This window comes from Izhakiella capsodis, assembly GCF_900115045.1.
Taxonomy (GTDB): domain Bacteria; phylum Pseudomonadota; class Gammaproteobacteria; order Enterobacterales; family Enterobacteriaceae; genus Izhakiella; species Izhakiella capsodis.
The window spans coordinates 1-57,671 of the sequence record NZ_FOVC01000014.1 but is presented as its reverse complement, the minus strand read 5'-3'; the positions used below and the strand labels follow the sequence as shown (position 1 = coordinate 57,671).

General features: G+C 50.4%; 51 protein-coding genes, 4 tRNA genes, 2 pseudogenes and 1 other annotated feature (1 of these 58 running past the window's edge). Of the genes and pseudogenes, 35 read left to right on the top strand and 22 right to left on the bottom strand.

The genetic code is table 11. From position 1 onward, the window contains the following. Positions 1–20: a sequence feature (Phe leader region), on the top strand (it extends 103 nt beyond the left edge of the window). A gap of 23 nt (positions 21–43) precedes the next feature. Beyond that, entirely contained in the window at positions 44–1,195 is a 1,152-nt protein-coding gene (gene pheA / locus BM191_RS15240) for a bifunctional chorismate mutase/prephenate dehydratase (protein WP_092879720.1), read from the top strand. A 49-nt stretch (positions 1,196–1,244) separates the two neighbouring features. On the opposite strand, the gene tyrA is transcribed toward pheA, so the two are convergent. The 7 genes from tyrA to ffh all read right to left on the bottom strand — a co-directional run bounded on the left by tyrA (position 1,245) and on the right by ffh (position 8,011). After that, complete coding sequence (tyrA, locus tag BM191_RS15235; RefSeq protein WP_092879716.1) at positions 1,245–2,366, bottom strand: bifunctional chorismate mutase/prephenate dehydrogenase; 1,122 nt, start codon at positions 2,364–2,366, stop codon at positions 1,245–1,247. Between the two features lie 11 nt (positions 2,367–2,377). Beyond that, positions 2,378–3,448: a 3-deoxy-7-phosphoheptulonate synthase gene (locus tag BM191_RS15230; protein ID WP_092879713.1), complete on the bottom strand. Its 1,071-nt coding sequence runs from the start codon at positions 3,446–3,448 to the stop codon at positions 2,378–2,380. A 1,044-nt stretch (positions 3,449–4,492) separates the two neighbouring features. Next, on the bottom strand, positions 4,493–4,840 hold the full coding sequence (gene rplS / locus BM191_RS15225) for a 50S ribosomal protein L19 (RefSeq protein WP_092879710.1): 348 nt from the start codon (positions 4,838–4,840) through the stop codon (positions 4,493–4,495). Between the two features lie 32 nt (positions 4,841–4,872). Further along, a complete protein-coding gene (trmD, locus tag BM191_RS15220) occupies positions 4,873–5,658 on the bottom strand; it encodes a tRNA (guanosine(37)-N1)-methyltransferase TrmD (protein ID WP_092879708.1) in 786 nt (261 codons plus the stop codon). 32 nt (positions 5,659–5,690) lie between these two features. Next, positions 5,691–6,239, bottom strand: coding sequence for a ribosome maturation factor RimM (gene rimM, locus BM191_RS15215; RefSeq protein ID WP_092879705.1), 549 nt, complete (start codon positions 6,237–6,239; stop codon positions 5,691–5,693). 18 nt (positions 6,240–6,257) lie between these two features. Beyond that, positions 6,258–6,506, bottom strand: coding sequence for a 30S ribosomal protein S16 (gene rpsP, locus BM191_RS15210; RefSeq protein ID WP_033739514.1), 249 nt, complete (start codon positions 6,504–6,506; stop codon positions 6,258–6,260). Between the two features lie 143 nt (positions 6,507–6,649). Next, complete coding sequence (ffh, locus tag BM191_RS15205) at positions 6,650–8,011, bottom strand: signal recognition particle protein (protein ID WP_092879702.1); 1,362 nt, start codon at positions 8,009–8,011, stop codon at positions 6,650–6,652. A gap of 166 nt (positions 8,012–8,177) precedes the next feature. On the opposite strand from ffh, the gene BM191_RS15200 reads away from it, so the two are divergent. Both BM191_RS15200 and BM191_RS15195 read left to right on the top strand, forming a co-directional pair. After that, the gene (locus tag BM191_RS15200) at positions 8,178–8,969 is read left to right on the top strand and encodes a cytochrome C assembly family protein (protein WP_092879699.1); all 792 of its coding nucleotides are present in this window, start codon (positions 8,178–8,180) and stop codon (positions 8,967–8,969) included. A 25-nt stretch (positions 8,970–8,994) separates the two neighbouring features. Continuing rightward, entirely contained in the window at positions 8,995–10,281 is a 1,287-nt protein-coding gene (locus BM191_RS15195) for an HlyC/CorC family transporter (protein ID WP_092879746.1), read from the top strand. A gap of 91 nt (positions 10,282–10,372) precedes the next feature. Here the strand turns inward: BM191_RS15195 and glnS are convergent, their stop codons facing one another. Continuing rightward, positions 10,373–12,040, bottom strand: a complete 1,668-nt coding sequence (glnS, locus tag BM191_RS15190) for a glutamine--tRNA ligase (protein ID WP_092879696.1) — start codon at positions 12,038–12,040, stop codon at positions 10,373–10,375. 169 nt (positions 12,041–12,209) lie between these two features. Then, the gene (nagE, locus tag BM191_RS15185; protein WP_092879693.1) at positions 12,210–14,153 is read right to left on the bottom strand and encodes a PTS N-acetyl glucosamine transporter subunit IIABC; all 1,944 of its coding nucleotides are present in this window, start codon (positions 14,151–14,153) and stop codon (positions 12,210–12,212) included. Positions 14,154–14,488: 335 nt separating this feature from the next. Here nagE and nagB point away from each other — a divergent pair, with 335 nt between their 5' ends. The 8 genes from nagB to BM191_RS15140 all read left to right on the top strand — a co-directional run bounded on the left by nagB (position 14,489) and on the right by BM191_RS15140 (position 20,413). Next, positions 14,489–15,289 carry a glucosamine-6-phosphate deaminase gene (gene nagB, locus BM191_RS15180; RefSeq protein ID WP_092879690.1) on the top strand — a complete coding sequence of 267 codons (801 nt, stop codon included), beginning with the start codon at positions 14,489–14,491 and terminating at the stop codon, positions 15,287–15,289. A gap of 63 nt (positions 15,290–15,352) precedes the next feature. Beyond that, complete coding sequence (nagA, locus tag BM191_RS15175; RefSeq protein WP_092879743.1) at positions 15,353–16,513, top strand: N-acetylglucosamine-6-phosphate deacetylase; 1,161 nt, start codon at positions 15,353–15,355, stop codon at positions 16,511–16,513. A 7-nt stretch (positions 16,514–16,520) separates the two neighbouring features. Next, on the top strand, positions 16,521–17,756 hold the full coding sequence (gene nagC, locus BM191_RS15170; protein ID WP_092879687.1) for a DNA-binding transcriptional regulator NagC: 1,236 nt from the start codon (positions 16,521–16,523) through the stop codon (positions 17,754–17,756). Positions 17,757–18,059: 303 nt separating this feature from the next. Continuing rightward, entirely contained in the window at positions 18,060–19,724 is a 1,665-nt protein-coding gene (gene asnB / locus BM191_RS15165; protein WP_092879684.1) for an asparagine synthase B, read from the top strand. A 213-nt stretch (positions 19,725–19,937) separates the two neighbouring features. Beyond that, a tRNA-Met gene (locus tag BM191_RS15160) sits at positions 19,938–20,014 on the top strand. 3 nt (positions 20,015–20,017) lie between these two features. Beyond that, positions 20,018–20,102 (top strand) — tRNA-Leu (locus BM191_RS15155). A gap of 32 nt (positions 20,103–20,134) precedes the next feature. After that, a tRNA-Gln gene (locus BM191_RS15150) sits at positions 20,135–20,209 on the top strand. 130 nt (positions 20,210–20,339) lie between these two features. After that, positions 20,340–20,413 (top strand) — tRNA-Gln (locus BM191_RS15140). Between the two features lie 88 nt (positions 20,414–20,501). On the opposite strand, the gene ubiF is transcribed toward BM191_RS15140, so the two are convergent. Next, positions 20,502–21,689, bottom strand: coding sequence for a 3-demethoxyubiquinol 3-hydroxylase (gene ubiF, locus BM191_RS15135; protein WP_092879681.1), 1,188 nt, complete (start codon positions 21,687–21,689; stop codon positions 20,502–20,504). 178 nt (positions 21,690–21,867) lie between these two features. Here ubiF and miaB point away from each other — a divergent pair, with 178 nt between their 5' ends. The 10 genes and pseudogenes from miaB (at position 21,868) to BM191_RS15085 (ending at position 32,173) form a co-directional block, all read left to right on the top strand. After that, complete coding sequence (gene miaB / locus BM191_RS15130) at positions 21,868–23,292, top strand: tRNA (N6-isopentenyl adenosine(37)-C2)-methylthiotransferase MiaB (protein WP_092879678.1); 1,425 nt, start codon at positions 21,868–21,870, stop codon at positions 23,290–23,292. A 195-nt stretch (positions 23,293–23,487) separates the two neighbouring features. Then, positions 23,488–24,555: a PhoH family protein gene (locus tag BM191_RS15125; RefSeq protein ID WP_092879675.1), complete on the top strand. Its 1,068-nt coding sequence runs from the start codon at positions 23,488–23,490 to the stop codon at positions 24,553–24,555. Then, positions 24,552–25,019 carry an rRNA maturation RNase YbeY gene (ybeY, locus tag BM191_RS15120; RefSeq protein ID WP_092879671.1) on the top strand — a complete coding sequence of 156 codons (468 nt, stop codon included), beginning with the start codon at positions 24,552–24,554 and terminating at the stop codon, positions 25,017–25,019. The genes BM191_RS15125 and ybeY overlap by 4 nt, the downstream gene beginning before the upstream one ends. 166 nt (positions 25,020–25,185) lie before the next feature. Then, positions 25,186–26,064: a CNNM family magnesium/cobalt transport protein CorC gene (gene corC / locus BM191_RS15115; protein ID WP_092879668.1), complete on the top strand. Its 879-nt coding sequence runs from the start codon at positions 25,186–25,188 to the stop codon at positions 26,062–26,064. 9 nt (positions 26,065–26,073) lie between these two features. Further along, on the top strand, positions 26,074–27,600 hold the full coding sequence (gene lnt, locus BM191_RS15110; RefSeq protein WP_092879665.1) for an apolipoprotein N-acyltransferase: 1,527 nt from the start codon (positions 26,074–26,076) through the stop codon (positions 27,598–27,600). 361 nt (positions 27,601–27,961) lie between these two features. Continuing rightward, entirely contained in the window at positions 27,962–28,858 is an 897-nt protein-coding gene (locus tag BM191_RS15105) for an amino acid ABC transporter substrate-binding protein (RefSeq protein ID WP_092879661.1), read from the top strand. Between the two features lie 149 nt (positions 28,859–29,007). Then, positions 29,008–29,748, top strand: a complete 741-nt coding sequence (locus BM191_RS15100) for an amino acid ABC transporter permease (protein WP_092879658.1) — start codon at positions 29,008–29,010, stop codon at positions 29,746–29,748. Then, on the top strand, positions 29,748–30,425 hold the full coding sequence (gene gltK / locus BM191_RS15095) for a glutamate/aspartate ABC transporter permease GltK (protein ID WP_092879655.1): 678 nt from the start codon (positions 29,748–29,750) through the stop codon (positions 30,423–30,425). Before BM191_RS15100 ends, gltK begins: the two co-directional genes overlap by 1 nt. Beyond that, positions 30,426–31,151 carry an amino acid ABC transporter ATP-binding protein gene (locus tag BM191_RS15090; protein WP_092879652.1) on the top strand — a complete coding sequence of 242 codons (726 nt, stop codon included), beginning with the start codon at positions 30,426–30,428 and terminating at the stop codon, positions 31,149–31,151. A 119-nt stretch (positions 31,152–31,270) separates the two neighbouring features. Further along, a pseudogene (locus BM191_RS15085) lies at positions 31,271–32,173 on the top strand (nucleoside hydrolase). A gap of 56 nt (positions 32,174–32,229) precedes the next feature. Here the strand turns inward: BM191_RS15085 and BM191_RS15080 are convergent. Then, a complete protein-coding gene (locus BM191_RS15080) occupies positions 32,230–32,715 on the bottom strand; it encodes a zinc ribbon-containing protein (protein ID WP_092879649.1) in 486 nt (161 codons plus the stop codon). Between the two features lie 234 nt (positions 32,716–32,949). Here BM191_RS15080 and leuS point away from each other — a divergent pair, with 234 nt between their 5' ends. From leuS to lipA, 13 genes and pseudogenes are all read left to right on the top strand, one after another. After that, entirely contained in the window at positions 32,950–35,532 is a 2,583-nt protein-coding gene (leuS, locus tag BM191_RS15075; protein WP_092879645.1) for a leucine--tRNA ligase, read from the top strand. A 14-nt stretch (positions 35,533–35,546) separates the two neighbouring features. Continuing rightward, entirely contained in the window at positions 35,547–36,134 is a 588-nt protein-coding gene (lptE, locus tag BM191_RS15070; protein WP_092879642.1) for an LPS assembly lipoprotein LptE, read from the top strand. Beyond that, positions 36,131–37,162 carry a DNA polymerase III subunit delta gene (gene holA / locus BM191_RS15065; protein WP_092879639.1) on the top strand — a complete coding sequence of 344 codons (1,032 nt, stop codon included), beginning with the start codon at positions 36,131–36,133 and terminating at the stop codon, positions 37,160–37,162. Before lptE ends, holA begins: the two co-directional genes overlap by 4 nt. After that, entirely contained in the window at positions 37,155–37,820 is a 666-nt protein-coding gene (nadD, locus tag BM191_RS15060; RefSeq protein WP_092879636.1) for a nicotinate-nucleotide adenylyltransferase, read from the top strand. Before holA ends, nadD begins: the two co-directional genes overlap by 8 nt. A 92-nt stretch (positions 37,821–37,912) precedes the next feature. Further along, positions 37,913–38,230 carry a ribosome silencing factor gene (gene rsfS, locus BM191_RS15055; protein WP_092879634.1) on the top strand — a complete coding sequence of 106 codons (318 nt, stop codon included), beginning with the start codon at positions 37,913–37,915 and terminating at the stop codon, positions 38,228–38,230. A gap of 3 nt (positions 38,231–38,233) precedes the next feature. After that, positions 38,234–38,704, top strand: a complete 471-nt coding sequence (gene rlmH / locus BM191_RS15050) for a 23S rRNA (pseudouridine(1915)-N(3))-methyltransferase RlmH (RefSeq protein ID WP_092879631.1) — start codon at positions 38,234–38,236, stop codon at positions 38,702–38,704. Positions 38,705–38,724: 20 nt separating this feature from the next. Continuing rightward, positions 38,725–40,629, top strand: a complete 1,905-nt coding sequence (gene mrdA / locus BM191_RS15045; protein ID WP_092879628.1) for a peptidoglycan DD-transpeptidase MrdA — start codon at positions 38,725–38,727, stop codon at positions 40,627–40,629. A 5-nt stretch (positions 40,630–40,634) separates the two neighbouring features. Further along, positions 40,635–41,747: a peptidoglycan glycosyltransferase MrdB gene (gene mrdB, locus BM191_RS15040; protein ID WP_092879625.1), complete on the top strand. Its 1,113-nt coding sequence runs from the start codon at positions 40,635–40,637 to the stop codon at positions 41,745–41,747. A 19-nt stretch (positions 41,748–41,766) separates the two neighbouring features. Beyond that, positions 41,767–42,854 (top strand): annotated as a pseudogene (gene rlpA / locus BM191_RS15035) (endolytic peptidoglycan transglycosylase RlpA). Positions 42,855–42,986: 132 nt separating this feature from the next. Beyond that, positions 42,987–44,198: a D-alanyl-D-alanine carboxypeptidase DacA gene (dacA, locus tag BM191_RS15030; protein ID WP_143088846.1), complete on the top strand. Its 1,212-nt coding sequence runs from the start codon at positions 42,987–42,989 to the stop codon at positions 44,196–44,198. A 117-nt stretch (positions 44,199–44,315) separates the two neighbouring features. Continuing rightward, positions 44,316–44,579: a DUF493 family protein YbeD gene (gene ybeD, locus BM191_RS15025; protein WP_092879619.1), complete on the top strand. Its 264-nt coding sequence runs from the start codon at positions 44,316–44,318 to the stop codon at positions 44,577–44,579. A gap of 82 nt (positions 44,580–44,661) precedes the next feature. Then, positions 44,662–45,321, top strand: a complete 660-nt coding sequence (gene lipB / locus BM191_RS15020; protein ID WP_092879616.1) for a lipoyl(octanoyl) transferase LipB — start codon at positions 44,662–44,664, stop codon at positions 45,319–45,321. Between the two features lie 167 nt (positions 45,322–45,488). Further along, the gene (lipA, locus tag BM191_RS15015) at positions 45,489–46,454 is read left to right on the top strand and encodes a lipoyl synthase (RefSeq protein WP_092879613.1); all 966 of its coding nucleotides are present in this window, start codon (positions 45,489–45,491) and stop codon (positions 46,452–46,454) included. A gap of 467 nt (positions 46,455–46,921) precedes the next feature. Here the strand turns inward: lipA and cspE are convergent, their stop codons facing one another. Then, positions 46,922–47,131, bottom strand: coding sequence for a transcription antiterminator/RNA stability regulator CspE (cspE, locus tag BM191_RS15010; RefSeq protein ID WP_139356369.1), 210 nt, complete (start codon positions 47,129–47,131; stop codon positions 46,922–46,924). Positions 47,132–47,836: 705 nt separating this feature from the next. Then, positions 47,837–47,920 (bottom strand): small membrane protein YohP, encoded by an 84-nt coding sequence (locus BM191_RS17670; protein ID WP_092879611.1) that lies wholly within the window; start codon positions 47,918–47,920, stop codon positions 47,837–47,839. Positions 47,921–48,253: 333 nt separating this feature from the next. Here BM191_RS17670 and BM191_RS15000 point away from each other — a divergent pair, with 333 nt between their 5' ends. Further along, on the top strand, positions 48,254–48,502 hold the full coding sequence (locus BM191_RS15000; protein ID WP_092879740.1) for a hypothetical protein: 249 nt from the start codon (positions 48,254–48,256) through the stop codon (positions 48,500–48,502). Between the two features lie 204 nt (positions 48,503–48,706). Here BM191_RS15000 and gntT read toward each other — a convergent pair whose 3' ends face one another. The 9 genes from gntT to BM191_RS14955 all read right to left on the bottom strand — a co-directional run. Further along, positions 48,707–50,023, bottom strand: a complete 1,317-nt coding sequence (gene gntT / locus BM191_RS14995) for a gluconate transporter (RefSeq protein ID WP_092879608.1) — start codon at positions 50,021–50,023, stop codon at positions 48,707–48,709. Positions 50,024–50,308: 285 nt separating this feature from the next. Next, a complete protein-coding gene (locus BM191_RS14990; protein ID WP_092879605.1) occupies positions 50,309–51,256 on the bottom strand; it encodes a flagellar motor protein MotB in 948 nt (315 codons plus the stop codon). Positions 51,257–51,258: 2 nt separating this feature from the next. Then, positions 51,259–52,122 carry a flagellar motor stator protein MotA gene (gene motA, locus BM191_RS14985; RefSeq protein WP_092879602.1) on the bottom strand — a complete coding sequence of 288 codons (864 nt, stop codon included), beginning with the start codon at positions 52,120–52,122 and terminating at the stop codon, positions 51,259–51,261. A gap of 6 nt (positions 52,123–52,128) precedes the next feature. After that, entirely contained in the window at positions 52,129–52,821 is a 693-nt protein-coding gene (locus tag BM191_RS14980) for a FliA/WhiG family RNA polymerase sigma factor (protein WP_092879599.1), read from the bottom strand. A gap of 33 nt (positions 52,822–52,854) precedes the next feature. Then, complete coding sequence (locus tag BM191_RS14975; protein WP_177203359.1) at positions 52,855–54,084, bottom strand: flagellar hook-length control protein FliK; 1,230 nt, start codon at positions 54,082–54,084, stop codon at positions 52,855–52,857. Between the two features lie 168 nt (positions 54,085–54,252). Next, the gene (locus BM191_RS14970) at positions 54,253–54,552 is read right to left on the bottom strand and encodes a hypothetical protein (protein ID WP_092879593.1); all 300 of its coding nucleotides are present in this window, start codon (positions 54,550–54,552) and stop codon (positions 54,253–54,255) included. Beyond that, positions 54,549–54,932 carry a flagellar export chaperone FliS gene (gene fliS, locus BM191_RS14965; RefSeq protein ID WP_092879590.1) on the bottom strand — a complete coding sequence of 128 codons (384 nt, stop codon included), beginning with the start codon at positions 54,930–54,932 and terminating at the stop codon, positions 54,549–54,551. The genes BM191_RS14970 and fliS overlap by 4 nt, the downstream gene beginning before the upstream one ends. Before the next feature lie 12 nt (positions 54,933–54,944). Then, positions 54,945–56,246 (bottom strand): flagellar filament capping protein FliD, encoded by a 1,302-nt coding sequence (fliD, locus tag BM191_RS14960; RefSeq protein ID WP_092879586.1) that lies wholly within the window; start codon positions 56,244–56,246, stop codon positions 54,945–54,947. 243 nt (positions 56,247–56,489) lie between these two features. Beyond that, the coding region (locus BM191_RS14955; RefSeq protein ID WP_177203358.1) for a flagellin at positions 56,490–57,671 on the bottom strand (1,182 nt) is incomplete at its 5' end.

The window sequence follows — 57,671 nt, the reverse complement described above, 5'->3', positions numbered from 1 at the left end:
GAAAGGGAGGTTTTTTTTTAACGGCTGAAAAGTAAGGAACATGATGAGCACGGATAATCCTTTACTGCCTCTGCGTGATAAGATCACTGCACTGGATGAAAAACTACTGCTATTGCTTGCAGAAAGACGCGCCCTCTCCACCGAAGTGGCCAATGCTAAAATGCAGACCAAACGCCCAGTGCGCGACGTTGCTCGCGAGCGTGAACTACTGCAAAAGCTGATTGAAAAAGGAGCACTAAAAGGGCTGGATGCTCACTATGTTACGCAGATTTTCCAGCAAATCATTGAAGACTCGGTGCTAACCCAGCAGACGCTATTACAGCAGCATCTCAACCAGACCGGTAGTAAAAGCGCGAGTATCGCGTTTCTGGGCCCGAAAGGCTCCTGGTCGCATATCGCGGCACGTAAATACGCGGCTCGCCATTTCGAAAATGTCATAGAAAGTGGCTGTGTTAAATTTAATGAAATTTTACAGCAAGTTGAGAGCGGCCAGGCTGATTATGCGGTGGTGCCGATTGAAAATAGCAGCTCAGGATCGATCAACGATGTATACGATCTACTGCAAAATACCAGCCTGTCCATTGTCGGCGAGCTGACTATACCCATCAATCACTGCGTACTGGTCACTGGCAAAACAGATCTGAAGCAAATTAAAACCATATACAGCCACCCGCAGCCTTTTCAGCAGTGCAGTCAGTTTATCCACCGTTTTCCTGAATGGAAAACTGAATACAGTGAAAGTACCGCCGCTGCGATGGAAAAAGTTGCGTCTATCAACAATCCGCATATCGCCGCACTGGGTAGTGAAGCTGGTGGCGCTTTATATGGTCTGCAGGTTCTGGAACGAAACCTTGCTAACCAGAAACAAAACATCACTCGTTTTCTCATACTTGCGCGCAAACCTGTAGAGGTTACCTCTCAGGTACCAGCCAAAACCACGCTGCTAATGGCAACCGGCCAGCAGGCTGGTGCGCTGGTAGAAGCATTGCTGATACTGCGCAATCATAACCTGATAATGAGCAAGCTGGAGAGCCGACCCATCCACGGAAATCCCTGGGAGGAAATGTTTTACATTGATGTGCAAGGAAACCAGCGTTCTGAAGCCATGAAATGTGCGCTTGAAGAGCTGAAAGAGACTGCCCGTTTTTTGAAAGTGCTCGGATGTTACCCAAGTGAAAATGTAGTGCCTGTATAGCAGAGATAGAAAAAGTCCCTGATTCAGGGACTTTAATGAAGGATACTTTTTACTTAAGGCTATCATTCGATGCGCGTAACATCGCCTTGCTTTCTCTCATAAAGCGATGGGCATAATCGCCAAACCAGCGTTCAACTTTGCGAAAGCTATCAATAAAAGCCTGCTTATCACCCGTTTCAAGCAGTGTAATCATCTCACCAAAACGTCGGTAATAGCGCTTTATCAGCCCCAGATTATTCTCCGAGGACATAATGATATCTGCGTAGAGCTGAGGATCCTGGGCAAAAAGCCGTCCCACCATCGCCAGCTCCAGACGGTAAATCGGAGAGGAAAGCGCTAGCAGTTGCTCTAGCTTTACGTTTTCTTCACTCAGATGAAGGCCATAGGCAAAAGTGGCAAAATGGCGCAAAGCCTGAATAAATGCCATATGCTGATCGTGCTCGCTGGCGCTAATGCGATGCAGACGAGCACCCCACACCTGAATCTGCTGCAAAAACCATTGATAAGTTTCAGGATGACGCCCATCACACCAGACCACAACCTGTTTGGCCAAACTGCTGATATCAGGACCAAACATCGGGTGTAATCCCAGCACCGGCCCAGAATGGGCAGCCAGCATTGCCTGTAGCGGCACATTTTTAATTGAAGCAATGTCGACCAGAATACAATCTTCTGGTAATGGAGGCAGCTGTGCGATGACCTGCTCTGTCAGATGAATAGGTACGCTGATGATGACCATTCCGGCCTTATCCAGCATCGATTCGGCACTGCCCCACTGCTCTTTATCCAGGATCTGTACCTGATAGCCAGACAAGGTGAGCAACTTTTCAAACAAGCGACCCATTTGTCCTTTGCCACCAACGATAACCACCGACCTCAGCTCGGTGTTGATAGTCTTAAAGCCTTTATCATTCTCGCTGATATAGGACTCACGCATGACACGGCGTAATACGTCTTCAATTAGATCAGGCGGCACACCCAGCTTTACAGCTTCCTGCCGGCGCGATGCCAGCATAGATGCTTCTCTTTCCGGAACATAAATCGGCAATCCCGCCTTACTTTTAACCTCGCCGACTTCGGCAACCAGTGCCAGACGTTGCGCCAGCAAATCCAGCAGCCCCTTGTCAACCTCATCGATTCGATCGCGTAGCGCGGTTAATTCAGCCACCATTTTTATGCCTCTTATGCTAAACGTGCCGCCAGTACGCCCTGCAAATCCTGGTGGATTTCCTTCAGCAGTGATTCTGTAGTTTGCCAGTTGATACAGGCATCGGTGACTGAAACACCATAATTCATCTCAGAACGTGGCTGTTCAGAAGACTGATTGCCTGCATGCAAGTGGCTTTCCAGCATGAGCCCCATGATCGAGCGATTACCATCTTTTATTTGCGCCACGGCTGATTCTGCAACATCGGGCTGTCGACGATAGTCTTTATTTGAGTTGCCATGACTGCAATCAATCATTAAAGCCGCACGCAGTCCGGCTTTCAGCATCTCGTTTTCACACTGCGCAACATCTTCAGGGCCGTAGTTAGGCGATTTACCACCGCGTAAAATAACGTGACCATCAGGATTACCCTGTGTTTGCAGCAGACAGACCTGGCCTGACTGGTTGATCCCTACAAAACGGTGCGGCATTGAGGCGGCACGCATGGCGTTTATTGCGGTACCCAAACTACCATCAGTGCCGTTTTTAAAGCCAACCGGCATGGAGAGACCCGATGCCATTTCCCTATGGGTTTGTGACTCAGTCGTACGAGCACCAATCGCTGACCAGCTAAACAGATCGCCAAGATACTGCGGACTGTTGGGATCCAGCGCCTCCGTGGCGAGTGGCAGCCCCATTTCAACCAAATTGACCAGCAGCTGGCGGGCAATATGCAAACCAGCTTCCATATCAAATGAGTTATCCATATAAGGATCGTTGATTAATCCCTTCCAGCCAACAGTGGTACGTGGCTTTTCGAAATACACGCGCATAACGATGTACAACTGATCCTTGAGTTGATCAGACAGATCTTTTAACTGACGAGCATATTCATATGCAGCATCGGTATCATGGATGGAACAAGGGCCGCAAACCACCAGCAGGCGATGGTCCCGGCCAGCAATGATGTTAGCGATAGTCTGGCGTGAATGTGAAATCTGAGCCTCGAGATCGACACTGAGCGGAAACTTTTTTTTCAGCTCCTCCGGCGTGATTAAAATCTGCTCTTCTATGATATGAATATTATTAACTGCGTCTTTTTGCATAATAGCTGCCCTGTCAATTATTGTACGCATAGCGTTATTCTAAAAGCATATGCAAATGTATCATAATCGATACAATTAGGACTACCTCAATGTACATTATAGTTATCATCATTACTGATTAAACAAAAAATAGATTAAAAACAACAACATAAAAATAAACAAAAAAGAATTGATGTAATTAAAAGTTTACATCAAAAGGTTTTACTCTATCGTCCATACTATTTGCACTTATTATCTTCAGACTTTTAACCCGATACTTTCGTGAACGAAAACCGCTCCAGGGCAACCGGCTAGAGATGGTGACAGATTGCATGTTTCTAACGCTGACGACTAAGTAATCTGTCAGTCCCTTAGAAAACATAACAACCGGCCTGCGCTGATATGATTAGCCAAAAAAACATGAAGACATGCCATATGCAAATAATCTTGCGTTTATGGCAGGAATGACTGCTTTTATAGTTTCTTATCTCGTCATCAGCGCACAGCATAAGGATACGCTGCACCCGTTACTAATATAAGCCAGTGAATATTCTCACATCACAAAGCAAATGCAGATCAGTCATTACCCGTGGTTTATATTGAGTTTGTCAGTCAAAGGGTTTGGACTGTTCGTAAGGGAAGATGGCTAATCCTGACGAAGCAGGTATCCACTTTTTCAGCAGTTTGAGATTTCGCGCCAACGGGTTATGGGTTCAGCTGCTTACATCGAAATATCCTCGCCAAAGCGGCAGTAAAATATGTCCCGAAATGAGGTTTATCCGCCAGAAAATGGCAAAAGATAAAAATCCTCGCGGAGCAAGTCAATGTCACCAACCATCGTAACAATTTCGTAGCCATGACGACCTGGCGCGAACCCTTATGGTTTGTTGTTCCGCCTGGCGCCACTGTTAGGTACCTATTTACCCGCAGTATCCATATCTCTAACTACAGAAACTGCGCTGTATATCAGGATGCTTTTATCTGAATTATAGAAAAGCAAAAGGGGCTAGCATCACGCTAACCCCTTGTTTTATATTAACTTTGGGAAGTCGCTTTCGCGTACCCTTAGTTGAGGCGCTCTTTGATACGAGCTGCCTTACCGGTACGCTCACGCAGGTAGTACAGTTTGGCTTTACGTACGGCACCACGACGTTTAACGGTGATGCTGTCAATTACAGGTGAATGCGTCTGGAATACACGCTCAACACCTTCGCCGTTAGAAATTTTACGAACAGTGAATGCAGAATGCAGACCGCGGTTACGAATAGCGATAACCACGCCCTCGAATGCCTGCAGACGTTTTTTAGAACCTTCAACAACCCATACTTTCACTTCCAGAGTATCACCCGGACGGAAGGAAGGTACATCCTGCTTCATCTGCTCTTGTTCAATTTGCTTAATAATGTTGCTCATATTTTAATCTCTTTTCCTGGGTAAACTGATATTCAGGAGGGGTCAGGCACTGCCCGCGCGCTCCCATCATCGTTATGCAGTTGCTGACATTCACACTGGAACTGTTGCAACAACCTTGCTTGCTCTTCAGTCAGAGCCAGGTTTTCCAGAAGTTCAGGTCTTCTTAGCCAGGTTCGGCCCAGCGACTGTTTGAGGCGCCAGCGGCGGATATCCGCATGATTTCCCGACAATAATACTGACGGGACGCTCATTCCTTCCAGCACTTCAGGGCGGGTATAGTGCGGACAATCTAATAACCCATCAGAAAAGGAGTCCTCTTCTGCTGACGCTTGCTTCCCCAGCACCCCAGGAATAAACCGGGCAACAGAGTCAATCAACGTCATTGCGGGTAGTTCGCCGCCGCTGAGCACATAATCACCAATTGACCATTCTTCATCAATTTCGGCATGAATTATGCGTTCATCAATCCCTTCATAGCGGCCGCAGACCAGAATGATTTTCTGATTAGCCGCCAGCTCACACACGCCGGACTGATCCAGCTTGCGCCCCTGAGGTGACAGGTAGATCACTTTTGCACCGTTGCCTGCCGCTGCTTTTGCTGCATGAATCGCATCCCGTAAGGGCTGCACCATCATCAACATTCCCGGACCACCGCCGTATGGACGATCATCCACCGTGCGATGCCGATCGTGCGTAAAGTCTCGCGGACTCCAGCTTTGAATGCTTAGCAGGCCATTCTTTACTGCCCGGCCAGTTACCCCGTAATCGGTAATCGCGCGAAACATTTCAGGAAAAAGGCTGATAACACCAATCCACATTGTCTGCGTCGCTTTACCATTGAATTCGGAGGTCAAAAACCAGGATCCCAATCTACTTCAATAAAGCCAGTAGCGAGATCGACTTTCTTGATAACCTGTTCGTTAAGAAACGGAATTAACCGCTCCTTTACACCAAATGCATCTTTGAGATTTGCCTTCACGACCAGAACGTCATTAGAACCGGTTTCCATCATATCAACGACTTTACCTAGTTCATAACCCTTAGAGGTCACAACCTTGCAACCCATAAGATCTTTCCAGTAGTAATCGCCCTCTTCCAGCGGTGGCAATGAATTAGCGTCAACAACGACTTCACAATTAGTCAGCAGCGCCGCTGCATCCCGATCGTCAAAGCCCTTGACCTTAATGATTATCTCCTGACTATGGCGCTTCCAGCTTTCCAGCTCGACCTGCTGCCACTTACCTGCCCGCTGAATAAACCAGGGTTGGTAGTCAAAAATGCTTTCGGCATCTTCGGTGGAAGAAAATACTTTGAGCCAACCACGAATTCCGAACGCAGCCCCCAGCTTTCCCATGACTATCGGGTTTTCAGGAAACGGAACGGTTTGATGCTTGCTCATGCCAGCCACCGTAACAGATTAAGCTGCTTTCTTTGCTTCTTTGATCAGCGCATTAACGCGATCAGAGAGAGTAGCGCCCTGGCCAACCCAGTGCTCAATACGGTCCAGATCCAGACGCAGCGCTTCAGCCTGACCAGATGCGATCGGGTTAAAGAAGCCTACGCGCTCGATGAAACGACCGTTACGAGCATTGCGGCTGTCAGTGACGACTACCTGATAAAACGGACGCTTTTTAGCGCCGTGACGTGCCAAACGAATTGTTACCATAACATCCTCTTCAGTTAATAAAACAACCTGGCCCCATCGAGGAACGGGGCCAGGGTGTCATATAAAAAGCCCGAAAATTTTACTCATTTTGCCGCAAAAAGCAATCTTTAAGCCATGCTTTTTCGCGTCTGAACATATTCGGGTCAGCGTCCGGAGAATCCTGGCGGCATCATGCCTTTCATGTTGCGCATCATTTTCGCCATGCCCCCTTTTTTCATTTTCTTCATCATACGCTGCATATCATCGAACTGTTTCAGCATACGGTTTACATCCTGCACCTGCATTCCCGATCCCATTGCGATGCGGCGTTTGCGCGAACCTTTAATAATTTCGGGTTTTTCACGCTCTTTGCGGGTCATTGAATTAATTATTGCTTCCATACGCACCAGCACTTTGTCATCCATCTGCGACTTAACGTTATCCGGTAGCTGCCCCATCCCCGGCAACTTACCCATCAGACTGGCCATGCCGCCCATGTTACGCATTTGCTTTAGCTGGTCGAGAAAGTCGTTCAGATCAAAGCTGTCGCCCTTTTTGAGCTTACTGGCCAGCTTTTCAGCCTTATCGCGATCGACCTTGTTTTCTATATCTTCAATCAACGACAGGACATCGCCCATCCCGAGGATACGGGAAGCGATACGATCCGGATAGAAAGGTTCCAGCGCCTCCGTTTTTTCACCAACCCCCATGAACTTAATCGGTTTGCCGGTGATATGACGGATAGATAGCGCTGCTCCGCCCCGCGCATCGCCATCAACTTTTGTCAGAATAACACCGGTCAAAGGCAGCGCTTCGTTAAATGCTTTGGCGGTATTAGCTGCATCCTGACCGGTCATGGCATCAACAACAAACAGCGTTTCAACCGGATTAATCGAATGATGGATCTGCTTGATTTCATCCATCATGTTTTCATCAACGTGCAGACGTCCGGCTGTATCGACCAGCAGTATGTCGTAGAATTTAAGCTTCGCTTGTTGCAGCGCGTTATTAACGATGTCAACGGGTTTCTGGCTGGGATCAGATGGGCAAAAATCGACGCCTACCTGTTGCGCCAGCGTCTCCAGCTGTTTAATTGCGGCAGGACGATAAACGTCCGCCGAAACTACCAGCACTTTCTTTTTATGCTTTTCAAGCAAGAACTTACCAAGCTTACCAACGCTGGTGGTCTTACCCGCCCCCTGCAGACCAGCCATCAGCACCACGGCCGGCGGCTGAGCGTTGAGGTTAAGGCTGTTGTTTTCTGCCCCCATCGCCGCTTCCAGCTCACTGCGCACGATTTTGACGAATTCCTGACCCGGGGTAAGGCTTTTATTAACTTCATGGCCGACCGCACGCTCTTTCACCCGATTAATGAAATCGCGCACCACAGGCAGAGCAACATCGGCCTCCAGCAGCGCCATACGCACTTCGCGCAGGGTATCTTTAATGTTGTCTTCAGTCAGACGGCCGCGTCCGCTGATATTACGCAGCGTACTCGACAATCTGTCGGTTAAATTATCAAACATTGTCTCTCGCTCAAGGTATTCAGAGTGGGTGCTATAGCGACATAATGGCGGCGATTATAACATGAAGGATCGTCGATCTCAGCCATCTGTATGGAGATCGTTTGGAGCCAGCCGGTGCTGGCGCTATACTGCCTGTTTGTTATCTGGCGAGTACCTGACAACTTTTATGTTCGCATTCGCAATCGTGGCGCTGTTTGCCTATTCAACAAGCCTTGCATTAATTGTTCCTACGCTACTACGCAAAAATAGCGCCTGGCGCCGACTGGCTGTTATTTCAGCCGTTCTGGCTCTGATTTGCCATGCCGTGGCGCTAGAACAGCGAATTTTTGCCAGCGGCAACGGACAAAATCTTAGTCTGCTGAATATTGGCTCACTTGTGAGCCTGCTGATTTGCGCCATAATGACGATTGTGGCCTCATGCAACCGCGGCTGGCTTTTATTACCCATAGTATACAGTTTCGCTCTGATTAATCTGGCTTTCGCCACTTTCGTTCCCAACGCTTTTATTACTCACCTTGAAACGACACCGGGCATGATGGTGCATATTGGTCTTGCGCTCTTTGCCTATGCCACGCTGATTATCGCCGCGCTTTATGCTCTCCAGCTGGCCTGGATAGATTATCAACTCAAGAACAAAAAACTGGTTTTCAATAGTGATATACCGCCACTGATGAGTATTGAGCGCAAGATGTTTCATATCACTCAGGTCGGTGTGGTGTTGCTAACGCTGGTGTTATGTACTGGGTTATTTTACATGCACGACCTGTTTAATCGGGAAAACGTTGATAAGGCCGTTCTCTCCATTCTGGCGTGGTTTGTCTACATCCTGTTGCTATGGGGCCATTATCATGAAGGCTGGCGTGGTCGTCGCGTCGTCTGGTTCAATTGCAGTGGCGCGTTCCTGCTGACGATGGCTTATTTCGGCAGTCGCATGCTACAACACTTTTTGACATCCTGATAAACGACAGCAAGGAATGACTGGCTTGGAACATATTTCGACTGGCACGCTGATTATCACTTTAGTCGTGATGGTCATTGTGTCTGCCTGGTTTGCTGGCTCTGAAACCGGCATGATGACACTGAATCGCTACAAGCTTCGCCACAGGGCTAAAAACGGCAATCGCGCAGCACGGCGCGTAGAAAAACTTCTGCGGCGTCCGGACCGGCTGATAAGCCTGGTGCTGATTGGTAATAACCTGGTAAATATCCTCGCCTCCTCATTAGCTACCATCGTCGGTATGAGGCTTTATGGCGATCTTGGCGTCGCTATTGCGACCGGGATACTGACCTTCGTCGTTCTCGTCTTTGCAGAAGTATTGCCCAAAACTGTTGCCGCACTCTACCCGGAGAAAGTCGCCTATCCCAGTAGCTGGCTGCTTGGCCCCCTGCAGAAGCTTATGCTGCCGCTCGTCTGGCTGTTAAACGCCATTGCACGATTTTTCATGCATATGATGGGTATTAAAACCGACGGTGCGATCAGCGCGGCACTCAGTAAGGAAGAGCTACGAACCATCGTTCATGAATCCCGCTCGCTAATGTCACGACGCAACCAGGATATGCTGCTTTCCGTTCTCGACCTCGATAAAGTGACGGTTGAGGATGTGATGGTGCCGCGCAATGAAATTGTTGGCATTAATATCAATGATGAATGGAAATCCATACTTCGGCAGCTCACTCACTCCCCGCACGGACGCATTGTGCTTTATCGCGACAGCCTGGATGACACCATCAGCATGTTACGCGTGCGCGAAGCCTGGCGAATGATGAATGAAAAAAAAGAGTTTACTAAAGCGCTGATGCTACGCGCTGCCGACGAGATTTACTATGTGCCTGAAGGAACGGCGTTAAACGTTCAGCTGGTAAAGTTTCAGCGTAACAAAGAGAAAGTCAGCCTGGTGGTCGACGAATACGGCGATGTTAAGGGTCTGGTGACGATTGAAGATATTCTGGAAGAAATTGTCGGCGATTTTACTACTTCGATGTCACCAACGCTGGCAGAAGAAGTCATGCCACAAAACGATGGTTCGGTATTAATCGAAGGCGGAGCTAACGTTCGTGAAGTGAATAAAGCGTTTAACTGGACGCTACCGGAAAATGAAGCCCGCACCGTCAACGGTATGCTACTGGAGGCACTCGAAGAGATACCTCTGGCCGGCACTACCGTTCAGGTAAAAAGCTACGCTATCAATATCCTTGATGTGCAGGATAATATGATCAAGCAAGTACGCATTACACCGCAAAAATCGATCAAGCAGTCCGTCGGCTCCTGAATCTGATCTGCCAGCTTAAAGAAAATGGCGTTGATACTATACAAACATAAAAAAAGCAGCCAACGGCTGCTTTTTAGTCATATTCCTTGGGTCATGCGCCGGCTTTTGCCCAGGTATCACGCAGACCAACCGTACGGTTAAACACCAGTTCTCCCGGTTTAGAGTAAACGCTGTCGGCACAAAAATAGCCTTCACGCTCAAATTGCCAGGGTTTCAGCGCCTCGGTATTCCGCAGGCCCGGTTCAACAAATCCATGACGAATAACCAACGAATCAGGGTTTATTGTGGCGAGGAAGTTCTCCGCAGCCCCTGGATTCGACACGCTGAATAAGCGATCGTAAAGCCGGAACTGCGCGGGCAGACCGTGATCGGCCGACACCCAATGGATCACACCTTTAACCTTGCGTCCATCGGCCGGATCTTTACCCATCGTATCCAGATCGGCAGTACAGAATAGGCAGGTAATATTACCATTTTCGTCCTTTGCCACGCGTTCGGCACGAATAACGTAGGCATTACGCAGCCGCACTTCTTTACCCAGCACTAACCGCTTGTACTGTTTGTTTGCTTCTTCACGAAAATCAGCACGATCGATCCAGATTTCCCGACTGAAAGGCACCTCACGCTGCCCCATTTCCGGGCGGTTAGGATGATTTGCCATCGTAACCCTTTCATCATGCCCGGCAGGCAAGTTTTCAATGACCACCTTAATGGGATCGAGAACGGCCATAGCGCGCGGCGCGTTCTCATTCAGATCATCACGAATACAGGCTTCCAGCGAGGCCATCTCGACGATATTGTCCTGTTTTGTTACGCCGATACGACGACAAAACTCACGGATCGAGGCGGCGCTGTAACCGCGACGACGCAGACCAGAAACCGTCAGCATCCGGGGATCATCCCAGCCTTCGACGATCTTCTCTGCTACCAGCTGTGTTAGCTTGCGCTTGGACATCACCGCATATTCCAGGTTCAGACGTGAAAACTCGTACTGACGTGGGTGGATTGGAATAGTAATGTTATCCAGCACCCAGTCATACAACCGGCGATTATCCTGAAACTCAAGCGTGCAAAGTGAATGGGTGATCTCTTCCAGCGCATCGGAGATGCAATGGGTAAAATCGTACATCGGATAGATGCACCATTTATTTCCGGTCTGATGATGCTCGGCAAATTTAATGCGATAAAGTACCGGATCGCGGAGAACGATAAAGCTCGAGGCCATATCGATCTTCGCGCGCAGGCAAGCTTTGCCTTCGTTGAAACCACCCGCTCGCATTTTTTCAAACAGGGCCAGGTTTTCTTCAACACTGCGATCGCGATATGGACTGTTTTTACCCGGAGCTTTCAGCGTACCGCGATATTCACGAATTTCCTCAGCACTCAGCTCATCAACGTAAGCCAGGCCTTTAGTTATTAGCTCAACGGCGTAGTTATAGAGTTGATCAAAGTAGTCAGAGGAATAACGGATCTCTCCGCTCCACTCAAAACCCAGCCATTGCACATCCTGTTTAATTGAATCGACAAATTCCCTGTCTTCTTTTACCGGATTTGTATCATCGAAGCGCAGATTACACTGCCCCAGATAATCCTGCGCGATGCCGAAGTTCAGGCAGATAGACTTAGCATGGCCGATATGCAGGTAACCATTTGGCTCCGGTGGAAAGCGGGTATGAATCTCAGTGTGTTTACCGCTGGCCAGGTCTTCATCAATAATCTGGCGAATAAAATTAGTTGGCCGGGCTTCAGCCTCACTCATCACGATTTCCTCAATACGAACGGATATGTATGCTGCTCAACGTAAACGCGTATGATCCACTAAGCACCAGCGAGAAACAACCGTTAGTTAAATTCAGGATAAAAAACAGGGGCGAGATCCCTCGCCCCTACGGTCAGAAGACCGGCACAGTGAATGCCGGTGCTTTCTGTTATCTGTTAACGTCGTATAACCGTGTTTCACCCGCCACAACCGAACCTTTTGCCAGCTGAGTCAGACCAGCATAGTCGTCGCTGTTACTGACAACCACTGGACTGATCATTGAACGGGCATTAGCGTTAAGAAACGCCAAATCCATTTCCAGCACTGGCTGACCGGCAGTAACCTGCGAGCCTTCTTCCGCCAAACGGTTGAAACCTTTGCCATCCAGCCCAACGGTATCCAGTCCCATATGAACGACAACCTCAACGCCCTTCTCTGTTTCCAGACAGAAAGCGTGGTTGGTATTAAAGATTTTAACCAGGGTGCCGGCAGCCGGCGATACAACGGTACCGCTGGTCGGTTTGATTGCCACACCATCACCCACGGCCTTACTGGCGAACGCCTCATCCGGAACCTGCTCCAGCGCAACGATTTCACCACTTACCGGTGCGACCAGCGTCGCGATAACGTCCTGGCTGGCAGCGCGTACTGTCTTAGGATCAGGCACCGCTGCCGCAGGTTTTGCCGTAGTGTTGCTGGCGGCGATCGAACCTTGTGCCATCAGAACTTTCATCTCTTCAGCAATCGATTCAGCGCGCGCGCCAACAATTACCTGCACGGTTTTCTTGTTCAGTTTCACAACGCCGGAAGCGCCAAGACGTTTACATTCAGCATCATTGACTTGCGTAGCATCATCTACGGCCAGCCGCAAACGCGTGATACAGGCATCGATTCCGATGATATTAGCGCTACCACCGACCGCCGCAACATACTGGTGCGAGAGCACAGCCAGACCTTCGTCAGTATTGCTGTTGGCATCGGCAGCCTGTTCCGGTACAGCGTCTTCACGGCCTGGGGTTTTAAGATTCATCACGCGGATAACCACGCTAAACAGGATGAAGTAAACCACGAAAGCGACAACGCCCATGACCAGCAGCAGCCAGACGTTTTTACTGGCCGCAGGCAAATGGTACATCAACGCGTAGTCAATCGCGCCGGCAGAGAAAGAGAAGCCCGCGTGGATCCCCAGAGCGGTCGCAACATACATACTAATGCCGGTCAGAATGGCATGCAGTAAGTACAGCACTGGAGCCAGGAACATGAACAGGAACTCAAGCGGCTCGGTAACACCGGTCAGAAAGGCGGTCAGTGCGACGGAGAACAGCAGCCCTCCAACCATAGGGCGGCGCTCTTTAGGCGCAGCGAAGTACATGGCCAGCGCAGCACCTGGCAGCCCGAACATCATGATCGGATAGAAGCCTGCCATAAACATGCCCGCAGTGGGATCACCGGCATAGAAGCGGTTAATGTCACCGTGGAACACCACGCCGGCCGCATTGGTATAATCACCGATCTGGAACCAAGCAATGGTGTTAAGCACCTGATGCAAGCCGGTCGGGATTAGCAAGCGGTTTACGAAGCCGAAAATACCCGCACCGAGAGCGCCTTCAGAAACAATCCATTCGCCACCAGCGTGAATCGCATTCTGCACCGGGGGCCACACGTAGCCAAAAATCGCGGCAAGTATCAGACAGAAAAAACCGGTGGCAATCGGCACGAAACGTTTGCCGCCAAAGAAACTGAGAAAGTCCGGCAGTCTGATATTGTACCAGCGGTTATAAGTATAACCGGCGACTAAACCGGTAATGATACCCGCCAGGACACCCATATTAATCGCCGGGTTGATAGTCACCATTGCTTTAGTCATGATGAAATAACCCACCGCGCCTGCCAGGGCTGCCGGTCCGGCATTATCTCTTGACCATGTTGAGGCCACGCCGATAGCAAAGATCAGCGCAAGGTTATCGAAGATTGCGCCGCCGGCCTGTGCAATGAACGGTATATTAAGTAAATCGGGTTGCCCGAAGCGCAGCATCAATGCTGCGACGGGCAGCACGGAGATGGGTAGCTGAAGCGACCGCCCTAATCGTTGAAAAAAGCCTAGAATATTCACCTGTTTCCCCTTTGAACCCGTAAAATGCCCAGCACTGCAGGCTTTTTTAACATACCTTTAGCAGGTAGTTTTATGATGTTCCGTACTACTGTGCGGAGTGTAAAAAGAAATTAATTCGCCCTGCAAATTAAAACCCTCTCTAATGTGATAAAAGTCACCATAAATTGCATTTCAATTGCCATGATGTTGGCTTAGGATCCATACTTATTTTATTATAAAAAATATCATGACGGATTTTTCCCACGTATGACTGGGTTAACGCAGGTTGCGCTTAGCAAAGTGGGTAAAAGTAAGCCGTCTTCCCCGTTACCGTAATTGTCACTGAGAGGTGTACTATGCGTCTTATTCCTTTAACCACCACCAGCCAGGTTGGCAAGTGGGCGGCACGCCATATCGTCGAGCGTATCAACGCCTTCAACCCCACAGCCGAACGTCCTTTTATTCTGGGATTGCCTACTGGCGGAACGCCACTCGAAGCCTATAAGCACCTTATTGAGATGCATAAAGCGGGCCAGGTTAGCTTCAAACATGTTGTCACGTTTAATATGGACGAGTACGTCGGCTTGCCGAAGGAGCACCCCGAAAGTTACCACAGCTTCATGTATCGCAATTTCTTCGATCACGTTGATATCCAGGCGGGAAATATTAACCTGCTGAATGGCAACGCTGATGATATCGATGCGGAGTGTCGTCAGTATGAAGAAAAAATCCGTGCCTATGGCAAAATCCATCTGTTCATGGGCGGTGTCGGCAATGATGGACATATAGCGTTCAATGAGCCCGCATCCTCACTTTCATCACGAACCCGTATTAAAACCCTGACCCATGATACCCGCGTGGCGAATTCGCGCTTTTTTGGTGGCGACATTGAACAGGTGCCTAAATATGCACTGACCGTCGGCGTGGGCACGCTGCTCGATGCAGAAGAGGTCATGATTCTCGTCACCGGCCATCTGAAAGCTCAGGCGCTGCAGGCTGCTGTCGAAGGCAATGTTAATCACATGTGGACCATCAGCTGTCTGCAACTTCATGCCAAAGCCGTGGTGGTATGCGACGAACCGGCCACCATGGAGCTAAAAATGAAAACCGTAAAATATTTCCGCGAATTGGAAGTGGAAAACATGGAAGGCCTGTAACAGGTATCAGGATCACTAGCGCAGGTCGTACTGTCCGACCTGCAACCAGCGGGGAGAATAATGATGTACGCACTGATTAACGGCCGTATCTATACTGGCCACGAAATTCTGAACAACCATGCGGTGGTGATCGCCAATGGACTCATCGAGCGCCTGTGTCCGGTTGAGGAGCTCCCTACAGGGATAGCCACACGGGATGTTCAGGGTGCCAACATAACTCCCGGCTTTATTGATTTACAGCTCAATGGCTGCGGCGGCGTGCAATTCAACGATGATATCGCGGCGCTAAGCATTGAGACCCTGCAAACCATGCAGCGTGCCAACCAGCGCTCCGGCTGCACCAGCTTTCTGCCGACGCTGATTACCAGCAGCGACGAACTGATGGTGCGTGCAGTAACCAGCATGCGTGAGTTTCTGATGCAAAATAAGTTTCAGGCGCTGGGACTGCACCTTGAAGGCCCATGGCTTAACCCGCTGAAAAAAGGGACCCATAATCCGGAACTCATCCGCCAGCCAACAGCCAGTCTGGTCAATTTTCTGTGTAAAAATGCGGATGTGATAAGCAAGATCACCCTCGCTCCTGAGAAAGTTGAACCTGAGATTATTCGCCGGCTCAGTAAAGCAGGTATCATTATCTCTTGCGGCCATTCCCACGCGACCTATGCCGAAGCTCGTCGGGGCTTTGAGGCTGGCATCTCATTCGCAACGCATCTGTATAACGCAATGCCAACGATAACCGGGCGCGAACCAGGTTTGATCGGCGCCCTGTTCGATACGCCGGACGTATATTGTGGCATCATCGCCGATGGACTGCATGTTCACTACGCAAATGTCCGAAATGCCAAACGCATAAAAAATGAACAGATTATCTTGATCACTGATGCCACGGCACCAGCAGGGTTATCGCCAGATGAATCGATTGATCAGTTCATTTTTGCTGGAAAAACAATATACTATCGCGATGGGCTTTGCGTTGATGAAAAAGGAACGCTCAGCGGCTCTTCACTGACGATGATCGAAGCAGTGCGAAACACCGTCGAACATGCCGGTATTGCTCTGGACGAAGCAATAAGAATGGCCACCTTATACCCGGCGAAAGCCATTGGTGTGGATCGTCTTTTGGGCAGCATCACTGCTGGAAAAGTTGCAAACCTCACGGTATTCACCGGCGATTATCAGATTATCCAGACCTACGTTAATGGCAACGAGGTTTTAAGTGAGTGAATACTGAATGACTCATGACGGGCAGGCTCAAATTGGAAACATTGATCTCGTTAAGCAGCTTAACAGCGCAGCGGTGTACCGGATTATCGACCAACAGGGCCCTATTTCGCGCATTCAGATCGCAGAACAGAGTCAGCTGGCGCCCGCCAGCGTAACGAAAATTACCCGTCAGCTCATTGAGCGCGGCTTGATTCGCGAAGTGGATCAACAGGCCTCTACCGGGGGCCGTCGCGCCATATCCATCATTACTGAATCCCGCGGCTTTCATACTGTCGCTATTCGTCTGGGACGCGACGACGCCACCCTGTCACTCTTCGATCTGAGCGGCAAGCTAATTGCCGAACAGCGCTATAACCTGCCTGAACGCACACAGGAAACGTTGGAACACGCGCTGTTCAATACCATTGAAGAGTTCATCAACCTGCAACAACGTAAGCTGCGTGAGCTGATCGCGATCGCTGTTATCCTCCCAGGCCTGGTCGATCCGGCCATCGGCGTGATCCGCTATATGCCGCATATCAAGGTGAGCCAGTGGCCGCTGGTTGCCAATCTGGAAAAACACTTCAACGTTGCCAGTTTTGTCGGTCATGATATCCGCAGTCTGGCACTGGCCGAGCACTATTTTGGTGCATCGCGCGACTGTGCTGATTCCATTCTGGTGCGAGTACATCGCGGTACAGGTGCTGGCATTATCACTAACGGACAGATTTTTCTCGGCAGCAACGGCAATGTTGGGGAAATTGGCCATATTCAGGTCGATCCCTTAGGTGAACGCTGTCACTGCGGTAATTTCGGCTGTCTTGAAACCATCGTCGCCAACAGCGCGATAGAGCAACGCGTACGAACGCTGATTCATCAGGGGCATCTGACGTCATTGACGGCGGAAAATTGCGATATTCTCAGCATTTGTAAAGCCGCTAATCACGGCGACGTGCTGGCAACGGAAGTGGTCGGGCACGTTGGTCGTCACCTGGGCAAAGCCATCGCAATCGCCATTAACCTGTTTAATCCACAAAAAGTGGTGATCGCCGGTGAAATCACCGAGGCTAATGGGGTTTTACTCCCCGCCATTGAGGCTTGTGTTAATACCCAGGTATTAAAAGTCTTTCGTAATAATCTGCCGGTTGTGCGCTCTGAAATCGATCATGGCTCTGCGATTGGTGCCTTTGCACTGGCAAAGCGCGCGATGCTCAACGGCGTTCTTCTCCAACGCCTGCTGGAAGGAACGCATACGCAGGAATAGCGACGTATTAACTCCAGAACCCGATCAGCGCTGAACGCCAGTAAGACCGGCGTCAATCATTCTTTGAGAAAATGATAGCCAACAGATTAGACTTCACTCAATCTTCAACGCTTATTAGCGAAATGGCAATTTTTACCCCTTATTTCTGATGATTCATTAATTTTACAACTGACTGACTTAGCTATTTCATAGCAGAAAGGGAAATTGCTTGCATACCCTTATTCATTATCGCATTTTCTTATCTATGCGCTGACGCTGGTCGGCTTAGAGTCAATGACGAAGTGATCCCACAGGAGTGAAGTTATGTGTTCAATATTTGGCGTACTGGATCTGAAAACCGACCCTGTTGAACTGCGTAAGAAGGCGTTAGAACTATCGCGTTTGATGCGACATCGTGGGCCGGATTGGTCCGGCGTCTATGCTGATGATAAAGCAATTCTTGCCCATGAACGTCTGTCGATCGTTGACGTGAATAACGGTGCTCAGCCGCTGCACAATGCCGACCATACTCACGTACTGGCCGTGAACGGCGAAATTTATAACCACCAGGCACTTCGTGCCGAACTGGGCGATCGCTATGACTTTCAAACCGACTCCGACTGCGAAGTTATCCTGGCGCTGTATCAGAAAATGGGGATCGATTTCCTCGATGAATTGCAGGGAATGTTCGCCTTTATCCTATGGGACAGCGTTAAGCAGCAATATCTGATTGGCCGTGACCCTATTGGTATCATCCCCCTTTATATGGGCAACGATGAGCACGGTAATTTTTACGTCGCGTCTGAGATGAAAGCGCTGGTGCCCGTCTGCCGTAGCATCAGTGAATTCCCACCGGGAAGCTATCTTTCCAGCACCGACGGTGAAATTCGTCGCTACTGGCAGCGCGACTGGATGGAATATGCCAGTGTTGAGCACAACAAAACCGATACTGCCGCGCTTAAAGAGGCACTGGAGGAGTCGGTCAAAAGCCACCTGATGTCAGACGTACCTTATGGTGTATTACTTTCCGGCGGGCTGGACTCGTCCATCATTTCGGCGATCACGAAAAAGTATGCCGCCAGACGTATCGAAGATCAGGACAAAAGCGACGCATGGTGGCCGCAGCTTCACTCTTTTGCTGTTGGACTCGAAGGATCACCAGACCTTAAAGCGGCGCAGTCTGTTGCCGACCATCTGGGTACCATTCATCACGAAATTCACTTCACCGTGCAGGAAGGCCTGGACGCCATTCGCGACGTGATCTATCACATTGAAACCTATGACGTCACGACTATCCGCGCCTCAACGCCAATGTACCTGATGTCACGCAAAATCAAGGCAATGGGTATCAAAATGGTGTTGTCAGGTGAGGGCGCAGACGAAGTATTTGGTGGCTACCTTTATTTTCATAAAGCCCCCAACGCCAAAGAGTTTCACGAGGAGAACGTACGTAAGTTATTGGCGCTACATATGTTTGATTGTGCACGCGCCAACAAAGCCATGTCGGCGTGGGGTGTGGAGGCTCGCGTTCCCTTTCTTGATAAAAAATTCCTCGACGTGGCGATGACAATTAACCCTGCAGACAAAATGTGCGGCAGTAACGGTAAAATGGAAAAACATATTTTACGCGAATGCTTCGCCTCTTATCTGCCGGAAAGCGTTGCCTGGCGTCAGAAAGAGCAGTTTTCCGACGGCGTTGGCTATAGCTGGATAGACTCGCTGAAAGAGATTGCCGCCCAGCAAATCAGCGATCAGCAGCTGGAGACCGCCCACTACCGCTTCCCGTATAATACGCCGGCCTCTAAAGAGGCTTATCTTTATCGGGAAATATTCTCAGAGCTTTTCCCGCTAGCAAGTGCGGCTGAATGTGTGCCTGGCGGCCCGTCAGTAGCCTGCTCGTCGGCAAAAGCCATTGAATGGGATGAAGCCTTTAAAAATATGAACGATCCGTCAGGTCGCGCAGTCTGCGTTCATCAGTCAGCCTATTAAGCATAACGCTTAACGTATGCGGACCCTTTTTCCGGGTCCGTTTTCTTTTACTTACGTTACCATGACAAATCGTTGCTTTTATCGCCAGGCTGTTCATTACCCATGCAAACAGCCCTTCAGTGGCTAAAATCGGCAAAAAATTTGTTGACGCTAAAAGACGCAATACGCATAATGCGCCCCGCAAAGCCGATGAAGGTAACGCGATAAAAAGATGGCTACGTAGCTCAGCTGGTTAGAGCACAGCACTCATAATGCTGGGGTCACAGGTTCGATTCCCGTCGTAGCCACCATCTGCGGGAGTGGCGAAATTGGTAGACGCACCAGATTTAGGTTCTGGCGCCGCAAGGTGTGCGAGTTCAAGTCTCGCCTCCCGCACCATTTGCCTAAGCGGTTTGTAAATTTAAAAGAGATGGGGTATCGCCAAGCGGTAAGGCACCGGTTTTTGATACCGGCATTCCCTGGTTCGAATCCAGGTACCCCAGCCATCTTTTGAATGATTGCAACAGATTGCAATCGGCATATAAGACGTTATGGCTACGTAGCTCAGCTGGTTAGAGCACAGCACTCATAATGCTGGGGTCACAGGTTCGATTCCCTTCTTAGGCTGTATATTATTGGGGTATCGCCAAGCGGTAAGGCAGCGGATTCTGATTCCGCCATCCGGGGTTCGAATCCCTGTACCCCAGCCAACATTTAACAAAAAAGCCCGCTTTTTACGGGCTTTTTTGTTTTCTGACGTCTTTTTTTTAGTAAAGGGTGAGGCAGAGATCTCCACTATCACTGCGACAATCCCAGTGCATATTTCAGTGCTTGCCGCTTTAGGACACCGCTGTGCTCAGCAGCGAGTAATCCGAGATTTCGGACAATTTTCAGCGGCGTAACTCGGTTACTAAACGCCAGATAGAACAAATCCATGCTGCTTTGCATTAGCAGATTATCGTAGCGGCGATGACGCTCGTAGCGTTGCAGTACCGCTTCACTGCTCCACGCCTGTCCGCTATGACACGCTTTACTCAGTACATCAATTAAGACGTTAACATCCCTATAACCGAGATTAACGCCCTGCCCGGCTAACGGGTTAATGGTATGAGCCGCATCGCCAACCAGTGCAAGCCCCGGCAGCACATAACGCTTAGCATGGCGACGGACCAGCGGGAACGATCCTGCCTCCACCGGTGTGACTTTCCCAAGGCGAGGAGGAAACTCACGTTGGATCTCTTTTTCCAGCTGCGCCATCGACATTGCCTGTAACTGACGTATACGTGCTGGGGCGTCATACCATACTAGCGAGGCCCAGTTATCAAACAGCGGAAGCAGAGCGCGCGGTCCCTGTGGTGTGAATTGCTGCCAGGTCGCCATGCCGGGCGGCTGTTCGCACCTGACGCTAATCAACATACAGGACTGAGCATATTGCCAGCCCTGAATGCCGATCCCTGCCAGCTGGCGCACGCGGGAGTTTGCACCGTCTGCGGCAACCAGCAGCTGAGTCTGGAGTTGGCAACCATCATCAAGCGTCAGCACCCATCCCTGTTCAAACGGTGCCAGCATTGCCACGCTGGCCGGTGAAATAATCCTGACGTTTAGCTGAGTCATACGCTCCCAGAGCGCACGCTGCAGCACATTATTTTCAACCATGTAGCCCAACGCCGATAACCCGAGGCTTTTTGCGTCAAACGCCAGCTGCGCGTTTTCCCACTCCCAGGTTTCCAGTCGGGTATAAGGAAACGCACGCATTGCCAGTACCGACTGCCATACATCCAGTTCACGCAGTAAATCGACCGAAGCCGCACCAATTGCGGAAATGCGTAAGTCAGGCGGCTTAGCCGGGTCAAAATCCGGGGGCGCTTTGGTTTCAATCACCGTTACGTTAAATCCTTGTGATGCCAGACCACAGGCCAGGGCGGCGCCGACCATTCCGCCACCCACCAGGGTCACTTGCGCCGCAGCAGGCTGATTGTTTGTCATCGTTACTCCTTTTACATACTGCACCAACTTTAACGCTGAAAGCCGGGTGCCGGTTAACCCGAAGTTTACCGGATTTTCAACACAGTGCAGAGAAAAGCACGCTGATCTGGTCACAACAGCATCAAAGCATTACAATACGCGCCCTGCGTTCCGTTCTGCATTGAGTAATGGCAAGTCGATGAATAAAAAACTGCACATCAAAACCTGGGGCTGTCAGATGAATGAATACGATTCATCGAAGATGGCCGATCTGCTGGAGAGCACGCACGGCTATACGCTAACCGAGGTGGCCGAAGAAGCGGACATTCTGCTGCTAAATACTTGCTCTATTCGCGAAAAGGCCCAGGAAAAAGTTTTCCATCAGCTTGGCCGTTGGCGGACGCTGAAGGAGCAAAACCCCGAGCTGATTATCGGCGTCGGTGGCTGCGTAGCGTCGCAGGAAGGAGAGCATATTCGCCAGCGCGCCAGCTACGTCGATATTGTATTTGGCCCGCAGACGCTGCATCGCCTGCCAGAAATGATCAACACCGTACGCGGTTCCAAAAGCCCGGTCGTCGACATCAGCTTCCCGGAAATTGAAAAATTTGATCGCCTGCCAGAACCGCGAGCAGAAGGTCCGACCGCGTTTGTTTCGATCATGGAAGGCTGCAATAAATACTGTACCTTCTGCGTAGTGCCTTATACGCGCGGAGAAGAGGTCAGCCGACCCTGCGACGACGTGCTGTTCGAAATCGCCCAATTAGCGGCGCAGGGGGTACGCGAAGTAAACCTGTTAGGGCAGAACGTTAATGCTTATCGCGGAGCCACCTTTGATGACAAAATCTGCAGCTTTGCCGAACTGTTGCGGCTGGTTGCCGCTATCGACGGAATTGATCGCATTCGCTTCACTACCAGCCATCCTATCGAGTTTACCGACGATATCATCGAAGTTTATGGTGATACTCCTGAACTGGTGAGCTTCCTGCACCTTCCGGTACAGAGCGGCTCAGATCGTGTTTTGACGATGATGAAACGTGCGCATACTGCACTGGAGTACAAATCGATTATCCGCAAGTTACGCAACGTACGCCCGGACATTCAGATCAGCTCTGATTTCATCATCGGTTTCCCCGGCGAAACCCATACTGACTTCGAACAGACCATGAAGCTGATAGCCGACGTCAATTTCGATATGAGCTTCAGTTTTATCTATTCCGCACGTCCGGGTACGCCGGCGGCGGATCTCCCGGATGACGTAACCGAAGGAGAGAAAAAACAGCGCCTGTACATTTTGCAGGATCGCATCAGCCAGCAGGCAATGGCCTGGAGCCGCCGCATGCTGGGCAGTATTCAGCGAATTCTGGTGGAAGGCACTTCACGTAAAAATGTCATGGAGCTGTCTGGCCGCACAGAAAACAATCGCGTGGTCAACTTCGAGGGCACGCCTGATATGATCGGCAAATTTGTTGATGTAGAGATCGTTGACGTCTACCCCAACTCGCTGCGCGGCATTGTAGTGCTTACCGAAGATCAGATGGGGCTACGCGTTTTTGAAACGCCCGCTTCAGTTATCGCCCGCACCCGCAAAGAAAATGAACTGGGTGTAGGGACCTATCAGCCCTGATTGATTCCCGCGGCGGAAACATTCCGCCGCCGATCAACATCCCCCCCTTGTAAACGCCCCTCCTGACCCAAATAATTATTTTACGACTTGCACTGTGCGGCAAGGGCATAAATAATTTGTCATAACTGTAATCTGACAACGCCGGCAAGCGCTGTTGAAACACGCAACTGGCCCTGAGCGACCCAAAGGATTAGTTTGATAACCGAAACACGTGAAATTACTTTAGAACCTGCTGATAACCACCGTCTGCTTAGCCTCTGCGGCCCGTTTGATGACAACATTAAACAGCTTGAGCGCCGTTTAGGTATTGAAATCAATCGTCGTGATAATGCGTTCAAACTGACAGGCCGTGTGCTGAGTGTTGATGCTGCGACAGATATACTGAGAACACTTTATGTTGATACCGCTCCAGTACGCGGCGGCAACATCCCGGATATTGACCCTGAGCAGATCCATCTGGCGATAAAAGAGAGCCGGGTACTGGAGCAAACGGCAGAAAACGTGCCGGTATATGGCAAAGCCGTCAATATTAAAACCAAACGCGGGGTCATCAAACCGCGCACGCCAAACCAGGCGCAATACATTGCCAATATTCTTGACCACGATATTAGCTTTGGCGTCGGCCCCGCCGGTACAGGAAAAACCTATCTTGCCGTTGCGGCGGCTGTAGATGCACTGGAGCGACAGGACATTCGCCGTATATTGCTGACCCGGCCGGCGGTTGAAGCCGGAGAAAAACTCGGTTTTCTGCCTGGCGATCTCAGCCAGAAGGTAGACCCCTACCTACGGCCGCTTTATGACGCACTCTTCGAAATGCTGGGCTTTGAGCGCGTAGAAAAACTGATTGAACGTAACGTTATTGAAGTTGCTCCACTGGCGTATATGCGCGGTCGAACGCTGAATGATGCCTTTATTATTCTCGATGAGAGCCAGAACACTACCCTTGAACAGATGAAGATGTTCCTGACACGCATCGGCTTTAATTCTAAAGCGGTAATCACCGGCGATATCACGCAAATTGACCTGCCGCGTAACCTTAAATCTGGTCTGCGTCATGCCATTGAGGTTCTGTCTGACGTTGAAGAGATAAGCTTTAACTTCTTCCACAGCGAGGATGTGGTACGTCACCCGGTAGTTGCACGCATCGTCACTGCTTATGAGCGCTGGGAAGAGGCCGATCAGCGGCGGCGTAACGCTATCGCTGCCGAACGCAAACACGAAGTGCTTCAGGCATCAGCTGCCGCACCGCAGGACAACCCATGAGCATTGTCATCCTCGATCTACAAATTGCCTGCGATAATCCCACAGGCTTACCGGCAGAAGAGGACTTTCAGCACTGGCTGGAGGCGGTACTGCCACGCTTTCTGGTAGAAAGCGAAGTGACCATCCGGCTGGTGGACGTTGCGGAAAGTCAGGATCTTAATCTCACCTGGCGCGGCAAAGATAAGCCGACCAACGTGCTGTCGTTTCCTTTTGAAGCACCGCCAGAGATTGAGTTACCACTGCTGGGCGATCTGGTTATTTGTCGCCAGGTGGTGGAGCAAGAAGCCAGCGAACAGCACAAACAGCTGCAAGCACACTGGGCGCATATGGTCATTCATGGCAGCCTGCATCTGCTTGGTTACGACCATATTGACGATGATGAAGCCGAGAGAATGGAAGCGCTGGAAACCGAGATAATGCTTGCTCTCGGCTATGCTGATCCGTACATTTCGGAAAAAGAATAGTGTTGACTTACGCTTTGTACACTGCCGTTTTGTATCCTGGCTATCATGAAGAACCGCTGTTATCAGGCAAGATAAAGCCAGCCTGCGGGAAGCGGCCTGTAATTTTCATCTGTTCGCCAGACGGACAGCCCTTTTTTTATTTACGAGTGAAAGACAAAAAAACGCCATGAGCGATGACCATTCTCAGAATAGCGACAGCCCCAATAGTAAGAAGGGCTTTTTTGCCCTTATTCTTAATCAGCTGTTTCACGGCGAGCCGAAAAACCGTGATGAGCTGCTGGAACTGATCCGAGATTCCGAGCAAAAAGAGCTGATCGACCCAGATACACGCGATATGCTGGAAGGGGTGATGGACGTGGCAGAGCAGCGCGTTCGCGATATTATGATCCCCCGCTCCCAGATGATTACTCTTAAGCGTAATCAAACCCTGGATGAGTGCCTGGACGTTATTATTGAATCGGCACATTCACGCTTTCCGGTTATCAGCGAAGATCGCGATCATGTAGAAGGTATTCTGATGGCGAAAGATCTGCTGCCGTTTATGAGCAGCGATTCAGAGCCTTTCAGCATTGAAAAAGTGTTGCGTAACGCGGTAGTGGTGCCGGAAAGTAAGCGCGTTGATCGCATGCTCAAAGAGTTTCGTTCACAGCGTTACCATATGGCGATCGTCATTGATGAGTTTGGCGGCGTTTCCGGTCTGGTGACCATAGAGGATATCCTGGAGCTTATCGTCGGAGAAATTGAAGACGAATACGATGATGAAGAGGATCGCGATATCCGTCAGCTAAGTCGCCACACTTTCGCAGTGCGGGCGCTTACCTCAATCGAGGACTTTAATGAAATTTTCCAGACCGGCTTCAGTGATGACGAAGTTGATACAATAGGCGGTCTGGTGATGCAGGGTTTTGGCCATCTTCCCTCGCGAGGCGAAAGCATTGTTATTGATGGTTACCAGTTTAAAGTCGCAATGGCCGATAGCCGGCGTATTATTCAGGTTCACGTGCGCATACCGGATGACGCCCCATTACCTACGCTGGATGAATAAAACATTCTCATGAATATGGTTACTCTGCTTCAGCGCCAGCGGGTTCGCCTGCTGTTGGCGCTTTTAACCGGCGCTTGTGGCACGCTCGCTTTTTCACCTTATGATTTTTGGCTCGCAGGGCTGATTTCACTCATGGGCCTGCTGGGTCTAACCCTGGCGCGTCGTCCAATGCAGGCCGCAGCTATCGGCTTCGCCTGGGGACTTGGCCTGTTTGGCAGCGGCATCCACTGGGTATACGTCAGCATAGCGACCTTCGGCGGCATGCCCGGACCGGTTAACGTTGCGTTGGTCGTGCTACTCGCTGCCTATCTGTCACTGTATCCCCTGCTGTTTGCCGGCGTACTCAGCAAATTATTTCCTCAGACGACACTGATCCGACTGGCGCTGGCTGCGCCAGTTCTTTGGCAAATAAGTGAATTTTTACGCGGCTGGGTGCTCACCGGTTTTCCCTGGTTGCAGTTCGGCTACAGTCAAATCAATGGCCCGCTAAAAGGCATTGCCCCACTGCTGGGGGTTGAAGGTATAACCTTCCTGCTGGTGGTCATTAGCGGCCTCGCCGTTTATGCCCTGCTTCAGCGCAGCTGGCGTTCTGCCGTCGCGGCGTTGCTACTGCTGATACTTCCCTGGCCCTTGCACTCTGTTGCCTGGTATCAGCCAGAGCCTGAACGTGCCGTTAATGTGGCGCTGGTACAGGGAAATATTCCCCAGTCGCTGAAATGGGACCCTAACCAGCTGAGCACTACCCTGGATATCTACACTAGCCTGACACACCCGCTGTTAGGCAAAGATCAGATTATTATCTGGCCTGAGTCCGCCATTCCCGATCTGGAAAGCAATCAGCAGCCATTTTTACACGCCGTAGATCATACCCTGCGCGATTACGGCAGCGCGCTCATCACCGGTATCGTCGACTCAAGGCTGGTAAACAATCGCTACCACGATTACAACTCGATTATCGTATTGGGTAATAAAACGCCATACAGCTATCTGAGCCACGATCGCTATCAGAAAAACCACCTGGTACCATTTGGCGAATTCGTTCCACTGGAATCATTGCTGCGTCCGCTGGCACCATTTTTCAATTTACCGATGTCCGGTTTCAGTCGTGGCCCTTACCTGCAACCGCCTTTGAAAGTTGACGGCTACAATCTGACCGCAGCTATCTGCTACGAAATTGTATTAGGCGAGCACGTCCGCGATAACTTCAGACCGGATACCAACTTCCTGCTGACCATTTCGAACGATGCATGGTTCGGCCATTCAATCGGACCCTGGCAGCATTTTCAGATGGCCCGTATGCGTGCGCTTGAACTGGGCCGACCGCTGCTGCGGGACACGAATAACGGCATCACTGCCGTTATTAACGCCGACGGTAGCCTGGCAAGTACTCTGCCCCAGTTTACTCGTGGAGTGCTGCAAGCGCGCGTGACACCAACCACCGGACTGACCCCTTACGCCCGCACCGGTAATCTGAGCATCTGGCTTATTACGCTGGGCGCAGGCATCACCGCCGCCTTCTTCATCCGCCGCCGCTGAACCCAGTACGCCGACAACCTGTCGGCGTATCTGTCTCACTAATAACGCCGTAGGAAAAAATTCTGGCATGTCTATTGCAAAATATTTCTGCGCAATAGACGGCTGAGGTTTCCCCGTGTCACCAGCGGGCGTTACGCACCATTAATGGGCAAAGAGTGCGCCAGTAGAGCGCATGAAAGACATTAACGGCTCAAACTGGTGCGGCATGCATCGCAAAATAATAACTTTAATATTACAAAATATTAACACTCAGCTATTTTAAGGGAGAGCTTACCTCCTCAGAGAGTGTTAATGCTGACGATAAACATAACATCAGGCGCTGTTAATTATAATTTGCGTCAAATCTTGTTAAGGAGTGGAAATGCAAATGTGTAAACTGGCGTTCTCTCTTATGTTGCTCGGTGCTACAGCAACGGCAGCTCAGGGAGAGGACCTGACGGGCACGCTGAAGAAAATCAATGACAGCGGCGTGATCGTCATCGGTCACCGTGAGTCCTCCGTTCCCTTTTCTTATTACGATAACCAGCGGAAAGTCGTCGGTTATTCACAAGATTATTCCAATGCTATCGTTGACGCAGTCAGGGCCAGGCTCAACAAGCCTGACCTTGAAGTGAAGATGTTGCCTGTCACCTCACAAAACCGTATCCCGCTGCTGCAAAACGGAACTTATGACATCGAGTGCGGCTCCACAACCAACAACCTGGAACGCCAGAAACAGGCGGCGTTCTCCGACACCATTTTTGTTGTCGGCACGCGTTTGCTGGTGAAGAAAAACGGTCCGATAAGAGATTTTGACGACCTGAAGGGGAAAACGGTCGTCGTCACTTCCGGTACCACCTCGGAAATTCTGCTGAACAAGCTTAATGACGAGAAAAAAATGGGTATGCGTATCATCAGCACCAAAGATCACGGCGATGCTTTCCGTGCTCTGGAAAGTGGACGGGCAGTGGCCTTTATGATGGACGATGCGCTGCTTGCCGGTGAACGTGCAAAAGCCAAAAAACCCGACCAGTGGGTTATTGTAGGCACCGCACAGTCGAAAGAAGCCTACGGCTGCATGCTGCGTAAAGACGATCCGGCGTTCAAGGCTCTGGTTGACGATACCATTGCTAAGGCTCAGACCACTGGTCAGGCGGAGAAGTGGTTTGACATCTGGTTTAACCAGCCTATCCCACCGAAGAGTCTGAATATGAACTTTGAACTGTCGGAAGACATGAAGACCACCTTCAAATCGCCGAACGACAAAGCATTGAACTAATAATGACGATAAGGGCAGCCTGCTGCCCTGCGATTGTTGACAACAGGCTCAAAAACAGTGTCCGCCGGAGCCGTTCCCTCTGGCTGATAGACACAGAAGCCTCGCACAATCTTAGGGTAGCTTAGCTACCCTTTTTCAACGGAGTCCATATGTCCATAGACTGGAACTGGGGTATCTTTTTACAATCAGCGCCGTTCGGCAATACCACCTATCTCGGCTGGCTGTGGGCAGGTTTCCAGACCACCGTATGCGTTTCGCTGTGCGCCTGGGTCATTGCTTTTCTGATTGGTTCACTATTCGGTATTCTACGCACTGTACCCAATCGCGGGTTATCCGCTATCGGTACTGTCTATGTCGAGCTATTTCGCAACGTACCGCTGATTGTTCAGTTTTTTATCTGGTATCTCGTTGTGCCAGAATTACTACCGGGATCAATGAGTACCTGGTTTAAACAGGATCTGGACCCAAACATTCAGTTTTTTATTTCCTCCGTTTTTTGTCTTGGCCTGTTTACCGCAGCCCGTGTCTGCGAACAGGTACGCGCTGCGATTCAGTCGCTGCCGCGCGGGCAAAAAAACGCCGGACTGGCTATGGGGCTGACGCTACCGCAGACTTACCGGCATGTGCTGCTGCCTAACGCTTACCGCGTCATCGTGCCACCAATGACGTCAGAAATGCTGAACCTGGTAAAAAACTCATCCGTCGCCTCAACGATCGGTCTGGCTGAAATGGCGGCTCAGGCTGGCAAACTACTTGATTATTCCGCGCACGCTTATGAATCTTTTACTGCCATTACCCTCGCCTACATCGCCATTAACCTGGTGATCATGCTGATCATGATGGTTGTTGAACGCAAAGTCCGTCTGCCCGGCAGCATGGGAGGTCAATAATGTACGAATTTGACTGGAGCACCATTATTCCCAACCTGCCCTGGCTACTGGCCGGTATGATAGTGACTCTGAAGATCACGATTACCGCGGTAATATTTGGCATTATTTGGGGCACCCTGCTGGCAGTGATGCGCCTTTCAGACTTCCTGCCACTGCGTTGGTTTGCCAGACTCTACGTGGATCTGTTCCGCTCCGTTCCTCTGGTCATGGTGCTGTTGTGGTTCTACCTGGTAGTACCGCGCTTTTTGCAGCAGGTGCTGGGCTTATCGCCTCAAAGCGATATACGCCTGATATCGGCAATAGTGGCTTTCTCGCTGTTTGAAGCGGCTTATTACGCAGAAATTATCCGCGCGGGCATTCAAAGTATTTCCGGCGGCCAGTCTCATGCAGCACTGGCATTGGGTATGACCTATGGTCAATCAATGCGGCTGATTATCTTGCCCCAGGCCTTTCGTGCGATGGTGCCGCTACTGCTTACCCAAGGCATCGTTCTGTTTCAGGATACCTCACTGGTCTATGTTTTGAGCCTTGCCGATTTCTTCCGTACGGCCGATACCCTTGGCGTTAACAGTGGCACGGAAATTGAAATGGTGCTCTTTGCCGGCGCGGTTTATTTCGTTATTAGCCTCAGCGCTTCGCTGCTGGCCAGCTACTTAAAGAAAAAAAGGACAGTTTAAATGATTATCCTGAACAATATTTCAAAGTGGTATGGTCACTTTCAGGTGCTGACCGAGTGTTCGACACAAGTCAATAAAGGTGAAGTGGTCGTGGTTTGTGGTCCTTCAGGCTCAGGTAAATCCACGCTGATTAAAACCGTAAACGGCCTTGAACCTGTACAGCAAGGCAGCATTACCGTAAACGACACTGAAGTGACCAGCAAAAAAACCAACCTCGCGAAGCTGCGCTCCCAAGTCGGTATGGTATTCCAGCATTTCGAGCTATTCCCACATCTGACTATTATCCAAAACCTGGTGCTGGCACAGGTAAAAGTGTTGAAACGCGACGAGGCCGTGGCCCGTCAAAAGGGGCTGAAACTGCTTGAACGTGTTGGCTTATCGGCACATGCCAATAAGTATCCCGGTCAGCTTTCCGGCGGCCAGCAGCAGCGCGTGGCCATTGCCCGCGCACTCTGTATGGACCCAGTCGCCATGCTGTTTGACGAACCCACCTCCGCTCTTGATCCGGAGATGATTAATGAAGTACTGGACGTCATGGTCGAACTGGCGAACGAAGGCATGACCATGATGGTGGTCACTCACGAAATGGGTTTCGCCCGCAACGTTGCCAACCGCGTCATTTTCATGGATGAAGGCAGGATCATTGAAGATGTGAATAAAGAGGCTTTTTTCTCAAACCCGAAATCTGAACGCGCACGAGATTTCCTCGCCAAAATCCTGCACTGACTGCGCTATCCAGGCCGCATCGCGGCCTGTTAATATCCTTTTTTTGTATCTGGCTTGAATCGCACCAGGTTTAACCGCGACCTGGGTTTAACATCCAGGTGTAAACAGGGAGAAATGCGATGGCTATACCTGTCATTTTTGATTGTGATCCAGGCATTAAAGGCACCACAGCTCAGTATATTGGCAATAACCACCTCTGCCGGTAATCAGACACCCGATAAAACACTGCACAACGCGCTGGGTCTGTGTACCCTGATGGGAGATCGGATATCCCGGTGGCGGGCGGCGCACTGAAGCCATTAATGCGTTCTTTGGTCATCGCTGAAGAGGTTCACGGCGTAACCGGACTGGGCACCACGACGCTCCCGCCGCCCATCTGTCAACCTTCAGCTGAAAACGCCGTGCCACTCATCGCCCATCTGCTCAGAACGTCCAGCGAACCGGTAACGCTGGCAGTTACCGGCCCAATGAGCAACATTGCTCTGTTGCTCAGCACGTGGCCGGCGCTAAAAAGTCAGATAGCCCGCATCGTTTTTATGGGCGGCGCAATCCACGGCGGTAACGTGACACCCGTTGCCGAATTTAATATTTACGTCGATCCGGAGGCGGCCGATATCGTATTGCGATCAGAGGTTCCGCTTGTCATGGCCGGGCTTAACGTGACGCATCAGGCATTAGTGATGCCAGAGGACGTCAGCCTGATACGCGCCCTCAATAATCCTGTCTCCTCGGCGGTTGCCGAAATGCTGGATTTTTATATGCCGATTTATCGTAAGCATCCGCGCGGATTGAACGGTGCGGCCATGCACGATCCGGCCGTGGTTGCCTGGCTGTTGCATCCCGAACTCTTCACCAGTGAAAAACGCTGGGTTGGCGTCGAAACGTGGGGACACTATCCCCGTGAAATGACGGTGATGGCCCCATTTGGTCAGAATGGTATAGCGGAAAATGTTGAAGTTCTTACCCAAATCAACCGTACTGCGTTTATCGAACTGATGATCGAATGCCTGCAGCGTTACTGATAATTGGTTCGCACGCCAGAAACCGGGTTTCTTGTGGTAAGAAACCCGTCTGGCTATCACGGTGTAAACGGCTGGCGCTGAAACTTATCGTGTCCGCACTCAGGACAGAGGCTCAATGTTTCCGGCGTATATATTTCACGGGTAAAGTGGCAATTCTCACAAACCAATTTACCCAGCCCTACCACCTCACCACTATGATAAACACCGTGATGATTAAGATCCTCAAACACCTCACGCCACTCCAGCTGGCTGCGGTCAGTGATGTCTGCCAGCTCTTTCCACAAGCTCTGACGAATTACGCGCATAAAAACGCTATCGCTAAACTCATCTGACAGACTTTCCTGGTAACTACGGCCAAATTCACTCAGATCGCGGCGCAGCGCATGGAGAACTTGCACGCGTTCATTCGGCTGAAGCTCCGGTCGCTTGTCAAGCGCCTCACTGGCATGATCCATCAGGGTATCAATGTTACGCTCCCCGTGATGCAGACGTTGGGTTAGCCGGGCCAGCAACTCACTGTAGGCATTGGCAACTTTGCTCATCGCACTCTCCTTTTGAAATGTCCTCAGCTCAAGTTTAGAGAATTCCTCGACTTTCGTCGTAGCGCTACGCAGAAAATCCCTTCCATTGTAGAGAATCATGATTAATGGCTGTTCAACAGCGCATAGCTGTTGTTGCGCCGGATGCTTATCGGCTATGCTATGCGGATTTCCAAACACTATCGCGTAGTTGCAGTTTTGGCTAACTGCACGCTCCATAAAGGAACACAGCCCGTCATGCAAGAGCAATTCCGTCCGGAAGAGATTGAATCCAAGGTTCAGCAACATTGGGAACAAAAGCAAACGTTCAACGTCTCGGAAGACGCAGGAAAAGAAAAATATTACTGTCTTTCAATGCTGCCCTATCCTTCCGGCCGCCTGCATATGGGGCACGTACGTAACTACACGATTGGCGATGTCATTTCTCGCTATCAACGACTGCAAGGAAAAAACGTCCTGCAGCCTATCGGCTGGGACGCCTTCGGTCTTCCGGCGGAGGGCGCTGCGGTAAAAAACAATACCGCGCCAGCGCCCTGGACTTACGACAATATCGCATACATGAAAAACCAGCTCAAACTGCTGGGCTTTGGCTATGACTGGAGCCGTGAGCTGGCAACCTGCAAACCGGAATATTACCGCTGGGAACAGTGGTTTTTCGCACGTCTGTATGAAAAAGGCCTGGTTTATAAAAAAACATCAGCGGTGAACTGGTGCCCGAACGATCAAACGGTGTTAGCTAACGAACAGGTTATCGATGGCTGCTGCTGGCGCTGTGATACCAAGGTTGAACGCAAGGAAATCCCGCAGTGGTTCGTTAAAATCACCGACTACGCCGAAGAACTTTTAAACGACCTCGACAAGCTGGAAGACTGGCCAGAAACGGTAAAAATCATGCAGCGCAATTGGATTGGCCGCTCCGAAGGTGTAGAAATTACCTTTGATGTAGTCGATAGCGCGGAAAAGATTACCGTTTACACGACCCGCCCTGATACCTTCATAGGCGCCACCTACGTCGCCGTGGCTTCCGGTCATCCGCTGGCAACACAGGCCAGTGCAAATAGTCCGGCGCTGGCCGACTTTATTGCTGAATGCCGCAATACCAAGGTTGCTGAAGCTGATATGGCGACCATGGAGAAAAAAGGCATGGCCACAGGTCTGTTTGCGCTGCATCCACTGACCGGTGAAAAAATCCCCGTATGGGTGGCTAACTTCGTGCTTATGGAGTACGGCACCGGTGCGGTGATGGCCGTTCCGGCCCACGACCAGCGCGACTGGGAGTTTGCCAGCAAATATAACCTGCCGATTAAACCGGTTATTCTGAATCCGGACGGCAGTGAGCCCGACATCAGCCACGCGGCAATGACCGAAAAGGGCGTTCTGTTTAATTCCGGGGAGTTTAGTGGCCTCGATCACCAAACCGGTTTTAATGCCATCGCCGATAAGCTGGCAGCGATGGGCGTCGGCGAGCGGAAAGTTAATTACCGCCTGCGCGACTGGGGGGTTTCCCGCCAGCGCTATTGGGGCGCCCCCATTCCAATGGTGACGCTGGAAGACGGCACCGTCATGCCAACACCAGACGACCAGCTGCCGGTACTACTGCCGGAAGATGTTGTCATGAACGGTATAACCAGCCCAATAAAAGCCGATCCTGAGTGGGCGAAAACGATTGTAAATGGTCAGCCAGCGCTGCGCGAAACCGACACCTTCGATACGTTTATGGAGTCCTCCTGGTATTACGCGCGCTATACCTGCCCGGATTATGACAAAGGTATGCTGGATCCGGCAGCGGCCAACTACTGGCTGCCCGTTGACCAGTATGTCGGCGGTATTGAACATGCCATCATGCATTTGATGTATTTCCGCTTCTACCACAAGTTGCTACGTGATGCGGGGCTAGTGAACTCCGATGAACCGGCGAAACGACTGCTCTGTCAAGGCATGGTGCTGGCCGATGCCTTTTATTACACCGGCGCAAATGGCGAGCGTAACTGGGTATCTCCCGTTGAGGTCACTCTTGATCGCGATGAAAAAGGCCGGATCATCCGCGCGGTTGATAGTCAGGGCCGTGAACTGATCTACGCTGGAATGAGCAAAATGTCGAAGTCGAAAAACAACGGCATTGATCCTCAGGTGATGGTTGAACGTTACGGTGCCGATACCGTACGTCTGTTTATGATGTTTGCCTCACCAGCAGAAATGACGCTTGAATGGCAGGAGTCGGGCGTCGAGGGAGCTAATCGCTTCCTGAAGCGCGTCTGGAAACTGGTTTATGAACACGTCGCGAAAGGTCCGGTCGCAACGCTGGATATCGCCGCCCTTGATAATAATCAGAAATCGCTACGCCGCGATCTGCACAAAACCATTGCTAAAGTCAGCGATGATATCGGTCGCCGCCAGACGTTTAACACCGCGATTGCCGCCATTATGGAGCTGATGAATAAACTCATTCGTGCGCCGCAGGAAAGTATTCAGGACCGCGCGCTTCTCCATGAAGCGCTACGAGCCGTAGTACCAATGCTTTATCCGTTTACTCCGCACACCAGCTTTGTGTTATGGCAAGCACTGGGTGCGAAAGAGGATGTCGATAATGCCCGTTGGCCGCAGGCCGACGAGCAAGCGATGATTGAAGATTCGCTGCTGGTCGTGGTTCAGGTTAATGGCAAAGTCCGTGGGAAAATTACCGTTCCCCCGGATGCAACGCAGGAACAAGTTCAGGCACGCGCCGCGCAGGAGCATCTGGTGGCGAAATATCTGGATGGTGTCACCATTCGTAAAGTGATTTACGTACCGGGTAAGCTACTGAACCTGGTCGTGGGTTGATGTCAGGAGGAACTGTGCGACACCCAATTATAACCTTCGTCGTCGCTCTGATGGTGATGATCACCGCCGGATGCGGCTTTCGCCTGCACGGCACCACGGCGGTGCCGAAAGAGTTGAAAACGCTGATTGTTGACAGTAGTGATCCCTACGGGCCACTGACACGCGCTGTGCGTACTCAGCTGCGTCTTAACGGCGTAACCATTGTCAAAGAGAGTGCCAACGTGCGTAAAGATCTCCCTTCTTTACGCCTGGGAACGGAAACCGTCGGACGTGATACCGCATCCATATTTCAGGATGGTAAAGCCGCTGAGTACCAGTTAGTCATGCGCGTCACCGCTCAGGTGCTGGTGCCAAACAAAGGTATTTACCCAATATCAGTAACGGTATTCCGCTCTTTCTTCGACAACCCACTGGCCGCGCTGGCGAAAGATTCTGAGCAATCGATCATCATCGATGAAATGCGCACTCAGGCCGCCGATAAGCTGGTACGTAAGCTGCTGGTAGTTCATGCGGCAGAAAAGGAGATCGCACCTGCGCAGAGCATTCCGACAACGATCAACGATCCTCGGGCGACCACTGGCCCTGGTTCATTGGGTAAATGATCAGGATCTATCCTGAACAGTTAAAGGCGCAGCTCCAGGAGGGGCTACGTCCTTGTTATATCCTCAGCGGCAACGAACCGCTTCTGCTGCAAGAAAGCCAGGACGCAATTCGCAAACAAGCGCAGCAAAACCAGTTTACCGAACACCATTCAAGCACAATCGATGCACACACCGACTGGGATGCATTACTTGCCAGTTGTAGAGAGCTTAGCCTGTTCGCTAACCGGCAAACGCTGACGTTGGTTTTGGCAGAAAATGGCCCCACGGCCGCCATTGCGGAGCGTCTGATAACCCTTAGTGGCCTTCTGCATGATGATATCCTGCTCATTTTGCGCTGTCCCAGGCTCACCAAAGCACAGGAAAACAGCGCATGGTATAAGGCATTAAGCGCCCCGGCCGTTGTGGTGCCCTGCCAGACACCAGAACAATCTCAACTGTCCCGCTGGGTCAGTAATCGGGCAAAGCAGCTAAATCTGCAGCTCGATGCCCCATCGATTCAACTACTTTGCTACTGCTATGAGGGCAACCTGCTGGCCCTGTCGCAGGCACTCGAACGCCTCGGATTATTATGGCCGGAGGGTAAGCTGACGCTGCCGCGTGTTGAGGCTGCGGTCAATGATGCTTCGCACTTTACGCCCTTTCACTGGGTCGATGCACTGCTGGCGGGAAAAAGTAAGCGCGCTCTGCATGTTTTGCGCCAGCTACAGCAAGAAGATATTGAACCGGTGATCATGCTACGTACCTTGCAACGTGATGTATTAGTGCTGCTAACCTTGCAACGTCAGATGAAAACCGTTGCGCTGCGCGCGCTGCTGGATCAACATCGTGTCTGGCAGAATCGCCGACCGCTGATTACCGAAGCACTGCAACGCCTCAGCGAGAGCCGCCTGAGGCAGGTTATTAGCCAATTAACGCGTATCGAATTGATAATAAAACAAGATTATGGTCAGCCAGTCTGGCGCGAGCTGGAAACACTGACGCTGATGTTATGCCATCCTGATTTCCCTGAGGCGCTTATCCATGCATGATAGCTCTGCGCTGTATGCGCTGCTCGGTGGCACCTTCGATCCGATACATTTTGGCCATCTAAAACCGGCTGAAGCACTGGCCAGACACGTCGGTTTACGCAAAGTGACACTGATGCCAAATAACGTCCCGCCTCATCGCCAGCAACCTGAAGCCAGCGTTTCACAGCGGCTGGCTATGATCAGACTGGCCATCGCGCAGCGTCCACTGTTTGATATTGATGAACGCGAACTGAGACGGGATGCCCCCTCATACACTATCGACACATTACGGGCGCTACGCGCCGAAAGGGGATTACGGCAGCCGCTGGCATTTATTATCGGCCAGGACTCCCTGCTGACCCTACCCAGCTGGCACGGTGGTTACCGTCTGCTTGACTATTGCCATCTGCTGGTATGCCAGCGTCCGGGCTACAATCAGCAAATGAAAACGTCAGAAGATCGTCAGTGGTTGCAACAGCATCAGGTTACTGATTACGCACAGCTTCACCAGAAGCCGGCAGGCTGTATTTATATCGCCCGGACACCGTTGATAGATATTTCTGCGACAGAAATTCGCCAAAGGCGCCATCGGGGAGAATCCTGCGATGATCTGCTACCGGCACAGGTTGCAGCATTCATGGATCGCGAGGGGCTGTATCGCGATCTTCATGGGGCGTGATATACTGCGCCACTAATTTTTTGTCGTCTCTGGTAATTGGCGAGCAGGCCGCCAGCATATTCCTTTCAGTTCACATCCCAAGGGGGAACCTTTTGCAAGGTCAGGCACTCCAAGAATTTGTCATTGATAAAATTGATGATCTTAAAGGTCAGGATATTATATCTGTAGACGTTAAGGGCAAATCCAGCATCACCGACTGCATGATTATCTGCACGGGCACGTCCACCCGTCACGTCATGTCCATTGCGGAACACGTAGAAAAAGCAGCGCGTGAAGCAGGCCTGATGTCACTAGGCGTGGAGGGTCAAAACGTTGCGGACTGGATCGTGGTCGATCTTGGTGACGTAATGGTTCATGTAATGCAGAAAGAGAGCCGCCAACTGTATGAACTGGAAAAGCTCTGGAGCTAACGGGTGAAGTTGCAGTTGGTTGCCGTTGGTACCAGAATGCCGGGTTGGGTACATACCGGCTTTATGGAGTATCTCCGCCGCTTTCCCAAAGATATGCCATTTGAATTGTTGGAAATACCAGCAGGCAAACGCGGAAAAAATGCGGATATCAAACGTATTCTCGAAAAAGAGGGCGAGCAGATGCTCGCGGCCACAGGCAAAGGCAATCGGATTGTTAGCCTGGATATTCCCGGCCAGCCGTGGGAAACACCGCAGCTGGCTGTACAGCTTGAACGCTGGAAACAGGACGGTCGCGACGTCAGTTTGCTGATTGGTGGACCAGAAGGTCTGGCACCAGCCTGCAAAGCCGCTGCAGAACAAAGTTGGTCGCTTTCACCCCTTACGCTGCCACATCCGCTGGTGCGCGTACTGGTCGCTGAAAGTCTTTACCGTGCATGGAGCATTACGGCAAATCATCCTTATCATCGCGAATAACCGGGCTAACCACATTGCGGATGAAATTACAACGCAACTTCTTTCGTGACTATACCGCCGAACAATCCCTGTTTGTCCGGCGCGCGTTTGTTGCACTTTGCTTTATTGTCCTGCTGTCCGCCATTCTGGTGGTTAATCTCTACCATTTACAGATTCAGAACTTTGCGACCTACAGCACCCGATCAAATGAGAACAGGATAAAGCTGGTGCCCGTCGCGCCCAGCCGGGGTATTATCTATGACCGCAACGGCATTCCTCTTGCCCTTAACCGCACCATTTACCAGCTGGAACTGATACCGGAAAAAGTCGATAATCTGCACGAGACCATTAATGCCTTGCGTCCGATTGTGAACCTGACCGACGAGGATATCGATAATTTTCAGAAAGATCGCAAGCGATCGCGGCGTTTCACTTCAATTGCGCTGAAAACCGGTCTGAATGAAGTACAGGTCGCGCGCTTTGCCGTTAATCAATACCGTTTTCCTGGCGTAGAGGTTAAAGGCTACCAGCAACGCTATTATCCCTACGCTGCTGCATTAACCCACGTGCTTGGCTACGTATCAAAAATTAACGATCGCGACGCAAAAGATCTTGATAATCAAGGAAAGCTTGCCAACTATGCGGCGACACGGGATATCGGCAAGCTTGGCATAGAGCGCTATTACGAGGATACCCTGCACGGTAAAACCGGCTATGAAGAAGTCGAAGTGAATAACCGGGGCCGGGTAATACGTAAGCTACACGAACAGTCACCTCAGGCTGGACGCGATATCTATCTGACTATCGACCTCAAACTGCAACAATATATTGAGACGTTGTTAGCGGGCAGTCGCGCGGCGGTAGTGGTCACCGATCCGCGTTCCGGCGACGTGCTGGCGATGGTATCGACCCCCAGTTATGATCCGAATTTATTTGTAAATGGTATCTCCAGCAAGGAATACAATCGCCTGCTAAATGATCAAAATCATCCGCTGATAAACCGTGCCACGCAGGGTGTCTATCCGCCGGCATCAACGGTTAAGCCCTTTATTGCAGTCTCCGCGTTAAGTGCTGGCGTCATTAATCGCAACACCTCACTTTTTGATCCTGGCTGGTGGCAGCTGCCCGGTTCTGAAAAACGTTATCGCGACTGGAAAAAGTGGGGTCATGGCCGGCTCAACGTGACGAAGGCACTGGAAGAGTCTGCCGATACCTTCTTCTATCAGGTTGCTTATGATATGGGAATCGATCGTCTTGGCGAGTGGCTGGGAAAATTTGGCTATGGCCACCTGAGTGGCATCGACCTTGCGGAGGAGCGCGCAGGCAACATGCCAACCCGTGAATGGAAAATGAAGCGTTTTAAAAAACCCTGGTATCAGGGCGATACCATTCCCGTCGGCATTGGTCAGGGCTACTGGACCGCAACCCCGGTGCAGATGAATAAAGCGCTGATGATCCTGATTAATGACGGCGTAATCAAAGTGCCACATTTGATGATGAGCACCAGCCTCAATGGTCAGAAAGAGCTCTATACCCAGCCGCCCTCAACACCGATCGGCGATATTCACTCCGGTTACTGGGAAATTGCCAAAGACGGTATGTACGGCGTCGCTAACCGCCCGAACGGTACCGCTCATAGAAGCTTTGCCGACGCTCCATACAAAATTGCTGCTAAATCAGGGACCGCGCAGGTATTCGGCCTGAAAGAAAATGAAACCTATAATGCACATAAGATTGCCGAGCGCCTGCGTGACCACAAGTTGATGACCGCATTCGCTCCTTATGATAAGCCACGGGTGGCCGTTACCATCATCCTGGAAAATGGAGGCGCGGGTCCGGCTGTCGGTACTGTCATGCGCCAGATCCTTGATCACATCATGCTCGGGGACAACAATATTAACCTGCCAGACGCCGCACCAACCGCGCCAGGCTATGAAGGCGAATAATCGCGATGAGTGACCATTCCCATAAAAAGTCGTTATGGATGCGTATCCACCTCGACCCTGTCTTTCTGATAATCGTAATCGCGCTGTTGGTTTACAGCGGCTTCGTGATCTGGAGCGCCAGCGGTCAGGACCCCAGCATGATGGAGCGGAAAATCATTCAGATTGGTATCGGTCTGGCAACGATGGTTGTGATGGCGCAGGTTCCTCCACGGGTTTACGAAGGCTGGGCACCTTACCTCTACATTTTTTGTATGATCCTGCTGATTGCCGTCGATGCAGTCGGTCACACCAGTAAAGGGGCACAGCGCTGGCTTGACTTGGGATTTATACGTTTTCAACCCTCTGAAATTGCGAAAATTGCCGTGCCGCTGATGGTCGCGCGCTTTATTAATCGTGATGTCTGCCCACCCACGCTAAAAAATACCGCGCTGGCGCTAGGGCTTACTTTTTTACCCACGCTGCTGGTCGCCGCTCAGCCCGACCTGGGCACTTCGATCCTGATCGCGGCATCCGGTCTGTTCGTGCTGTTTTTATCCGGTATGAGCTGGAAGTTAATCGGCGCGGCGCTGCTGCTGCTCGCCGCTTTTATTCCAATCCTCTGGTTTTTTCTGATGCATGACTATCAGCGCGAGCGCGTGATGATGCTACTAAATCCGGAGAGCGACCCGCTCGGCGCGGGTTATCACATTATCCAATCGAAGATTGCCATCGGTTCCGGCGGCCTGCGCGGTAAAGGCTGGCTGCATGGCACTCAGTCACAGCTGGAATTCTTACCTGAGCGCCACACCGACTTTATATTCGCCGTGCTGGCTGAAGAGCTGGGACTGGTTGGCGTCCTGGTATTACTTGGACTCTATCTGATGCTGATTATTCGCGGCCTGATGATCGCCGCCCGCGCTCAGACGACCTTTGGTCGGGTAATGGCGGGGGGGTTAATGATGATTTTTTTCGTTTATGTTTTCGTTAATATTGGCATGGTAAGCGGTGTTTTGCCGGTGGTCGGCGTACCATTACCCTTAGTGAGCTATGGCGGTTCTGCACTGATTGTTTTAATGGCCGGCTTCGGTATTGTGATGTCGATACATACCCACCGAAAACTTTTATCTAAAAACGTATAGCTATTAAGGGAGCTCCAGGATGCGTAAGGGTTGGTTTTTGATTAGCCTGGCAACGTTGCTACTGGCAGCCTGTAGCACCGAACAACCATCGCGGACAAAGGCACCGCCACTGCAGCCGATCTACAGCGGCCCGGTGAAAGATATTCCCGGTACAGAACCAAAATATGAACCGATCAATCCGTCGACCAACCGGGACTATACCGTTAACGGTAAGACCTATCGCATTATACGCAATCCGGGTAATTACAGTGAAACCGGATTGGCAACCTGGTACGGCAAAGAGGCTAGTGGCAATCGGACGGCGACCGGCGAAATCTTCGATCCCGATGCACTCACTGCTGCGCACCCGACGCTTCCGTTGCCAAGCTATGTGCGCGTTACCAATCTGGCAAACCATCGTCAGATCGTGGTTCGCGTGAATGATCGTGGCCCCTATACCGCTGGACGGATTATCGACCTGTCTGAAGCGGCAGCTAACCGACTGAATATTTCCGCGAATAGCAAAGTTCGGGTCGATTTTATCAAAGTCGCGCCTGACGGCACCCTGACGGGTCCCGGAACTATCGGCACCCGGGTCGCCAAACAGAGCTTTGCATTACCACCCCGCCCGGACATCAATATGGGCATAGCAGCACCGCCGACAAGTATGCACAACATTGCTGAACCAGCCAGCCAGACACCCACGCAGTTCTCAGCGGCGTCAGAAGGAAAAAGTAATGCCGCCGCACCATCGGCAAACAGTGGTGGTCTACTTGGCGCGCCGCAGCCGCTGGTGGCCGGCGTGCTTGAGGACAGCGAGCCAACAACCGCCACCACCGCCCCGGCAAGCGCTGCAGTGACCAGCCCCACGACAACGATCGGGCAGGCGACGGGGGTACAGACGTGGTGCAAGTCGGCGCAGTGGGCGAAGCGGCGCGTGTCCGCGAGTGAATGTTAAATTTGAGTAAACGCTTCGGCGTACAGGGAAAGGTTAGCAGCCGGGGCAGCATCCATCGGGTGCAACTGGGCAGTTTTAGCTCACGTCATCAGGCGGCCGTTTTGCAGCATCGGCTGCTTAAGGAAGCCAATCAGCGGTCATTTATTACCGCTGCGCCATCCGGATTATAATTACTCACCATCGGCTTGTTTTTGTCGCATCATGACACCTCTGTACGGTAAATACGGATGCCTGGCACTGAACGTTTTGTTATAGTAAGTCACTTTTTTTAACCTTTTGCCATGGGTGTTGCCGTCCTTAACATGAACATGCCGAACTCTTTACGCTTTTTCAAACGCCTGACGATGAGCACTCTCGTCGCACTGAGCTTTTCTGCTCTCGCCCAGGCCGATGCTGTCAATATAAAAACCATGATCCCCGGCGTACCGGATATCGACGCAGAAGCCTATATTCTGATTGATTACAACTCTGGCAAAGTGCTGGCAGAAAAAAATGCAGATGTCCGCCGTGACCCTGCCAGTCTGACAAAAATGATGACCAGCTATGTCATTGGCCAGGCGGTGAAGGCCGGCAGGATCCACCAGGAAGATATTGTCACCGTCGGTAAAGATGCCTGGGCGACCGGGAATCCCGTGTTTAAAGGCTCCTCGTTAATGTTTCTTAAACCGGGCGATCGCGTGCCTGTCTCACAGCTGACGCGCGGCATCGTGCTGCAATCAGGTAATGATGCTTGTGTCGCTATGGCAGACTATGTTGCCGGAAGCCAGGATGCTTTTGTCGGCCTGATGAATAATTACGTGAAGGCGCTTGGACTGAAAAATACGCATTTCCAGACCGTACACGGACTGGATGCACAAGGACAATTTAGTTCCGCACGTGATATGGCGCTGATCGGCCAGGCCCTGATCCGCGACGTACCCGATGAATATGCCGTTTATAAAGAAAAAGAGTTTACGTTTAATCATATCCGTCAGATGAACCGCAACGGCCTGCTGTGGGATACCAGCCTGAGCGTAGACGGTATCAAAACAGGTCATACCGCTTCTGCCGGCTACAACCTGGTAGCTTCAGCGACCGAAGGCCAGATGCGGCTGATTTCTGCCGTGCTCGGCGGCCGGACTTATAAAGGCCGCGAAACCGAAAGTAAAAAGCTGCTCACATGGGGCTTTCGCTTCTTCGAAACCGTCGCACCGCTGAAAGCGGGGAAAGAGTTTGCCTCTGAGCCGGTCTGGTTTGGTCGCAGCGATCGCGCCGAGCTTGGCGTTGACAAAGATGTTTACCTGACCATCCCGCGCGGGCGTATGAAAGATCTTAAGGCCAGCTACACGCTGAACACTATCGAATTGCATGCGCCGTTGGCAAAAAATCAGGTTGTGGGCACCATTAACTTCCAGCTCGACGGTAAAACCATTGAGCAGCGCCCAATGGTGGTTCTCAAAGAGGTGCAGGAAGGTGGCTTCTTCAGCCGCATCATCGATTATGTTAAACTGATGTTCCACCATTGGTTCGGCTAACAGCTGGCATTTTTAGCAAAACAAGCTTGATAGTCGGCGAACCTGTCCCAATATAAAAACAATAAATACACTCCCGCCGACGCGGGAGTGTTTGTTTTTCTCGCCGCCGGAGTCTTTATGAAAACTAAGCTAAATGAACTTCTCGAATTTCCCTGCCCTTTTACCTATAAAGTTATGGGATTAGCGCAGCCGGAGCTGGTCGATCAGGTCATTGAGGTTATACAGCGTCACGCGCCGGGCGATTACAGTCCGCAGGTAAAACCGAGCAGTAAGGGAAACTATCATTCGGTTTCAATCACCATCAACGCAACGCACATTGAGCAGGTGGAAACCTTGTACGAAGAGCTGGGCAACATCGACATTGTTAGAATGGTGCTGTGACATATCATAACGCCTGCTGCGCTGGTTCAGCGATGCTACCAACGTTATACTGCCGTTCAGTCTTTCCTACCGGACACCTGTTTTGCAGAACGATACTCTGATTATTCGCCAGCTTGGGTTACAGCACTGGGCGCTTGTTTCCGAGGCCATGCATCGCTTTACCGACCAGCGCGATGAACAGACCCGTGATGAAATCTGGCTGGTTGAGCATCCACCAGTATTCACACAAGGCCAGGCCGGTAAATCGGAACATCTACTGACGCCTGGCGACATCCCGGTAATGCAGAGTGATCGCGGTGGTCAGGTGACTTATCACGGACCAGGCCAGCAGGTTATGTATGTGCTGATCAATCTGAGAAGCCGCCGGGTAGGTGTTCGTCAGCTAGTCAGCGCGCTGGAAAACACGGTTATCGCCACGCTGGCTCATTGGCAGATAGTCGCTGCGGCGCGTCCGGATGCACCAGGCGTCTACGTTGAGGGACGTAAAATTTGTTCGCTGGGGCTGCGTATTCGCAACGGTTGCTCGTTCCACGGACTGGCACTCAACGTCAATATGGATCTTTCTCCCTTTCTGCGAATTAATCCCTGTGGCTATGCCGGTCTTGAAATGACGCAAATCAGTCACTTTTATCAAGGAATAACCCTAAGCGACGTTCAGCCGCTGCTGATTACAGCGTTTGCCAGGCAGCTGGGTATCGACACGCTGCACTGGCAGCGCACTCCACGATCGTTAATGGAGTAGTTGACGTGCTACTTTACAATTATGCCACTTCAATCGCCGGATACGAGCTGGAAGTACCCGGTAGCGATGATATAATTTTTGCGCTTTTATAAAAAAAGTTGAAACCTGCTTAGTACGGCAGATCACCCAGGTAAGACAGCGCAATCCAAATCGGAACTTGCAACAATATGAGTAAACCAATTCAGATGGAACGCGGCGTAAAGTACCGCGATGCAGATAAAATGGCGTTAATCCCGGTGAAAACCGTGGTTACCGAGCGTGAAGAGCTACTGCGCAAGCCAGAATGGATGAAAATCAAACTGCCTGCCGATTCCAGTCGTATTCAGGGCATCAAAGCAGCAATGCGTAAAAACGGTCTGCACTCCGTTTGTGAAGAGGCCTCCTGCCCTAACCTCGCTGAATGTTTCAATCACGGTACCGCAACCTTCATGATCCTGGGTGCAATCTGTACCCGACGCTGTCCGTTTTGCGACGTTGCCCACGGACGCCCCGTTGCCCCCGATGCTGACGAGCCGGTGAAGCTGGCGCAGACTATTTCAGATATGGCACTGCGTTATGTGGTTATTACCTCTGTTGACCGGGATGATTTACGCGACGGCGGCGCTCAGCATTTTGCTGATTGCATCAACGCCATTCGGACTAAAACGCCGTCGATCAAAATTGAAACCCTGGTGCCAGACTTTCGTGGCCGTATGGATCGCGCACTGGAAATTCTGAACGCCTCCCCGCCGGACGTTTTCAACCATAATCTTGAAAATGTGCCTCGCGTCTACCGACAGGTTCGCCCTGGTGCGGATTATAACTGGTCGCTAAAGCTGCTGGAGCGCTTTAAGGAGTCGCATCCGGAGCTACCGACAAAATCAGGCCTGATGGTCGGCCTGGGTGAAACCAATGCTGAAATCATCGACGTCATGCGGGATTTACGTCACCACGGTGTGACAATGCTGACGCTGGGACAGTATTTACAGCCCAGCCGCCATCATCTGCCGGTTCAGCGCTATGTCAGCCCGGCGGAATTCAATGAAATGAAAGAAGAGGCGCTGTCCATGGGCTTTACCCACGCCGCTTGTGGTCCGTTTGTTCGCTCCTCTTATCATGCAGACCTGCAAGCCAAAGGGTTGGAAGTAAAATAATCTGTAGTCGGAATCACAATAAAAAAGCCAGCCACGCTGGCTTTTTTATTGCCCGGAGTAACGCCTTAAAAGGAATGAAATGCAGATGCTAAGGATTGAATCGCATATGGTGCGTTAAGCCCGGCCCAATAGCACCACCATCAATAAGCTTGCCACCAGCCATGCACCCAGGCACCCTCTGCTGTGACAAAGTACGCATAGATGCTTATTGTCCTCAGCAACTCATTCCGGCTGGCAAGCCGAACTCTGCGCATTCAACAGCATTGATATCGAGTCGCGGATAATGATGTCGTTAACACGCCCATGTGGATTAATTCGTTAGCCAATACGTAATGCCTGACGAGCAGGGAAAATCTGGTTGACGTCGGCTGAGCGGATATCTGATGAAGTGATATGAAAATTTGTGATAAGTTTCGCGGACATAAAAAAACCCGCCAGAGGCGGGTTTTCAGAATCTGACTGATAACTTACAGAGCGGTAACGTTAGCAGCAGAAGGGCCTTTGGCGCCGTTGGTGATTTCAAACTCTACGCGCTGACCTTCAGCCAGAGTTTTGAAACCGTTGCTCTGGATGGCAGAGAAATGTACGAATACGTCTTTGCTGCCATCTTCCGGAGTAATGAAACCAAATCCTTTGGACTCATTAAACCACTTAACGCTACCTTTAATCTTGGACATCAATATTACCTTTACTTGAAAAATAGACACTAACTTGTGCCGCCTACTAGTACAGCAAGCCAGCTAGCTTTTGTCCAGTTAAGGATCGCGAAAAAGTGATAAATATTGTGTTTTTAGCGATAGCCTCACCATTGACTGAGGCCATATTGCCCAGAACATCCCATGCAGCCGGACGAAATAAATCTCATCGCCAATGCTAACCCATCAATATTACTGATGCGGAAGTAGTGAAAATACAACGAGATAACTTTCACATTGGTGCAATTAGATGTCTTGACCTGGGGTAATTCACTAAGTGAATTGTTGCAGAAAGGCCCTGCAACACGAGTCCGAGTGATACAAATGATGCAAACGCATCGAAAAAGCACCTGACTTAATGAAAGATAAAAAAATATTTAACAACATCAATTTTTGTTAAATATTTCTTAAGTGTATATAAGTTATTTGCTAAGATAGTTCTTAATCTCATGTTCAGGATGCTGTTTCAGGATGAAATTATCTTGCCGCCGCTGCGGGAGCAGCAGATTAATCTTTATTAACCAATCTCATCATGGATACTTCTATGGTGCCATTTGTGCCAATTGTCGAAAGGCTTTAAATGCACATGACTGGGATCTGCGGGCAGACTTACAAACTGACTGTGAAAAGACTGGCGGCCCCGATCGGGCAGGAGAAAGGAACGGAGCCGTTTTTAGTGAAATGAAATCAGAACAATAGCTTAAATACGCCAGTGATGGTTAATAACCCCACGATAAAAATAATAGCGATAATCCAGAGTATAATTTTCATTGTTTCCCTCACCTCTCTTACCCAGTCAAAATTTGTTCGGCTCAACGCCCGTTAAGCATCAGCTGCTTTACAAGTATAGAAAATGATAATGATTTTGCCTGGTTAGCGACAAGTCATCTACGCAACGACTAAATCAGCTCCGACACCGCAATCACTGGCCGCTGCTTTTTATAACATCGCAAAAATCCGGGGATACCCATTACGATCGCCTCCCTGGATGATATTTGTCTATATCTTAAACATCGATATGTGACAAGATTAAACTCTAAGCTGACAAGCAGAAAGCAGCCCTTGGTCTGAATGCCCCTCCAGACCCAGGTAAAAGGTGAAAAGATGAACACGATCAATACCAGCATGGGACGTTACTGTCTCAAGGCAGAGGAATTAAAAAATGGCCATATTAATGGCTCAATCGCTATTAATGATGAAGGCGGTACACAGTTAACTGTGCAGGAGTTCGATGAGCATTACCTCGACGATGTGATTAACAACATTGTATGCCCTTTAACCGGAGGCAACCGACCTATTGCGAGTGCGCTACGTGATATAATGTTGAAAGCGGGTTTTAAACAATCACACTAAAATAAAATCAGGTAAGCGAACCTCCTTATCTGATTTTGCTATCTCTAATGCTAACAACAAGGTTTAGGGTTGTATTTGTAAGGGATAAAAGAATTATTTGGGCGCCCAGTGAGTAGATTCGCTTTTTCCCTTTTCTCAAAAATCACCAGCAGATAGTCTTATTAAATAGTAAAGCGCGCGTCTAGAGACCACACGCGCTTTGTATTAAATAACGCATTGCAGCAACAACGTACCAACAAGGCCACAAAGCGCGATGACCGTTTCCAGTCCTGACCAGGAGCGCATCGTTTCACCAATGCTGAGATTAAAATACTCTTTAAATAACCAGAATCCCGGATCGTTAACATGTGAGAAAATCACGCTCCCTGAACCAACAGCTATCACCATCAGCTCGGGGCTGGCACCGCTTGAAGCAATCAGCGGCGCGACTATGCCACCTGCCGTAATAGCTGCAACCGTAGCCGATCCCAACGCAATGCGTAGCGCTGCGGCAATTGACCAGGCCATAAATAGCGGTGAAACATTGCTTCCCTCCATCAGGCTGGTGATATATTTATCCAGTCCGCTATCAACCAGAACCTGCTTGAAAGCGCCGCCGCCGCCTATAATTAGCAGCATCATGGCGATGATTTTGATTGAGTCCACCAGGGTCTCGGTAATCTGATCCATTGTCCGGCCGCGGTTCAGGCCAAAGGTAAAAATGGCGATTAACACCGCAAGTAAAGTCGCCATTACGGGATCGCCGAGAAACTCCGCGTATGCTACAAACGGATGACTTTTTGGCAGGCTCATTTCAGCAATAGCGCGTAGCGCCATCAGGATGACAGGCACCAGCGAGGTCCAGACGCTGGCGCCAAAGCCAGGCATCTCTTCCTCCGTGAAGGTCTTTGGGTTGTACAGGCCTTCCGGGATCGGTTTATCGATACTTTTCAAAAAACGGGTGTAGACCGGACCAGCCAGAATAACCGTCGGAATACCGAGCAGTGTACCGTAAAGCAGCGTTCTGCCCATATCGGCGTGAAACAGCGTCGCTATCGCCGTCGGGCCAGGATGGGGAGGCAGAAAACCATGCGTAACTGAAAGCGCTGCAGCCATCGGTACACCGACATACAGCAGCGGCACCCTGGCGTTAGCCGCGATAGTCAACACCAGTGGAAGCATCAGTACAAAGCCGACCTCATAAAACAGGGCAAAACCAACCGTAAAGCCGGTAAGCACCACCGCCCACTGGATGTTACTGTGGCCGAATTTATTGATAAGTGTCGTCGCAATGCGCTGAGCGCCGCCGCAGTCTGCCAGCAATTTACCCAACATAGCGCCGAACCCCATAATCAGAGCCAGACTACCCAGAGTACCGCCAACGCCAGCTTTAATCGAACGGATCACCTCATTGACCGGCATTCCTTGCATGATGCCGACCGCAAGTGCAACCAGAATCAGGGCGATAAAACCATTCAGCTTAAATCGGATAATCAGGATCAGCAGTAGCGCAACACCGATCGCAACGATAAATAATGGCATGATTTACTCTCCGCAATGGGTTAGTGACTTTCAGCCCCCATTTCATTTACACCCGTTATCAGTATCGGGTGAATCAATTGGGCTCGTTCAGGTGCTAACAGCGCTATTGACGTGGCATACAACATGTTAGCGGTAACATTCCTGAACGGACACCAACTATAATGAGGAATTTACATTCTGCGGAGGAGATCTAATTTCTGTTATTGATTACTAACCTTAACTACCACCGGTCTGATTGATAATTGTCCCCCCGCATGAGTAGCTTAACCGTACGTAAAACAGAGACTATTTAAGCTTACTGGCTGCAGCCTGCACCGCTTTTTGTCCGTTATAGCCTAAAAGTTCATATAAGGCGTCAGAGGCCCTTTTAGTCAAAACCATTATTTCAATTCGCCGATTTTTATCTGCCTGAGGATTGTCTTGATCCAACAATGTACTGTCAGCCATGCCACTCACCTGGATAATTTGCTGATCAGCTAACCCGGCCTGTTTCAGTACGCGCTGAGCTGCCAACGCCCGATCGGCTGATAAATTCCAGTTATCATAGGCAGCATTATCCGAGTAACGAACCGAATCAGTGTGGCCATTAATTAAGATATGATTATCCAGCTGGTTGAAGACCGGTACCAGTTCCGTCAGTAAACGTTGAAAAAAAGGCGTCATCACAGCGCTTCCTCGGGTGAACATCATGCGCTGGCTACTATCCTGAATGAGAATACGTAATCCCTGCGGCAAGCTCTCAAGCGTGACGTTGTTCTGGGCATCCATGCTTCTCAGAATGCGGCTAACTTTATTTATTAGATCAATCAGCTCATCGTTATCTTCGAAAGCATCATTTTTTGCCACCTGTTTGCTGGAAACATTGTCCCGATGCTCGTCGTTTAATTTGAATATTTTAATCTCGTCTGGCGCCATCGAGATGTTTTTTGCCGTTACCGCAGGCGAAAAGATCGGGCTGTTATCTTTTGTACTCATATCGCCAGGTTCGCCATGCATATGCAGCGGATTATAAGAACTACAACTTAACGTGCTTAGCTCCTTGCCTTGCAATTCAGCCGCAATTGCGTGGCGCTGCTCTTGATTCACCGTTGCGGCGATCCAAAGCACCATAAACAAGGCCATCATGGCCAATGTAAAATCAGCAAAGGCCACTTTCCATCCTCCACGATGAGCATTATGGCCTGATTTACGTCCGCTGCGCCGGATGATAGTAGTAGGATCAGTTTTTTTCACAATTATTTATTTCCTGACAGTTTATCAACCCAACCATCAAGTGCAGCAAAGGTCGGCTTACTATCCAGCGGCAACATTTTACGACCTGCATCCACAGCCAGCAGCGCAGGTTTACCAGCAACCTGATTAACCAAAACAGTTCGGACGCATTCAAGTACCGCAAGCTGCCTTTTCGTTAGCTGCTCCATAGCGTTTGCCATCGGGTCCATCAGGCAATAACAAAGAAAAACACCAAGGAAAGTGCCAACTAACGCAGCGGCAACCTTCACACCAATCACAGCGATATCGCCGTCAATGGACTGCATAGTGATAATGATACCAAGCACGGCTGCGCAAATACCGAATCCGGGCATAGCCTCTGCGGTCCGCGACAAAGAGCGTGAGGGTAGCATCATTTCTTCCTCAACCGCGCCTAGCTCCTGCTCAAGGATATTCTCCAGCTCATGCGCATTAATCCTGCCCATCGCCATCAAACGAAAGTTATCGGAAATGAACGTGACCAGACCTTTATCTGCAAGGATCAACGGATACTTTTTAAATAGCTCACTGTTTGCAGGGACTTCAATATGCTCATCCAGCGCTTTAAGGCCACCGGCCTGAACCAACTCAAGTAATTCATAAAGCAGCATTAAAAGCTGCTGCTGAAAGGCTTTGGTGTACATATTTTTCTTGAGTACGCCATATATCTGGCGCATCATCTCTTTCAGTATGCTGCGCGGATTAGCAATAACCATTGCCCCGATCCACGCACCGATAATTATCGTAAGCTCCCCCGGTTGCCAGAACGCATTCAGAACACCGCCTGACCATAAAAAACCACCGACAACGCCGGCAAGAACAATGATTAATCCAAATAGTTTTTGCATATTCCCTTACTCAAAAAATAACTTAATCTTGTCAGCAATTTTTTTATTAAGTTGACAAACACGTGCCTCAGTAAGCTCCAGGACCAGAGCGATTTCTTTCAGGCTCATATCCTGCTGATAATAGAGGCTCAAAATAAGCTGCTCGCGAGGTTCAAGCGCAGCTAATGCTTTCTGCAGCGTGCGCTGGATAGTCATCTGATCATCCAGATCTCTCCCGGCTAACAGGTCGCTGGATTCGCCCGCAGCAAACAGGTCGTCAAGGCTTTCCATGGCAGCGGCATTTTTTACCAGAAAGTACTGCTGAACTTCTTCTGCATCTATAGCAAGATGGAGACGAATATCCTCTTCGTTCGGTTCACGTCCCAGCGAGCGTGCTAACTCACGCACCGCATCATTCATCCTGTGACTTTTCTGACGCAGACTGCGTGGACGCCAGTCATGCTGACGCAGTTGATCAAGTATTGCCCCCCTAATTCGCTGGCGGGCATAGGCAGAGAAATATTCATCAGGTTGACCATAACGACGTATCGACTCCAACAGACCCAGCAGCGCAACCTGCTCCAGATCATCACGTCCGAGTACCGCATCCGCCTGGGCGGAGAACTGACGTACAATTTGCTTTACCAGCGGCAGCCACTGTTGTAAGTAACGCCCCTCTTCTTCTGGCGTAAAAACGGAAATTTCGTTAAACGCACTCATTATAATTTACTACTCATCGCTAATTATCATCGATCACACGCGGGTTATAACCGAGCGATCATCGCGCTCAGGTGAATTTACAATCAGTCCGTCATTGGTAGAAATAGGCTCATCTTCTTCCTGCTGGCGGTCGCGTTCGCGGCTTTTACCCCCCTGTTGTGACACCTGGACGTTAACCTGCAGTTGGTTAGTCTCACTGAGCATTGCACGCAATTCAGGTACCGCCTGGCTTAATACACGCCATACATCCTGCTGTGCGGCATGGATCTGCACCTGCAGCTTACCTGCCGTATAATGCAGCGAAATATCCAGCTTACCCAGATCAGGCGGGTCCAGACGGATAGTTGCCTTTTGCATCTGATTATCAATTTGCATTTGCAGGCGCTCGCCTAAAACCTGCTGTAATGTACGTTGACTATCAATACTCGCCGCTAACTGCGCTGTAATCGGTTGCTGGTTTTTTTGTTCAGTAATCTGCGCCGCTGCTGTCTGATGAGCGCCGTTCGCCAGTGGGGCAAGGCTATTTAGCGCTGCGGATAATTGCGGTGTTGATGCAACGCCCTGTGCTCGGGTTGACTTATACAAAGCACGCAGGAGAGAAGCCTCTACAGGCTTGGTGGGGGTTTGGTTAGTTGTACTAAGAAAGTCATCACCGACAGAGTTGTCAACATGCCCTCGGCTCGGATCCGTTGAACTGACAGCTGCAGCGACCGCTAATAACGGCATAGATTGTTGAGAAGAAGGCAGATTTGAGGGCACAGCAGGTAGGGAGACGCTGAAAGCTGCGTGATTCTCAGGCAATAAAATACTTACGCCTGCCCTTCCCTGCGGTGAAGCATATCCAGCATTAAGGCTCTCATGGTCAACGGAAACCACGCTGCCAGGTATTGAGGAAGTTAGCGCGCTAGTGGTTCCTGTCGACACCCCAGTATCGGTGGTTGAGTCAGCACTTTCGTACTGCAGGTCTAAAGCGGGCATCGCCGTTTGGGGAATAGCACCCCCGACATAGCCCATAACACCGTTGGTGCTAACGGCGTTTGCTAGTGGTGTTATCACGTCATCCGTATTTAACAACCCAGTGTCTGGTAACGCCAGAACAAGCTCGCCATTTCCACCATACCCCGCGGCAAGGTTGACGCCTGCATCATCCTGCGATGGCATTGAGACTTCTGGCAGCAACAATGCCAGCAGAACGGCGGGATCGCCCGATATATCATCTGAATCGGTATGAACGTTACTCTGATGACGCCCAGGCTTTGGCATCTGGCCCTCGTTCAAAGAAAAATTGATTTGAGGAAAGGAGGATGGCGATGAAAATTCGGACGTTGAAGAAGGCCGAGCCGATGAAATCGGGCACGGCGCACCAGGTGAAGCTTCACTGCTGATTTGCGACATGGATTGCGATATTTGACCAGTGATTATCATCGCGACCTATTCTCCTTGCGGCGGAGAAAATAGGTCATAAGCCTGCAAACCTTCCCGCGAAGCGTGATATCGCTGTAGCTTCTGCTGCAGCGTTTCAAGTCGCCGTTGAGATTGCAGCATAACCTCGTAGTGGCTCTGCTGCAGGATACGCAACGCGCTCATATCAATAGCCTCTGGCGGCGCTGTATGCAGACGTTGAAGAAAATCACTGATATCTCTATCCAGTGACTGAACCCGCAACCAGTCTTCGCTCTGGCAGGCATCATTCAGCGCATTATTCAGCATCAAAGCCTCTTTGCGCATCATGATTTCATCCCTTCCCAACCTGAACGGAGCTCAGCAAGAATCGTCTCGACCTCATCGATTTTTTCCACCGAGAGTTCATTACTGGCTTCGTACAAGCGATAAACGCAATAGTCATACAGCGCCGCTAGCTGTTGTGCAAGATCACCGCCTTGCTGGTAATCGAGCGCGCTGGTTAACGCATTCAGAATATCGATGCATTTAGAAATACTATCGGCTTTTCGCTCATAGCGTTTGGTCGCAATGTGTCCTTTCGCCCGTATCAGCTCATCCATTAATCCACCGAATAGCATCAGGACCAGTTGATGAGGGTTTGCAGCCGCGGTGCGTATTGCTAAATCTGCATCCCCATAGCCGTCAAATTCACTCAGATTTCCGTACATCACTCTTCCCTGTTAAAAAAACTGCGACATGGTTTGCTGCATTTGCTGCATCGCGGCCTGAACACGCGTAAACTCGCGCAAATAACGGTTATAAGCGTTGTCGTAACGCGTGGAGATTTGCTCGGTTTTCTGCGACAGCGTCTTGTTTTGCCTATCAAGCGCGTCATTTCGGGTTTTGATTGATCCACTGGTCACGTTGAGCAGGCTATCGAGGCTTTTATCAAGCGTTTTTACCAACCCTGTCTTACCAGAAAACAGACTGTTTAAAGCTAAGGGATTGGCTCGCAGACCTTTCTCCATCTTATCCTTATGCAAAACCAATTGGCCTTTTTTGTCAGCCTCAATGCCATAATCACTCAATTTAAAACCGCCGAAGCTGCGACGCAGTTCATTGTTAAGCTGCTGCTCTAAAACGCGAACCCCCGCATCACCCGCCAGGGGGCCGCGACCTTCCTTTTCACCGCCGCTTTTCGTCAGTTTATCCAATTCAGTTTTGAGGCTATTGTAAGCATCGACAAATTCCTGAAGCTGCTTTTCACTGCCTTCTGCATCCGTTTCGACATTAATGATAAGAGGCCGATCCTCCGTTTTTTGTAATATGTTTATTTCTACACCGGGGATCAGGTCCTTAAAACTATTACTGGAACTCGTTACTTCACGCCCTGAACCAGCGCTACCATCACCGCCGATCCGAATAACTGCGTCACGTGCACGGCTTATACTAATGCCACTGTTCAGGCCGGAATTAAGGCTGGCGTCAGTGGCAGAGACGCTGAATTTATTGCTTAGTCCGGTCTCTTCACTACTGAGTAGCAGTTCAACTTTACCGTTGACCTTCATCAACGAAGCAATAACACCGGGATTGTCACTATCTTTATTAATTGCATCACGCAGATCGGCCAGACTGCCAATCCCATCAAGGGCGATATCCAGCGTTTTATCCTGTACACCGAGGGTTAACTTTCCCGTGGCATTTTTAATATCCTGATCCGTTAAGCCGGCATAGGAAATCTGCTCAGCTGCCGCGGTCTCATTAACGCTGAATTGATATAATCCTTTGCTGGCAGCGGCACTGGCCTTCAGATTTACAAAGCCGTCATGGTTCGCTGTTGCGCTATTCTTAATAATGCCTTGCGAAGTGTTGAGTTTGCTCAGGCTGCTACGAAATCCACTCAATGTGCTTTTCAGGGTGTTCAAAGCATTTTGCTGGTCCTGCACTGACTTTTTCTGTGCGTCCAGACGGGATTGCATGCGATAAACACTATTGTCTGCTAACTGTTTGGCCCACTGAGCAGGATCCATTGCTAAGTCCATTTTTACCTCTCCTGATTATCCTATTGCCGGAGCTAGCTTTACCTTATATGAGCTAGCAAAAAATATGCCAATTTTTATAAAACTGAAATTTCAAGCACATGCCACCAGCCCCCGACTCAAAGCGGAAAAAAGAGCGGAAAACGAACTTCCGCTGCAGAAATAGAAGAGGCTGAAAACATAAGTGCTGAGCCAATAGCGTCCCTTTTCGTTAAGGACGCGGTTGGCCTGTGACGAAGCGAATAACTATTTCAGGAAGTTCAGGATCATATTACTCATGCTCCCGGCCTGCCTGAGCATTAGCTGGCTGCTTTGCGCCAGCATTTGCTGCCGGGTCATCTGCGATGACTCGCTGGCATAATCGGTATCACGGATAACGCCGATGCTGTTATCGGTATTATCTTTCATATTGGCAAGGTTGTTTGAAGTGTGGCCCAGGCGATTGATGCTGGCACCGAGGCTGGAGCGGATGGCGCCGACAGAATTCAGCACGTCGCTTATCCGCCCAATCATGCTATTTGCACTGGTACCCGTGGTAAGATCGTGGCCTGCCCCGCTCAGCTCACCAATGGCCTGAGTAACATCATTAATTTGATTGCTGAGATCGAGCTTCATCACTTCATCTTTACCGGCACCAATTTGAAACTGCAACGCCTTTGTCAGTTTGCCCTGCGTCAAGATAGACTCTGAGGGAGTGTCAGACTCCGAAGCTGAGCCTGAGCCTGGCTCAAATTTTATTGACGAATCAGACTCTGACGCCGTTCCTCCTCTCTCCAAAGGTATCGAGGATGGCTCCGTAGCGCGTAGTGCAGGTTTCGTAGAAGTAAATGACTCAGACGGAGCTGATTCCTGTGTAACGGGTGAATCTGATTCTGCTGACGAAGTATGCAACCTCTTGTATTTTAATGAAATTGAGGGTGGAGGTAGATCTCCTTCAACCATATTCACATTTACAGCATAATAATTAAACACATCAATATAATCCTCGTCACCCGGATTGATTCTTATATCTATCAGCGAACCATCATCGTCGAAAAGTTTGAATATAAAATAGGGTTTGTCATCGGTAAGCACTCGTTCAAAAGCTTTTACCCGAAAAGTTTGAGGCTCACCTGGCGGGGGAACATCCTTAGATACTTCAGGTGTTTTCGGTACTTCAGGTACTTCAGTTACTTTCGGCACCTCAGGGAGGACTTCTTTTTCAGGCTTTTTCACGGATACCGCAGAGCTGAATAACTTCTCGTTACCATAGCGGGTATTATTCAGGATATTGGCCAGCTCTTTATTCAGCTCAGTTAACTCAGACTGGAGCGCATCACGATCGCTGGCTCCATTGGTGTCGTCGGCCCCTTGTGTCGCCAGGTCCTTCATGCGGTAGAGGATATTGGTCACTTCGTCAAAAGCCCCCTCCGCCGTCTGCAGCATCGA

Coding starts and splice junctions, on each gene's coding strand:
- pheA (WP_092879720.1), top strand. CDS start 44: ATGAGCACGGATAATCCTTTACTGCCTCTGCGTGATAAGATCACTGCA.
- tyrA (WP_092879716.1), bottom strand. CDS start 2,366: ATGGTGGCTGAATTAACCGCGCTACGCGATCGAATCGATGAGGTTGAC.
- BM191_RS15230 (WP_092879713.1), bottom strand. CDS start 3,448: ATGCAAAAAGACGCAGTTAATAATATTCATATCATAGAAGAGCAGATT.
- rplS (WP_092879710.1), bottom strand. CDS start 4,840: ATGAGCAACATTATTAAGCAAATTGAACAAGAGCAGATGAAGCAGGAT.
- trmD (WP_092879708.1), bottom strand. CDS start 5,658: ATGTGGATTGGTGTTATCAGCCTTTTTCCTGAAATGTTTCGCGCGATT.
- rimM (WP_092879705.1), bottom strand. CDS start 6,239: ATGAGCAAGCATCAAACCGTTCCGTTTCCTGAAAACCCGATAGTCATG.
- rpsP (WP_033739514.1), bottom strand. CDS start 6,506: ATGGTAACAATTCGTTTGGCACGTCACGGCGCTAAAAAGCGTCCGTTT.
- ffh (WP_092879702.1), bottom strand. CDS start 8,011: ATGTTTGATAATTTAACCGACAGATTGTCGAGTACGCTGCGTAATATC.
- BM191_RS15200 (WP_092879699.1), top strand. CDS start 8,178: ATGTTCGCATTCGCAATCGTGGCGCTGTTTGCCTATTCAACAAGCCTT.
- glnS (WP_092879696.1), bottom strand. CDS start 12,040: ATGAGTGAGGCTGAAGCCCGGCCAACTAATTTTATTCGCCAGATTATT.
- nagB (WP_092879690.1), top strand. CDS start 14,489: ATGCGTCTTATTCCTTTAACCACCACCAGCCAGGTTGGCAAGTGGGCG.
- nagA (WP_092879743.1), top strand. CDS start 15,353: ATGTACGCACTGATTAACGGCCGTATCTATACTGGCCACGAAATTCTG.
- nagC (WP_092879687.1), top strand. CDS start 16,521: ATGACTCATGACGGGCAGGCTCAAATTGGAAACATTGATCTCGTTAAG.
- asnB (WP_092879684.1), top strand. CDS start 18,060: ATGTGTTCAATATTTGGCGTACTGGATCTGAAAACCGACCCTGTTGAA.
- ubiF (WP_092879681.1), bottom strand. CDS start 21,689: ATGACAAACAATCAGCCTGCTGCGGCGCAAGTGACCCTGGTGGGTGGC.
- miaB (WP_092879678.1), top strand. CDS start 21,868: ATGAATAAAAAACTGCACATCAAAACCTGGGGCTGTCAGATGAATGAA.
- ybeY (WP_092879671.1), top strand. CDS start 24,552: ATGAGCATTGTCATCCTCGATCTACAAATTGCCTGCGATAATCCCACA.
- corC (WP_092879668.1), top strand. CDS start 25,186: ATGAGCGATGACCATTCTCAGAATAGCGACAGCCCCAATAGTAAGAAG.
- lnt (WP_092879665.1), top strand. CDS start 26,074: ATGAATATGGTTACTCTGCTTCAGCGCCAGCGGGTTCGCCTGCTGTTG.
- BM191_RS15105 (WP_092879661.1), top strand. CDS start 27,962: ATGCAAATGTGTAAACTGGCGTTCTCTCTTATGTTGCTCGGTGCTACA.
- BM191_RS15100 (WP_092879658.1), top strand. CDS start 29,008: ATGTCCATAGACTGGAACTGGGGTATCTTTTTACAATCAGCGCCGTTC.
- gltK (WP_092879655.1), top strand. CDS start 29,748: ATGTACGAATTTGACTGGAGCACCATTATTCCCAACCTGCCCTGGCTA.
- BM191_RS15090 (WP_092879652.1), top strand. CDS start 30,426: ATGATTATCCTGAACAATATTTCAAAGTGGTATGGTCACTTTCAGGTG.
- BM191_RS15080 (WP_092879649.1), bottom strand. CDS start 32,715: ATGAGCAAAGTTGCCAATGCCTACAGTGAGTTGCTGGCCCGGCTAACC.
- leuS (WP_092879645.1), top strand. CDS start 32,950: ATGCAAGAGCAATTCCGTCCGGAAGAGATTGAATCCAAGGTTCAGCAA.
- holA (WP_092879639.1), top strand. CDS start 36,131: ATGATCAGGATCTATCCTGAACAGTTAAAGGCGCAGCTCCAGGAGGGG.
- nadD (WP_092879636.1), top strand. CDS start 37,155: ATGCATGATAGCTCTGCGCTGTATGCGCTGCTCGGTGGCACCTTCGAT.
- mrdA (WP_092879628.1), top strand. CDS start 38,725: ATGAAATTACAACGCAACTTCTTTCGTGACTATACCGCCGAACAATCC.
- mrdB (WP_092879625.1), top strand. CDS start 40,635: ATGAGTGACCATTCCCATAAAAAGTCGTTATGGATGCGTATCCACCTC.
- dacA (WP_143088846.1), top strand. CDS start 42,987: ATGAACATGCCGAACTCTTTACGCTTTTTCAAACGCCTGACGATGAGC.
- ybeD (WP_092879619.1), top strand. CDS start 44,316: ATGAAAACTAAGCTAAATGAACTTCTCGAATTTCCCTGCCCTTTTACC.
- lipA (WP_092879613.1), top strand. CDS start 45,489: ATGAGTAAACCAATTCAGATGGAACGCGGCGTAAAGTACCGCGATGCA.
- cspE (WP_139356369.1), bottom strand. CDS start 47,131: ATGTCCAAGATTAAAGGTAGCGTTAAGTGGTTTAATGAGTCCAAAGGA.
- BM191_RS17670 (WP_092879611.1), bottom strand. CDS start 47,920: ATGAAAATTATACTCTGGATTATCGCTATTATTTTTATCGTGGGGTTA.
- BM191_RS15000 (WP_092879740.1), top strand. CDS start 48,254: ATGAACACGATCAATACCAGCATGGGACGTTACTGTCTCAAGGCAGAG.
- gntT (WP_092879608.1), bottom strand. CDS start 50,023: ATGCCATTATTTATCGTTGCGATCGGTGTTGCGCTACTGCTGATCCTG.
- motA (WP_092879602.1), bottom strand. CDS start 52,122: ATGCAAAAACTATTTGGATTAATCATTGTTCTTGCCGGCGTTGTCGGT.
- BM191_RS14980 (WP_092879599.1), bottom strand. CDS start 52,821: ATGAGTGCGTTTAACGAAATTTCCGTTTTTACGCCAGAAGAAGAGGGG.
- BM191_RS14975 (WP_177203359.1), bottom strand. CDS start 54,084: ATGCCAAAGCCTGGGCGTCATCAGAGTAACGTTCATACCGATTCAGAT.
- BM191_RS14970 (WP_092879593.1), bottom strand. CDS start 54,552: ATGATGCGCAAAGAGGCTTTGATGCTGAATAATGCGCTGAATGATGCC.
- fliS (WP_092879590.1), bottom strand. CDS start 54,932: ATGTACGGAAATCTGAGTGAATTTGACGGCTATGGGGATGCAGATTTA.
- fliD (WP_092879586.1), bottom strand. CDS start 56,246: ATGGACTTAGCAATGGATCCTGCTCAGTGGGCCAAACAGTTAGCAGAC.